The sequence below is a fragment of the Anaerococcus sp. Marseille-P9784 genome, assembly GCF_902500265.1.
Lineage (GTDB): Bacteria > Bacillota > Clostridia > Tissierellales > Peptoniphilaceae > Anaerococcus.
Genome location: NZ_CABVOZ010000003.1, coordinates 495,172 through 547,786, shown reverse-complemented (window position 1 = coordinate 547,786; position 52,615 = coordinate 495,172). Strand labels below are relative to the sequence as shown.

At 33.0% G+C, this 52,615-nt stretch carries 51 protein-coding genes and 4 pseudogenes (1 of these 55 cut by a window edge); 54 read left to right on the top strand and 1 reads right to left on the bottom strand.

Translation table 11 applies throughout. From position 1 onward, the window contains the following. From GAN53_RS09270 to GAN53_RS09205, 14 genes are all read left to right on the top strand, one after another. Nucleotides 1–1,709: hypothetical protein (locus GAN53_RS09270; protein ID WP_151410760.1), on the top strand; the 1,709-nt coding region annotated here is incomplete at its 5' end. Then, on the top strand, nt 1,696–3,093 hold the full coding sequence (locus GAN53_RS09265; RefSeq protein ID WP_151410759.1) for a hypothetical protein: 1,398 nt from the start codon (nt 1,696–1,698) through the stop codon (nt 3,091–3,093). The genes GAN53_RS09270 and GAN53_RS09265, both read left to right, overlap by 14 nt. Before the next feature lies 1 nt (nt 3,094). Beyond that, nucleotides 3,095–3,499, top strand: coding sequence for a holin family protein (locus GAN53_RS09260; RefSeq protein WP_151410758.1), 405 nt, complete (start codon nt 3,095–3,097; stop codon nt 3,497–3,499). Continuing rightward, nucleotides 3,496–4,305, top strand: coding sequence for an N-acetylmuramoyl-L-alanine amidase (locus GAN53_RS09255; RefSeq protein WP_151410757.1), 810 nt, complete (start codon nt 3,496–3,498; stop codon nt 4,303–4,305). Before GAN53_RS09260 ends, GAN53_RS09255 begins: the two co-directional genes overlap by 4 nt. 508 nt (nt 4,306–4,813) lie before the next feature. Continuing rightward, nucleotides 4,814–5,434: a TetR/AcrR family transcriptional regulator gene (locus GAN53_RS09250; RefSeq protein WP_151410773.1), complete on the top strand. Its 621-nt coding sequence runs from the start codon at nt 4,814–4,816 to the stop codon at nt 5,432–5,434. 123 nt (nt 5,435–5,557) lie between these two features. Next, entirely contained in the window at nt 5,558–6,169 is a 612-nt protein-coding gene (locus GAN53_RS09245) for an MptD family putative ECF transporter S component (protein WP_151410756.1), read from the top strand. Beyond that, nucleotides 6,170–6,844 carry an energy-coupling factor transporter transmembrane component T family protein gene (locus GAN53_RS09240; protein WP_151410755.1) on the top strand — a complete coding sequence of 225 codons (675 nt, stop codon included), beginning with the start codon at nt 6,170–6,172 and terminating at the stop codon, nt 6,842–6,844. Nucleotides 6,845–6,846: 2 nt separating this feature from the next. Next, nucleotides 6,847–8,268 carry an ABC transporter ATP-binding protein gene (locus GAN53_RS09235; protein ID WP_151410754.1) on the top strand — a complete coding sequence of 474 codons (1,422 nt, stop codon included), beginning with the start codon at nt 6,847–6,849 and terminating at the stop codon, nt 8,266–8,268. Beyond that, nucleotides 8,265–9,983: an ABC transporter ATP-binding protein gene (locus GAN53_RS09230; RefSeq protein ID WP_144398865.1), complete on the top strand. Its 1,719-nt coding sequence runs from the start codon at nt 8,265–8,267 to the stop codon at nt 9,981–9,983. The genes GAN53_RS09235 and GAN53_RS09230 overlap by 4 nt, the downstream gene beginning before the upstream one ends. Continuing rightward, nucleotides 9,980–11,716, top strand: a complete 1,737-nt coding sequence (locus GAN53_RS09225; RefSeq protein WP_151410753.1) for an ABC transporter ATP-binding protein — start codon at nt 9,980–9,982, stop codon at nt 11,714–11,716. Before GAN53_RS09230 ends, GAN53_RS09225 begins: the two co-directional genes overlap by 4 nt. 362 nt (nt 11,717–12,078) lie before the next feature. Then, nucleotides 12,079–12,288, top strand: coding sequence for an SHOCT domain-containing protein (locus tag GAN53_RS09220; RefSeq protein ID WP_151410752.1), 210 nt, complete (start codon nt 12,079–12,081; stop codon nt 12,286–12,288). A gap of 59 nt (nt 12,289–12,347) precedes the next feature. Continuing rightward, nucleotides 12,348–13,910, top strand: coding sequence for a recombinase family protein (locus tag GAN53_RS09215; protein WP_151410751.1), 1,563 nt, complete (start codon nt 12,348–12,350; stop codon nt 13,908–13,910). Beyond that, on the top strand, nt 13,903–14,319 hold the full coding sequence (locus GAN53_RS09210) for an integrase (RefSeq protein WP_151410750.1): 417 nt from the start codon (nt 13,903–13,905) through the stop codon (nt 14,317–14,319). The genes GAN53_RS09215 and GAN53_RS09210 overlap by 8 nt, the downstream gene beginning before the upstream one ends. Further along, entirely contained in the window at nt 14,312–15,868 is a 1,557-nt protein-coding gene (locus GAN53_RS09205) for a recombinase family protein (RefSeq protein WP_151410772.1), read from the top strand. Before GAN53_RS09210 ends, GAN53_RS09205 begins: the two co-directional genes overlap by 8 nt. A gap of 158 nt (nt 15,869–16,026) precedes the next feature. Here GAN53_RS09205 and GAN53_RS09200 read toward each other — a convergent pair whose 3' ends face one another. Then, on the bottom strand, nt 16,027–16,971 hold the full coding sequence (locus tag GAN53_RS09200; RefSeq protein WP_151410749.1) for an Abi family protein: 945 nt from the start codon (nt 16,969–16,971) through the stop codon (nt 16,027–16,029). Between the two features lie 223 nt (nt 16,972–17,194). Between GAN53_RS09200 and GAN53_RS09195 the strand changes: the two are divergent. The 40 genes and pseudogenes from GAN53_RS09195 to GAN53_RS08995 all read left to right on the top strand — a co-directional run. Then, nucleotides 17,195–17,509: pseudogene (locus GAN53_RS09195) on the top strand (23S rRNA (uracil(1939)-C(5))-methyltransferase RlmD); the annotation flags it as partial. 16 nt (nt 17,510–17,525) lie between these two features. Next, entirely contained in the window at nt 17,526–17,807 is a 282-nt protein-coding gene (locus GAN53_RS09190) for a CD1845 family protein (RefSeq protein ID WP_151410747.1), read from the top strand. 87 nt (nt 17,808–17,894) lie between these two features. Next, on the top strand, nt 17,895–18,674 hold the full coding sequence (locus GAN53_RS09185; protein WP_023054879.1) for a replication initiator protein A: 780 nt from the start codon (nt 17,895–17,897) through the stop codon (nt 18,672–18,674). Then, nucleotides 18,671–19,522: an ATP-binding protein gene (locus GAN53_RS09180; RefSeq protein ID WP_151410746.1), complete on the top strand. Its 852-nt coding sequence runs from the start codon at nt 18,671–18,673 to the stop codon at nt 19,520–19,522. The genes GAN53_RS09185 and GAN53_RS09180 overlap by 4 nt, the downstream gene beginning before the upstream one ends. Next, nucleotides 19,519–20,004, top strand: coding sequence for a PcfB family protein (locus GAN53_RS09175; protein WP_151410745.1), 486 nt, complete (start codon nt 19,519–19,521; stop codon nt 20,002–20,004). The genes GAN53_RS09180 and GAN53_RS09175 overlap by 4 nt, the downstream gene beginning before the upstream one ends. Next, the gene (locus GAN53_RS09170) at nt 20,001–21,785 is read left to right on the top strand and encodes a VirD4-like conjugal transfer protein, CD1115 family (RefSeq protein ID WP_151410744.1); all 1,785 of its coding nucleotides are present in this window, start codon (nt 20,001–20,003) and stop codon (nt 21,783–21,785) included. The genes GAN53_RS09175 and GAN53_RS09170 overlap by 4 nt, the downstream gene beginning before the upstream one ends. Nucleotides 21,786–21,948: 163 nt before the next feature. Next, entirely contained in the window at nt 21,949–22,260 is a 312-nt protein-coding gene (locus GAN53_RS09160; RefSeq protein WP_000807041.1) for a single-stranded DNA-binding protein, read from the top strand. A gap of 3 nt (nt 22,261–22,263) precedes the next feature. Beyond that, nucleotides 22,264–22,392: pseudogene (locus tag GAN53_RS09155) on the top strand (Maff2 family mobile element protein); the annotation flags it as partial. 724 nt (nt 22,393–23,116) lie between these two features. After that, nucleotides 23,117–24,976: a group II intron reverse transcriptase/maturase gene (gene ltrA, locus GAN53_RS09150; RefSeq protein WP_151409831.1), complete on the top strand. Its 1,860-nt coding sequence runs from the start codon at nt 23,117–23,119 to the stop codon at nt 24,974–24,976. 310 nt (nt 24,977–25,286) lie between these two features. Continuing rightward, nucleotides 25,287–25,514, top strand: a complete 228-nt coding sequence (locus GAN53_RS09145) for a helix-turn-helix domain-containing protein (RefSeq protein WP_072469057.1) — start codon at nt 25,287–25,289, stop codon at nt 25,512–25,514. A gap of 21 nt (nt 25,515–25,535) precedes the next feature. Beyond that, on the top strand, nt 25,536–26,168 hold the full coding sequence (locus GAN53_RS09140; protein ID WP_011528983.1) for a TetR/AcrR family transcriptional regulator: 633 nt from the start codon (nt 25,536–25,538) through the stop codon (nt 26,166–26,168). Between the two features lie 83 nt (nt 26,169–26,251). Then, complete coding sequence (locus tag GAN53_RS09135) at nt 26,252–27,133, top strand: ABC transporter ATP-binding protein (protein WP_000129976.1); 882 nt, start codon at nt 26,252–26,254, stop codon at nt 27,131–27,133. 25 nt (nt 27,134–27,158) lie between these two features. Continuing rightward, on the top strand, nt 27,159–28,772 hold the full coding sequence (locus GAN53_RS09130; protein ID WP_025194366.1) for an ABC transporter permease: 1,614 nt from the start codon (nt 27,159–27,161) through the stop codon (nt 28,770–28,772). Between the two features lie 550 nt (nt 28,773–29,322). Continuing rightward, nucleotides 29,323–29,448 carry an erythromycin resistance leader peptide gene (locus tag GAN53_RS09980; RefSeq protein ID WP_017771940.1) on the top strand — a complete coding sequence of 42 codons (126 nt, stop codon included), beginning with the start codon at nt 29,323–29,325 and terminating at the stop codon, nt 29,446–29,448. A gap of 57 nt (nt 29,449–29,505) precedes the next feature. Next, nucleotides 29,506–30,237 (top strand): 23S rRNA (adenine(2058)-N(6))-methyltransferase Erm(A), encoded by a 732-nt coding sequence (erm(A), locus tag GAN53_RS09120; protein WP_000810833.1) that lies wholly within the window; start codon nt 29,506–29,508, stop codon nt 30,235–30,237. A 216-nt stretch (nt 30,238–30,453) separates the two neighbouring features. Then, nucleotides 30,454–30,978, top strand: coding sequence for a phosphotransferase (locus GAN53_RS09115; protein ID WP_001176020.1), 525 nt, complete (start codon nt 30,454–30,456; stop codon nt 30,976–30,978). A gap of 284 nt (nt 30,979–31,262) precedes the next feature. Next, nucleotides 31,263–31,475 (top strand): annotated as a pseudogene (locus tag GAN53_RS09890) (recombinase family protein); the annotation flags it as partial. Between the two features lie 122 nt (nt 31,476–31,597). Then, nucleotides 31,598–31,810, top strand: a complete 213-nt coding sequence (locus GAN53_RS09105; protein WP_034544980.1) for a helix-turn-helix domain-containing protein — start codon at nt 31,598–31,600, stop codon at nt 31,808–31,810. A 3-nt stretch (nt 31,811–31,813) separates the two neighbouring features. Further along, nucleotides 31,814–32,323, top strand: coding sequence for an RDD family protein (locus GAN53_RS09100; protein ID WP_034544982.1), 510 nt, complete (start codon nt 31,814–31,816; stop codon nt 32,321–32,323). Between the two features lie 107 nt (nt 32,324–32,430). Further along, nucleotides 32,431–32,745, top strand: a complete 315-nt coding sequence (locus GAN53_RS09095; protein ID WP_034544984.1) for a hypothetical protein — start codon at nt 32,431–32,433, stop codon at nt 32,743–32,745. A gap of 120 nt (nt 32,746–32,865) precedes the next feature. After that, a complete protein-coding gene (locus tag GAN53_RS09090; RefSeq protein WP_034544985.1) occupies nt 32,866–33,303 on the top strand; it encodes a hypothetical protein in 438 nt (145 codons plus the stop codon). Nucleotides 33,304–33,406: 103 nt separating this feature from the next. Beyond that, a complete protein-coding gene (locus GAN53_RS09085; protein ID WP_034544987.1) occupies nt 33,407–33,697 on the top strand; it encodes a DUF3847 domain-containing protein in 291 nt (96 codons plus the stop codon). Nucleotides 33,698–34,030: 333 nt separating this feature from the next. Beyond that, a complete protein-coding gene (gene mobQ / locus GAN53_RS09080; RefSeq protein ID WP_151410742.1) occupies nt 34,031–35,671 on the top strand; it encodes a MobQ family relaxase in 1,641 nt (546 codons plus the stop codon). A gap of 73 nt (nt 35,672–35,744) precedes the next feature. Beyond that, nucleotides 35,745–35,918 carry a hypothetical protein gene (locus GAN53_RS09785; protein ID WP_192574109.1) on the top strand — a complete coding sequence of 58 codons (174 nt, stop codon included), beginning with the start codon at nt 35,745–35,747 and terminating at the stop codon, nt 35,916–35,918. 184 nt (nt 35,919–36,102) lie between these two features. Beyond that, nucleotides 36,103–36,630: a PcfB family protein gene (locus tag GAN53_RS09075; RefSeq protein WP_077074749.1), complete on the top strand. Its 528-nt coding sequence runs from the start codon at nt 36,103–36,105 to the stop codon at nt 36,628–36,630. A 425-nt stretch (nt 36,631–37,055) separates the two neighbouring features. Further along, nucleotides 37,056–38,051, top strand: a complete 996-nt coding sequence (locus tag GAN53_RS09065) for an ORF6N domain-containing protein (protein WP_072469066.1) — start codon at nt 37,056–37,058, stop codon at nt 38,049–38,051. Nucleotides 38,052–38,138: 87 nt separating this feature from the next. Beyond that, complete coding sequence (locus GAN53_RS09060) at nt 38,139–38,840, top strand: replisome organizer (RefSeq protein ID WP_072469062.1); 702 nt, start codon at nt 38,139–38,141, stop codon at nt 38,838–38,840. Nucleotides 38,841–38,994: 154 nt separating this feature from the next. Continuing rightward, the gene (locus GAN53_RS09055; RefSeq protein WP_007516568.1) at nt 38,995–39,219 is read left to right on the top strand and encodes a hypothetical protein; all 225 of its coding nucleotides are present in this window, start codon (nt 38,995–38,997) and stop codon (nt 39,217–39,219) included. 3 nt (nt 39,220–39,222) lie between these two features. After that, nucleotides 39,223–40,869 (top strand): recombinase family protein, encoded by a 1,647-nt coding sequence (locus GAN53_RS09050; protein WP_151410741.1) that lies wholly within the window; start codon nt 39,223–39,225, stop codon nt 40,867–40,869. Nucleotides 40,870–40,872: 3 nt separating this feature from the next. Continuing rightward, nucleotides 40,873–40,956, top strand: a pseudogene (locus GAN53_RS09045) (Maff2 family mobile element protein); the annotation flags it as partial. 19 nt (nt 40,957–40,975) lie between these two features. After that, nucleotides 40,976–41,839, top strand: coding sequence for a VirB6/TrbL-like conjugal transfer protein, CD1112 family (locus GAN53_RS09040; RefSeq protein ID WP_151410740.1), 864 nt, complete (start codon nt 40,976–40,978; stop codon nt 41,837–41,839). A 17-nt stretch (nt 41,840–41,856) separates the two neighbouring features. Then, nucleotides 41,857–42,120, top strand: coding sequence for a hypothetical protein (locus GAN53_RS09035; protein WP_000595839.1), 264 nt, complete (start codon nt 41,857–41,859; stop codon nt 42,118–42,120). Between the two features lie 3 nt (nt 42,121–42,123). Further along, nucleotides 42,124–42,513, top strand: coding sequence for a PrgI family protein (locus GAN53_RS09030; RefSeq protein WP_151410739.1), 390 nt, complete (start codon nt 42,124–42,126; stop codon nt 42,511–42,513). Further along, entirely contained in the window at nt 42,425–44,854 is a 2,430-nt protein-coding gene (locus GAN53_RS09025) for a VirB4-like conjugal transfer ATPase, CD1110 family (protein ID WP_151410738.1), read from the top strand. Before GAN53_RS09030 ends, GAN53_RS09025 begins: the two co-directional genes overlap by 89 nt. A 3-nt stretch (nt 44,855–44,857) precedes the next feature. Further along, nucleotides 44,858–46,990 carry a CHAP domain-containing protein gene (locus GAN53_RS09020; protein WP_151410737.1) on the top strand — a complete coding sequence of 711 codons (2,133 nt, stop codon included), beginning with the start codon at nt 44,858–44,860 and terminating at the stop codon, nt 46,988–46,990. A gap of 11 nt (nt 46,991–47,001) precedes the next feature. Continuing rightward, nucleotides 47,002–47,241 carry a hypothetical protein gene (locus GAN53_RS09015; RefSeq protein ID WP_000817944.1) on the top strand — a complete coding sequence of 80 codons (240 nt, stop codon included), beginning with the start codon at nt 47,002–47,004 and terminating at the stop codon, nt 47,239–47,241. Further along, nucleotides 47,216–48,760 (top strand): CD1107 family mobile element protein, encoded by a 1,545-nt coding sequence (locus GAN53_RS09010; RefSeq protein WP_151410736.1) that lies wholly within the window; start codon nt 47,216–47,218, stop codon nt 48,758–48,760. The genes GAN53_RS09015 and GAN53_RS09010 overlap by 26 nt, the downstream gene beginning before the upstream one ends. 94 nt (nt 48,761–48,854) lie before the next feature. Beyond that, the gene (locus tag GAN53_RS09005; protein ID WP_151410771.1) at nt 48,855–50,567 is read left to right on the top strand and encodes a DNA topoisomerase 3; all 1,713 of its coding nucleotides are present in this window, start codon (nt 48,855–48,857) and stop codon (nt 50,565–50,567) included. An 81-nt stretch (nt 50,568–50,648) separates the two neighbouring features. Further along, nucleotides 50,649–52,184, top strand: a complete 1,536-nt coding sequence (locus GAN53_RS09000) for a helix-turn-helix domain-containing protein (RefSeq protein ID WP_151410735.1) — start codon at nt 50,649–50,651, stop codon at nt 52,182–52,184. 83 nt (nt 52,185–52,267) lie between these two features. Next, nucleotides 52,268–52,615 carry the start of a helicase-related protein gene (locus tag GAN53_RS08995; protein WP_151410734.1) on the top strand. The gene runs 8,373 nt beyond the window's last position, so only the first 348 of its 8,721 coding nucleotides appear in the window; the start codon lies at nt 52,268–52,270; its stop codon lies off the right edge, out of view.

Below are 52,615 nucleotides of genomic sequence, written 5' to 3'. Positions count from 1 at the left end.
AACTTGAAATAGGTACAGTTTATGCTGGAGAGTTTGGAATTAGCCTTTTTTCAAATATAGATAGGTATTCTCTAGAGGATTCAAAGCTAGAACTTTTTTATAATCAAGAACTAGAAAATAAAAAGATTGAAACTATACCAATGGGAATCTTTGATGTTACTGAGGCAAATAGGTCTAAGAAAATTTTAGAACTAAAAGGCTATGACTATATGCTTAGATTTGATAAGAATTTCCCAGTGACAAATACCTTTGGTACAGCTTTTGAATTACTAAGTCTTTCATGTGATAAGTGCAAGGTAGAACTAGGAATGACGGAAGATGAGGTAAAAGCTTTTGTAAACGGTGAGGAAGTTTTGGCAATATATCAAGACCATGATATTGAAACTTACAGGGACTTTATTCACTATATAGCATCGACCCTTGGGGCTTTTGCTGGGGTCTCCCGTGATGGTAAATTGGTTTTAAAAAGGTATGCAGAAGGTATATCCACTGAAATTAAAACGAGAGAAAGATTTTCTTCATCAATCTCAGATTTTAAGACAAGATATACAGCCATAAACTCAACAAATGCCAAGACTAAAATAGCTGAATACTACTCTTTAGAAAATGATGATGGACTAACTATGAACCTAGGGATAAATCCACTTATGCAATTAGGACTTCCAGAAAAAAGAAAAAGAATGTGTGAGGTTCCTATTAACGAAATTTGTAATATTCATCACACACCTTTTGACATGGTAACTATAGGAGATCCAAGCCTTGATGTAGGAGATAGGATAGCTATTTCGTATGCAGAAGAAAAGATTGAAGGGCTTATTACTGATATCGAATACAAGATAAATGGTAAGCATAGAATTCTTGGTGTAGGGAAGAACCCATACTTATCTAGGGCTAAAAGCAAGAATGATAAGAATATAGTAGGACTGTTAAATCAAATTGAATCTGAAAAATTAGTAGTTCATGCCTATTCAAACTATTCTGCCTTTAATCTTTCCATAACGGATACACCAATAATTCGTATAGAATTTGCCTCCAATAAAGAAACGGAGGCAATTTTTAATGCATCTATCTTGTTAAATATCATCTGTGATACCGAAGAAAAGACAAGAAAGATTTCAAGGAGTGTCAAGAAGCAAGTAGAGGTATTAAATAAAGATGGAAAATCCTATGATCCTCCAAAGTATGAAGAAAAAGAGGAAGTAGAAGAATTAGACTTTATTGAAAATATAGAAATACCAACAAGGATAGTTATTACCTATATTTTTAATGATACAAAAATAGAACATCACATTCCAAAAGAAACCTACTTAAGTGGCGACCACATTCTAAATCTTTTCTATCCATTAACTAAACTTCAGGAAAAGACTATGAACAACTTTTCAGTGCTTATAAGGATTGAATCAGGTCAAGCTATGATAGGTAAAGATAATGCTCTAGCAGCTATCTCTGGTCAGTCTCTTGGCTCTACAGCATCATGGGATGGAAAGATTAAGGTTGATGAATCTTGGAAAAGGATAAAAATTCAAGACCATTTAATTTTACGAAAAATAGTAGGAATTTATAACTTAGAAAGACAAGTTCCTAGAGCTTTGTTATTTAATGAAAAGATTAATAGATTTAAAAATTTAGAATTCACTATAAGAAATATTAAGGAAGATTCATTTATAGAAATTAAAGATAAGGAGGAAGAAGAAAATGCTGAAGGGTAAATCCATAATAGAATTGATAGATGTAAAAACTCATAAAAAAGAAGTTTATGAAGACGAAAATCTGGTTACAAATGCAGTTCCAGATTTATTAAGGTTAAATCCATCTGGTCTTATGTTTCCAATTCAATCGACTTCAACTAAATTTGAAGAGGAGATATTCCCAATTGCTAATAAGTGTTATGGTGGAATTCTACTATTTGAAGATAAATTGGAAGAAGATCCAGCAAAATATATCGTACCATCTACTAATAAGATAATTGGGTACGCTTCAAATGATGTAAATTCTACTGATTCACAAATGAGGGGTTCGGCAAATCTTAATGAATCAACACCACTTGAAAATGGATATAAATTTGTTTGGGATTTCTCAACATCACAAGCAAATGGCAGAATATCTTCTTTAGCACTCACACATTATAGAGGAGGCACTAACTTTTATGGAGATATTTATGGAAAAGGAAATAATACGATAAAATTGAATAGTGTTAGTAGAGATGTTGGCAATGAAGTGTTAAGAATCTATATAGGTATGGTAGAAGCAAATCCATTGACTAATACATTCACTTCAATATGGCCATTGATGAATAAGACTTTAGAGATTGTTAAATTTAAAGAAGCAATTTCAAGTGTGGGATTGAATGATAAGATTAGTCGTGAATGTTTTCAAAAAATAGAAAAGCTAACTTTAGATATACAGGATTTCTATAAGGATGTTCGTAGTTTTTATCAAGAGTATAGTGCTTTCTTTGATGGAGAAGATGGGTACTATTATGGATTTATACTCGGCGAATCTTCAAATAATAAAAATACAAGATTGAATAGAATAAAAATAAAGAAAGAAGATTATTCTTTTACAATAGATCATTGGACTATCGAGGACCTTAGACTCACCAACGTTGGTTCATATCCGAGTAATGATGACTATGGAGCATATAGAAGAACTAATAGTTTGATAAAAGATGGATATCTTTATACAATTAATACTTCAAAAACAATCATAATAAAAATAAATATAAATAATCCCATTGATATAAAAGAAATAGATCTAGGTTTTAAATCTAATTTTGAACCTGATTCTGATAGTTATTCTTGCCTATATAAATATGGAGATTATATTATAGGTTCTGATTTTGTTATAGATAAAAATGACAATGTATTGAGGACTAAATCGTCTTATTTTTACAGACTCATGACGCCTTTTATTGAGTATGGAACATTTATCATTGGGTACGGATCATATGTAAGAGATAACTATAGGTCATTATACAAGATGCTTTATTTAATGACACCTTATCTAGGAACAATTAATAACCTATCAAGTCCAATATTAAAAACGGCTGATAAGACAATGAAAATAACTTATACATTAACTGAGGAGGAATGAAATGAACAAATTCTTTGAAATACTAAAAGTATGCTTTACAGCTATTGGAGGATGGTTGGGATTTTATCTTGGAAGTGTAGATGCTTTTATATACACACTACTTGCTTTTGTAATAGCCGACTATTTGACTGGAGTATTAAGAGCAGGGGTCGAAAGAAAGCTGTCTTCATCCATAGGTTTTAAAGGGATAGCTAAAAAGATTATGATTTTTATAGTTGTAGGCATAGCAAATCTATGCGATGTAAATTTAATTAAAGGTGATGGAACAATGATAAGAACAGCCATCATCTTTTTTTATATAGCAAATGAGGGACTTTCTATTTTAGAAAATTCTATAGCTTTAGGTTTGCCAGTACCAGAAAAATTAAAAGATATATTAAAACAATTTAAGGAGGAAAATAAATGAGTAATAGTTCATTAGTACAATCTACAATTCTTTCGCCTAACCATAGTGGAAGAAGGAATCAAAAGATTACTAAAATAGCTATACACCATGCTGCTGGAGTTATAAATGGTAGAAATCTTGCTGGAGTATTTGTGCCAAGGTCAAGACGTGCATCAGCTAACTATAACTTAGGATCCGATGGAGTCATTGTTTTAGGAGTTGATGAATCTAACAGAGCCTGGACAACCTCATCTTCCTGGTGTGACAATAGAGCGGTAACTATTGAAGTAGGTAACTCTACGAAAGGGCCTCAGTGGTTAGTTTCTGATTACGTTTTAAATAGACTAATTGATTTGGTGACAGACATCTGCAGAAGAAATGGAATCTATCCTTGTACCTATACTGGAGGCAAAGATGGTGTCCTTCAAAAACACGAATGGTATAAAAACACTAATTGTCCAGGACCATATCTTGGTAGCAAGTTTCCATATATAGCAAGTGAAGTTAATAAAAGACTAAGAGGCGATAAGACTGTTAGCAAACCAACAAGTGGATTATATAGAGTTAGAAAATCTTGGTCAGATACCAAAAGTCAGAAAGGTGCATTTAAGAATTTAGATAATGCTAAAAGATGTGCCGATAGATTCAGATTAAAAGTTTTCAATGACAATGGCAAGATAGTTTATCCAGTTGGAAAGACAATCGACCAATTAGCTAGAGAAGTTATAAGTGGAAAATGGGGAAATGGAGAAGAAAGAAAAAGAAGGTTAACTAATGCTGGATATGATTATTATGTTATTCAAAAAAGAGTAAATGAATTAATTTAATACAATAATTAAAGCCTGATAGATTTCTAATTTAGAAGTTTATCAGGCTTTTGCTTTTTTAAAAATGATAAAACCCTATTTTCGACCAGTGTATTGAAATTAATTATCTACTGAGTCAAAATAAAACTGACTGTAGCGTCGGAATTATTTACTGACAGGAGATAAAGTTTTGAATGATAAAAAATTGAAAGTAGGAGAAAAAAGCAAGTTAGTCGCATAAACTATTAAAAGTGTTGCCTCAAAAAATGTAAGCATATGAGGCTTGTTTGCTATGAATATTTTTAAGTTTTGTGACTTAAAAATTTTTTAAAAAATTTTAAAAAATATCTATTGACTTCCTTAATTGGACTACAAAAGAATGATTAGCTAGCAAACATTAAGCAGGTTTTAAATCTAAAATTATTAAGTCATAAAATTATGAGTTTGCAATATTGAACTTGACAAAAAATAAAAATAAAGGTAACACTGATAACAGTGTTATCAAGTCGAAAAAAGGGGGTGAATTTTGGTGGTTAGAAATAATTATGATGAGACCCATGAAAAAATACTAGAATGTGGAAAAAGACATTTTCTTAAGTATGGGTTTGAGAAATCTAGTTTGAGAGATATATGTAAAGATGCGTGTGTGACCACAGGGGCTTTTTACCGTCATTTTGATAACAAAAATGAATTGTTTGAGGCGATTGTTTCACCGGTTGCAGATAAAATATTTTCAAATTTTTTCGATTATGAGAAAGAATCAATCGATAGTATTAAGACGAAACATAATGAAAAGGTCTCTCAGGTTCATGTTGATGGAACAATTGAAACTGCCTTGTTTTTATTTGATAACAAAGAAATATACTCGTTGATAATTAATGGATCATATGGAACATCTTATGAAAATTTTCTTGAAAAATTGACAAAAATGGAGGATGATACAAGGATTAAAATGCAAGAAATTTCTTTGGAAGCGGGTATTTCTTCAGAAAGGATTAGTGATAAAGGATTTCATATTATTAATCATGCTCATTTTTTGGCATTGACTGAGGCTGTATTGCATTCAGAAAGTAAGGAAGAACTGTTAGAAAACGCAAGACTTGTTTCTTGTTTTTTTTCAGAAGGTTGGAAAAAAGTTCGAGGGTATTAGGAGGGATATTTTTTTAGACAAAAGATAACAGTGTTAGCATACACTGTTATCATAGCTCTGTTTGCTCTGTTGAGTAAACTTGGATTTCATATTCAATCTATAAAATTTAGGAGGATATAAAAAATGAATAATGAAAAACAAAACAAATTGAAGATGAGAGATATTATTACATTATCTATATTTAATATAGCTATGATTGTAATAATGCTTGCTACTAAAATGTGTACTATGATGTTAACAACACCTGCATTTGACTATCTATTTTATGTAGGTATTATGGGATTACTTTGTGGACCTATTTTTGTAGCAATGTCAAATAAAGTTGCTAAAAGAGGAACATATTTAATTACAGGAATATTCGGAGGATTATTTATAACGGTTATGGGATCTCCATGGTTTTTGCCTGTAATGATTGTAGTAGGAATTATATGCGAAATAATTATGATAGGGGAGAATACTTATAGAAATCCTAAAAGGAATGGTATCACATATTCAATATACTGGGCGTTATATGCCCTTGGCAGTGCGATACCTATGTTTTTCTTTAAAGAACAGTATTTAAATAGTTTAAAAGCGAGCTACTCAGATGAAGGTATTAAAACTCTGGTTAGATTTTATGGTTCGTGGGATATGCTTTTATTGATCACTGTAATAACAATTACATTATCTATTATTGGATTTATAGTGGGACAAAAACTTTTGAAAAAACATATAAAAAAGGCAAAGCTAATATAAATGGAAAAATTAGATAATAGAACATATATTATCTTATTAGCAGTATCATCAATATTCTGGTTCTTGTTTAACAAAAACATTCAAATACATTTAAGTGTTGCACTAAATGCATTACTTTTAGTGTATATAAAAGAATATAATAAGGCTATTAAATTCGTTATAACTTACCTTACTATGGTTATATTGGCTGGTTTGTTTGCGAACAAGATAGCCTTAATGTACATTATTCTGAATATGTTAGCTCGTTCAATTCCTTTAGTAATGGTAGTTACATGTATTGTTGTGGGAAACTCAAGTGAACTTATGTTAAGTTTACAGAAAACAAAGGTTCCTAAGGCCATAATAGTAATGATTTGCATCCTTATACGATTTTTCCCAGTATTAAGTAAAGAAAACATAGCAATTAGAAATGGAATGAAAGCTAGGGGGTTATTTAGTAATTGGAAAGATTTTATGAGAAATCCTTTTTTGGTATATGAGTGTTTTATGGTACCACTAATCATAAGATGCATAAAATTATCAGATGAGTTGGGAGCTACGGCAGAGTTAAGGGGATTAAATGCAGATATTAGTAGGTCATGCATATATGAGGTGGATTTTGGCCTAAATGATTTATTTGTAATTGTTTTGTATGGAGCTGCTATGGGATTAATATATTTTAGATTGCAGGTGTAATTATGATTGAATTTCAAAATTTGTATTTTTCCTATAAAGATGGTGATGAATCTATTAAAGATATTAGTTTTTTTGTAAAACGAGGAGAATGCATCATTCTTTGTGGAAAATCAGGTTCAGGAAAGAGTACGATTTTACGCACGATAAGTGGCTTAGCTCCTGTTTTTTACGAGGGATCTCTGCAAGGGAGAATTGAAGTGGATAAGCGAATCCCGGCTGAATTGAAATCAGAAGAACGTGCTAAATTGTTTGGCGTTGTTTTTCAAGATCCAAGAAGTCAATTTTTCATGAATACAGTCCAAGACGAAATTTGTTTTGCAGCAGAAAATATTGGAGTTCCCTCGAAAAAAATAAAAGAATTACTTTATGAGGTTTCGGAATTTATTGGAATTGAAGATTTGCTTTTGAGAAATATTGATGAATTATCTAGCGGTCAAAAGCAAAAAGTTGCAATTGCATCTTCTTTGATATTGCAACCAAAAGTTTTGATATTGGATGAGCCAACATCTAATTTAGACATTCAAGGATCTAAGATATTGATAGAAATAATAAAAAAAATCAAAGACAAAGGAATATCAATTGTTATAAGTGAACACAGAATTGACTCATTCAAAGAAGTGGCGGATAGGTTTTTATATATAAACGAAGGTAAGCTGGATGAAATTTGGACAAGTAAACAATTCGAAAATCTTAGTGATGAAAAATTATTAAGTCTTGGACTAAGACCCAAAACAGTTGAAAAAAGTGCAAATAATGAGATTAAAAACGATAATGTACCACTATTGGATATTCAATCTCTGTCGTTTCATTATAAAAAAACAAATTCAGGTATTGATAATATAAATTTGAGATTATATAAAGGTGAAGTCGTTTCACTGTTAGGAAACAATGGAGCAGGAAAAACCACTTTGTGTAAAGTTATAAGTGGCCTACTAAAAGAAAATACAGGATTAATCAAATATAGAGGAAAAGTAGCAAACAGAAATTTAAGAAATAAATTTTGCTATTTTGTTATGCAAGATGCAGACTATCAACTTTATTCAGATTCAGTTGTAAGTGAAATTTCTATTGGTAAAAAAATAACTGAAAAATTTAAAAAAGATATGGAGGATAGTTTGGATGCTTTTAGTTTGATCAAACTAAAAGATAGACACCCAGCATCATTGTCAGGAGGTGAAAAGCAAAGAGTAATATTAGCTGCTGCATATTGTTCAGAGGCTGATATTTATATATTAGATGAACCGACAAGTGGGATGGATGGAAATGGACTATGTGCAATTATAAGGTGGGTAAAACTCCTTGCTGAGAAAGGGAAAATAGTCATCATTATTACACATGATTTGCTTTTAGCTGAAGCAACTAGCAATAAATTTATCTACTTAGAAGAAGGAAAGCAATTAAAAGAAGGAAGGAATATAATATGAACTTAATTAAAAAATATGTAAGAATAAACTTATTCCAATTCTCTTTTTCAATACTATTTGCAATTTTAGGTGTATTAGCCAGCTTAATATCGTATATATTTCTTGCAAGAATTATTACTGAGTTAATTAGCAATAATTCAGATTGGGACTTCTATTTGAAGCAATTATTGATAATAGTTGGGTTGTTTTTAATAAAAGAAATCTCAGCGGGTGTATCAACAACTATTTCTCATACTGCAACGTTTCAATCATTGAGAGATATAAGAAAAGAAATTTCAGAGAAATTATTTGAAATGCCTTTAGGAGATATAACGAGTGTTAGCTCTGGCACCTTTAAAGATATTATTGTAGATAAAGTTGATAGTATGGAAACCACATTATCTCACATATTACCTGAAATGACAGCAAATATAATCGGACCAATATTGCTTATTGTATATATGCTTATATTGGATTGGCGTTTAAGTATAATATCGCTGCTACCATTTATTATTGGAATGGGCGTAATGAAGTCTGTAATGAATAAAGAGTACACAAAAAGCTATAAAGAATCTGTATTGTTAGGACAAAAAATGAACAATGCTTTGGTAGAGTATATCGGAGGAATAGAAGTTATTAAAGCATTTAATCAAGGTACATCTTCCTATAAAAAATATAGTGATGCTGTTAGAGATAATGCACAGTTTTATTATGATTGGATGGGTAGATGTATGAATAGAATTTCTGTTGGCAGACTTCTGTCACCAATGGGAATATTAACTGTCATACCGTTCGGAATGATTTTTTATAAAAATGGAAGCATAAAAATTGATATACTTATAAGTATCGTCGTATTGTCTTTTGCTACAGTTTCTAATTTGCTTAAAGCTCTAAACTATACAGATGATTTAGCTAGAATTAGTACTATATCAGGTGAAGTGGAAAAGGTATTAAATTCAAAACCCTTAAAACAAGGCGTAAGCACTCAAAAAATTCAGCATTATGATATTGAATATAAAGATGTGAACTTTTCATATGACGAAGATAAGAAAATAATCAATCACTTGGATTTAAAATTTGAAGAAGGAACAGTTAATGCTCTGGTGGGAGAATCTGGAAGTGGGAAATCGACCATAGCAAAGCTTTTAGCTGGATTTTGGAATGTTGAAAGTGGTTGTATTAAAATTGGGGATATAAATATAAATACAATCCCATTAAGCCAACTTTCTCAGTTAATATCTTATGTATCACAAGATAATTTTCTTTTTGATATTTCTATCAAGGACAATATTAGGGTTGCAAAACCCGATGCAACAGATAGTGAAGTTGAGCAAATTGCAATCAAGGCGGGATGTGATGAATTTATAAAAGACCTTTCAGATGGATATGATACTGTTGTTGGGGAAGGTGGTGGACATTTATCTGGAGGAGAAAAGCAGAGAATATCTATTGCTAGAGCTATGCTTAAAGATTCGCCTATCATTATTTTAGATGAGGCAACATCATATATAGATCCTGAGAATGAAGTTAGTATTCAGAGAGCAATTTCAAAACTGGCAAAAGGAAAGACATTAATTATCATTGCTCACAGACTCAATACTATTAAGGATGTTGATAAAATATTTATTGTCTATAAAGGAAGAATCCAAGATAGTGGAACTCATGAAGAACTACTTGTGAAATCTGAGATGTATCAATCTATGTGGAAAGCATCGAATAAGGAGGGAAGAGCATGATAAATGTATTTAGAAAAATTTGGCTTTTCTCTGGGAAGGAAAAAGGTAATTTAAAAAAGTCTATATTTGCAGCATTTATTCATGCTGTGTTTAACGCTTTTCAATTTGTGGCAATTTATTATATGTTAGAATGCTTGTTTATTAGCAAGATTTCAACAAAAAATATTATCATAGCATTTGTGATATTAATGATTAGTTTATTGGGGAAAATTGTAACACAAAACATTTCTCAAATGAAACAAACTCATGCAGGCTATTTTATGGCGGCTGATAAAAGAATTGAATTGGGTGAAAAAATAAAAAAAGTTCCAATGGGATTCTTTAATAGTTTTAGTTTAGGGAAACTTACTACTTTAGCAACCACAAACCTCACTCAAATTGAATCTTGGATTCCAGTATTGCTTGTCAATGTTCTAGGAGGTTTTTTAAATACATGTGTGTTTGTTCTAGCTATATTTTTAATTAATATCTACATAGGTCTAACAGCACTAGTAGGTATTACAGTGTTTTTGATGGTTACGTCTCTAATGGAAAAACGTTCAAGAAAAAATGCTGCGGACATGGCCAATATTCAAACATGTTTAACTAAGAATGTACTATCTACTCTTCAAGGAATGCAAGTTATAAAGTCATACAACTTAGGAGGAGAAAATAATAAAAATTTAGATGATGCAATAGATAATAGCTATAAGACTACATTAGCACTTGAGAAGATGATTATTCCTTATACTGTGGTTCAAAGAATTGTAATAGGTTTAACAATAGTTGCAATGCTATTTGTAAGTATTGGATTTAATATTTCTGGTAATTTGATAATTACAGATGCAGTGATGCTAATGATAGCAAGTTTTACGATATTTGAAGGATTAATTGGAGCAGGGTCTAATATGGCGATTTTGCGAATTGCAGAAAATGCAATTGATTCATATGAATATGTTAATCAAATGCCAATTTTGAAAGAGGGAAGTATTACAGAGCCTATAAAAAATCACAATATAGCCTTTAAAAATGTTTCTTTTTCCTATGATGATAGACCAATTTTAAAAAATGTATCAGCAGAGATAAAAGAAAATACCATGACTGCCATAGTTGGTCCATCTGGATCTGGTAAGACAACATTTTGTAATCTAATAGCGAGATTTTGGGATGTAAATTCTGGTGAAATATTAATAGGTGGAAAAAATATTAAGGATTATAAGATAGAAAACTTAATGAATTCAATTTCCATGGTATTTCAAGATGTATATCTCTTTGAAGATACAATTGAAAATAATATAAAATTTGGAAAACAAAATGCAAGCCATGAAGAAGTAGTTCAAGCTGCAAAAAAAGCAAGGTGCCATGAATTTATAGAAGCTTTACCAGAAGGATATAACACAATAATCGGAGAAGGTGGAGCAAGCCTATCTGGTGGAGAAAAACAAAGAATCTCCATAGCCAGAGCCATGCTAAAAGATGCAGACATAATTATTTTTGATGAGGCGACAGCAAATATTGACCCAGAAAATGAAGATAAACTTAAAGAAGCAATAGAAACATTAACAAAAAATAAGACAGTAATTATGATTGCCCATAGACTAAAAACCATTAGAAATGCAGATCAGATTCTAGTCTTAAAAGATGGAGAAATAGTAGAACGTGGAAATCATGAAGAACTGATTAAGAATGATGGACTTTATTCTGACCTTATAAATGCAAAGGCTAAGGCGGAATCATGGAAATTAAATAATTGATTAAACGATAGATAATGAGACTGGTATTAGGCTAGTCTCTTTTTTTTTGACCTATCAACACTTTTTAATAGAGGTGTTGATTTACATAAAAAACTAATTTAAAAAGCTAATCAATTAAATTGCATCAAAATAGAGAGGGTTAGTGCACGCTTTAAAGAGCGGGACGATCACTTTAAAAATACTAGTATTCATGAAGTAATTATCGTTGTTCTCTTTTTATTTAATCTGTCTATTTCGATATTTATATTAATGGCAATAAATTTTACTCAAAAACATTTCCTTTGTCCTAAGGAATATAGAGGAAAGAAAATTAGGGTTAAAAATAGACCTGATTTCTTTGCCTGTGATATAGGAGGTGGAGTATGAAAGTAAAGAAGCTTGAATGTGAAAAAGAAGTTGTAAAGACTGAATATACTGAAAGGGATTTAAAGGCAGAGCTTAACTTTTATCTATCGGATAAGTTTATCCAGGATCTCTTTCTTTTAGATGAAATTAGCCTTGAAGAATATAGAAAAATTAGGAGAGAAAACATTAAAAAATTCAGACCTATTCTTTCAGAACTAATGCTATAAGACTTGATATATACTCATTTGTACGGGAATATAGCACTAAGAGAAAGAGAGGTGAGACGATGAAAAAGATAACAAAAATAGAAGCGAATCAAAAAGAAGGATCCATATTAAGAGTTGCTGCCTATGCAAGAGTATCGACTGATGAAGACGCTCAGCTTGTAAGCCTTAAAACGCAAAAAGCACACTACGAAAAGATGATAGCAGAGAACAAGTCATATACTTTTGCAGGTCTATACTTTGATGAAGGCATCACTGGAACCAAGAAAGAATGCAGAGACGGTCTTCTAAAAATGCTAAAAGATTGTGAGAATGGAAAGATAGATTTTATCCTAACCAAATCTATCTCAAGGCTTGCAAGAAACACGACAGATTGTTTGGAAATCGTAAGAAGACTCCTTGACCTAAATATTGGCATCTATTTTGAAAAAGAAAACATTGATACAAGGACCATGGAAAGCGAGTTGATGTTATCCATACTTTCATCCCTTGCAGAAAGTGAGTCCAGGTCTATATCAAAAAATAACAAATGGTCCATAAAGAAAAGATTTCAAAATGGAACGTTTATTATATCAAGCCCACCCTATGGCTATGAGAATATAGACGGAAAGATGGTAGTGAATGAAGAAGAAGGAAAAATCATAAAAGAAATATTTGAACAGTATCTTTCAGGTAAGGGAACACACAAAATAGCAGATGACTTAAATAAAAGAAAGATTAAAGGACAAAAAGGAGCAAGCTGGCATGGGTCGACTATAAATGGCATCTTAAAAAATGAAAAGTATATAGGCGATGTCATCTACCAAAAGACCTATACAGATGAAAATTATAATAGACATAAAAATAAGGGAGAAGAAGACCAGTATAAAATAATAGATAACCATGAAGCCATTGTAAGTAGAGAGGATTTTGAAAAAGTACAAGACCTAATCAAGATAAGGGCTATAGCAAAAGGAAATGGAGAAAACACCAAAAGATATCAAAATAGATATAGCCTATCAGGGAAAATAAAGTGTGGCGAGTGTGGCTCAAGCTTTAAAAGAAGACATCACTATAATGGCAAAGAAAAATATATAGCTTGGACTTGTAGTGAACACCTAAAAGATATTAATAAGTGTTCCATGAAGTTTATTAAAGACAAGGACATAAAACTAGCATTTGTGACTTTAGTAAACAAGCTAGTCTTTGGAAAAGATAGTATCCTAATGCCACTCTTAGAATCATTAAAGAGAGTGGATAGTAGGGAAGAAGTAGAGAAGGTAAATAAAATAGAAGAAAGCCTAGAAAATCTAAATGAAAGAAAAGAGGTTCTAAACAAACTAATAAGATCAGGAGTTTTAGATGCAAGTATTTATACAAAAGAAAGCAGTGAAATTTCAAGCGAAGAAAGAAACCTACTTATGGAAAAGGAGAGAAGCAAAAAAGCCATCCTTGGAAATGATGAAGAAATAAGAGAGCTTGAAAAGCTAATAGGAATCTTAGATAAAAGTGAAATGATAGATCACTTTGAAGATGACTTGTTTGAAGAAATCATTGCCCACATACAGGTTGTCAATAGAGAGACTCTTGATTTTCATTTAAAGTGTGGACTTGTATTAAGAGAGGAAGTGAAAGAAGATGTCTAGACTATGCTATGGCTATACCATAAGAGACGGAAGAGTAGAAGTTCAAGAAAAAGAAGCTGAAAATATAAGAAAAATCTTTAAAAATTATCTTGCTGGCAACGCCCTTATAAAGTCGGCAGACCTTGCAGGCTTAAAGAAAAACAGTTCTAGTGTAAAAAGAATATTAACCAATAAAAAGTATTTAGAAAATGACATCTATCCCAAGATAATAGATAGAGAAAGTTTTGAAAAGGCAGGTCAAATGTTAAAGGAAAGGGCAGTGGCCATGGGACGAGTTTGGGAAAAAGAAGAAGAGATTATTAAAGTTCCTTGTAAGTTTAGATATAAGAAAGAAGAGACTTTGCCTCTAGATCCTTTTGAGAGAGCAAGTTATAAGTATAGGTTAATCGAGGTGATAGATGATGAATAGCAAGGTTATAGTCATACCAGCGAAGAAGAAAAAAGGAAATTCCATCAAGGAATCAGAAAAGAAGAAACTGAGAGTGGCAGCTTATGCGAGGGTATCAACAGATAGCGATGAACAGGCAACTTCTTATGACACTCAAGTAGACCATTACACAAATTATATAAAGAAAAATCCAGATTGGGAATTTGCGGGAGTTTTTTCTGATGAAGGAATCAGTGGAACATATACCAAGAAAAGAGCTGGCTTTAATAAAATGATTGAAGAAGCCATGGAAGGAAATATCGACTACATCATTACTAAATCCATTTCAAGGTTTGCCAGAAACACACTAGACTGTTTAAAGTATATTCGTAAACTAAAAGAAAACAACATCCCAGTCTATTTTGAAAAAGAAAACATCAACACTATGGATGCCAAGGGAGAAGTCCTACTTACCATTATGGCATCTCTTGCTCAACAGGAAAGTCAGTCCTTATCACAAAATGTGAAGTTAGGCTTTCAATATAGATTTCAACAAGGACAAGTCCAGGTAAACCATAATAGATTTTTAGGCTATACAAAAGACGAAGACGGAAAACTTGTCATCGTTCCTGAAGAAGCAAAAATTATAAAAAGGATCTACAGAGAATACTTGGAAGGAGCAAGCCTACGAGACATAAAGGTTGGACTTGAAAAAGATAAGATAGTAAATGGAGCAGGAAATAAGAAATGGCATGTATCAAACCTCAATCAAATATTAACCAATGAGAAATATATGGGGGATGCCCTCTTACAAAAGACTTATACTGTAGATTTTCTAAATAAGAAAAGAGTTAAAAATGATGGAATAGCACCTCAATATTATGTAGAAAATAGCCACGAAGCCATCATACCAAAAGAAATCTTTATGCGAGTTGGAGAAGAAATGTACAGACGAGCTAATATGGTGAGCGGCAAGGGAAAGAGAAGAATTTATTCAAGCAAATACGCCCTTTCAAGTATTGTCTACTGCTCTAAATGTGGGGATATTTACAGGAGAATAGCATGGAACAACAGAGGGAAAAAGTACACCGTTTGGAGATGCTGTACAAGAGTAACCCATGGACCAGAAGCATGTGAAGCAAGAACAATAAAAGAGACTGATCTACAAGAGGCAGTCGTAGAAGCCATCAATCAACTTATATCTGAAAGCAGTGAATTAAAAGAAATAATAAAAGAGAATATAGAAAAAACCATCACAGGTAATGGAAGTAGTGGAATAGAAGAAATAGACAAAGAAATGCTGGTGGTTCAAGAAGAGCTTTTAATAGTAGCTAATGCCAAGAAAGACTATACAGACCTTGCAGATAGAGTGGAAGAATTAAGGAATGAAAAAGAAAAGATACTCCTAAATATGGCGGAAGAGAAGAATGAACAAAGCAGACTAATGGAATTAGAAGAGTTTTTGGATAATCAGAAATTGGGAATAGAAAGCTATGATGAAGATTTGGTAAGAAAACTAGTGGATAAGATAGTGGTTTATGAAGAGAAACTGAAAGTAATATTTAAATCTGGACTTGAAGTTGAAATATAAAATAAAGCTAACAGTACCCGACACGCCTCTTAGTATAATGCGGACCAAGTCGGGTCTTTTGATTTTACTTAATAGACTTAATATAATTGGTATAATATTATCATAAGCAATTGAGGATAATCGTGATCAAATAAAAAAATAAGTAGTTAAGTTAATAACTACTTATTAGGAAATCCTGAAATTGCAAATATGGCATCAATTGATATACTAGTAAATTTATCTTCATATTTATTTTTGATCGAGCTAATTGATGAGATTAAAGATTGGTATTCTTTTTCGGGAATAACTAGTTTAAGGACCAATATTAAATCATGTAAATTTTTTCCAGTATAATTCTCATTGAAAAACTTTTCAAATATAGCAGTTTGACCAGCTTTATTCAATGAGAATGAATACATGACTTCATCATGGGCACAAACATTTCTGAAAAAATTACAGATTTTAATTATATCTATAAGTTCAGTTTTACTAATTTTTTCTTTAGACTGGTAACTCTCTTTATATCTCTCACCAAAATCTTTAGCAATTTTATTTTGAAGAGATTCATCTAGGGAATTATAAAAATAAGATATATTTCCTAAAGTAAGGAAATTTACAAGAACCCAAAGAGGGATGTGGTCATGCTTTTTTATATAATGCTTAATAGGTTTCTTGCCATTTGAATTTTTATTTTCTCTACTTATGGCATTGGATAATGTCCCTATATTTTTCAAAACATAATTTAGCTGATGCTTTGATGCAGAATAATTTTCAATTTGTAAGTAAGGATATAGTCCATCTCTGTATAAGTCTGAAAAATGATAAGCACAGGATGTTTTTAGAAGTTTCTCAAAACGGAGCAGAGAAGAAAAAATCACTTCTTTTAATTCACGATCCATTTCATGAAGAGCATAAATTTCTTCAAAACTACTACCAGCTTTATATACATCTTCTACCTCATTAGAAGATTTATTGTCTAAAAATGGAGTTTTATAGCCATTGATAAGGTTATAATAATTAACTTGTGATAAAATAATCTTAGCATATTCTGGATTATTAATGTCTAAACCTCTATTTGAGAGTATTTCAATTTGTTCATCATAAGTTTTAAACGGTTTACTCATATGCACACCTCATAAAAAAACGCCCCGCCACGTATGGCAAGGGCTTGTTCCTTACTTATATTATAGCAGAAAGTTCTATTAATTCAAGGTCTTACAGAAATAAAATTGGTAAGCATGGAAACTATGAAGATATCTAGAAAGGTTTATAATTAATTAGTGGACATATTTCCACATACGAGGCTTTTGAGAAATTTCAAATTTTATCAATACTGACCACTCAAGCCATGTGGAGACGGTAGCACTTTTGTCCAAACTTGATGTCGATAAGCATATAAATATTGAAATTGAGCTGGATGAGCTTGATTTGACAAGTGCTGAAAGTAAGGCAACATATGCTCAAATCAAAGAATATGTTTGGAATAAATTTGAATTAAAAGTTTCGACATTATATATTGCACAGATAAAAAGGAAATGTGGAATAGAATTACGAGAACATTACAACAAGTCTAAAAAGGAGAAACAAATTATTCCACAGTGTACACCTGAAAAAGAAGAAGCCATCATGGATGCCTTGAGACACTTCAAAATGATTGAATAGAAAGGGAAGATATTTTATGAGATGGGTAATAAAAATAATCTTTTTCCCAATCAGCTTCCTGCTTAGTATTCTCACAGCCTTTCTGACATTCTTACTCGGAATAGGAACGGCACTGCTATATTTGCTGATGATGTTTTGCATATTTGGAGCAATAGCATCTTTCTTACAAAAAGAAGTTACCATCGGAATCGAAGCATTGATTATTGGATTTTTAGTTAGTCCATACGGCGTACCGATGATTGGAGCAACCGTTATAGCATTCTTTCAGGGAATCAATGAAGAGATAAAATCAATCTAAAAAATTTAATACAAATGGTAACCAAAGGCGATAGAGAAAAAAACTATCGTCTTTTTCTTTGCAAATTTTAAGAGAGGAGGTGAAGCGATGGACTTTGACTATTTCTATAACAGAGAAGCAGAGAGATTTAATTTTCTTAAAGTGCCGGAGATATTAGTTGATGGAGAAGAATTTAAGGGGTTGTCAGCGGAAGCAATTATCCTTTATTCCATGCTTCTAAAACGAACGGGAATATCTTTTAAGAATAACTGGATAGACAAAGAAAATAGAGTATTTATCTATTTTACCGTTGAAGAAATTATGAGAAGAAGAAACATCTCAAAGCCGACAGCCATAAAAACATTGGATGAGTTAGACAGTAAAAAAGGAATCGGACTGATTGAAAGAGTAAGGCTTGGACTTGGAAAACCTAATATCATTTATGTAAAAGACTTTATGAGTGTATTTCAAGCAAAAGGAAATGACTTTCAGAAGTCAAAAAACTTTACTTCAGAAGTAAAAGATGTTGACCTCAGAAGTAAAGAAAATGAACTTCAGGAAGTTAAAAATGTTGACTCTAACTATATAGAGAATAATAAGAGTAAGTATAGTAAGAGAGAATATAGTTTTTGCGAAAATGGACTTGGAACATTTCAAAATGTATTTTTAACTGATGAAGATATTTCTGATTTACAAATTAAACTAAATGCACAGCTTGATAATTACATTGAACGCTTATCTGCATATATCAAGAGTACCGGAAAGATCTATAAAGACCATAAAGCGACGATCCTTTCTTGGTTTTATAAAGATCAGGGCAAAAGCAAGCAGGCGAAAACATCAAATGTCCCAACATGGGAGGAATATAACAAAGGAGAACATTTATGAAAAGAGAATTAGAAAAAATAATGATAGAGGATGTAGAATTTGCCTATGATTCTGAAAAAGAATACATCAAAGATGGACACGCCTATTGTAAAGTCTGCCACGAAAGAAAAGACGGTGATGTAATGGAATTTTTTGGAAATAAAATGATATTAAGAGTAGCTTGTAAATGCGATAGAGAAATAGAGAAACAAAGGAAACGAAGAGAAAAACAGATGGAAATTGAAAGGTTAAAAAGAACCTGCTTCAATTCCATGAGGGAGTGGTCATATACCTTTGAAAATTATCAGGGAGAAGAAAATCAAAGCCTCATGATTGCAAAGAATTTTGTAGAAGATTATGAGAAAATGAAAAAAGAAAATATCGGACTTCTCTTTTATGGCTCTGTAGGAAGCGGAAAGACCTATCTTACCTGCTCCATTGCAAATAGCCTTATTGAACAGTATCAAATAAGTGTTAAGATTAGAAATTTCGCACAGATTATCAATGAACTGCAAAAGGGAGGTTTTGATTTTGATAAAAACGCATACATTGAATCTCTCGTAAACACTTCTGTTCTGATTTTAGATGACTTGGGAATAGAAAGAGATACAAGCTATGCCAAAGAGCAAGTATATAACATTGTCAATAGCAGGTACCTAAAACAGAAACCAACAATTTTCACAACAAATCTTTCCTACGACACAATTCAAAACTGCAAGGACAGTGTTGAATATCAAAGAATCTATTCAAGAATTATTGAAATGTGTATTCCCGTTATGGTTGTAGGCGAGGATTTCAGAAAGTTTATTCAAAGAGATAAGCTAACTCGCAATAAAGATAGATTACTGAACGGAGGTGAAAGGACTTGATCAATGAAGAAATTGCAAGAAAAACGCTCAACATGGAAGTGAGAGCCGGCAAAGTAACAGGCAAGATACTTTTGGATTTGATAAGGAAATTACTGAAAGAATCAGAAAAAATCGGTGGACTTGAAAAGCTCGTTGGGAGTAAAGGGAATGAAGTAAAACTAAAAGATATGGTTAAAAAAGGACAGCTTGAAGAGATACCAGTAGAAGAAACAGAATTGAAGGAACTGAAAAAAGAACTGAACAGATATGGAGTTAAGTTTTCGGTAATGAAATATAAAGAATCAGGTAAATACTCAGTGTTCTTTCAAGCAAAAGATATGAAAGTGATGGACAAAGCATTTAAGCACGCCCTTTCAGAATCAGAAAAGAAAACGGAAAGGAAAGAATCTATTCATAAAAACATTGAGAAGTTTAAGGAGATGGCTAAAAATTCTGTTTCTAAAGATAAAATCAAGAACAAGCAAAAGGAGCAGAGCCTATGATAGAGAAAATACTAAAGGACAACAAAGGCTTGTTTAAGGTGCAGGATAAGGCAAAGTTTCTAAAGCAGAACATTCCCTATCTTGCATTTTTCTATGTTGGAAATATCTTCTCTCACCATATACGAGCCTATACTGGTGGCGATGTAATAGACAAAATCTTTCAAGGGATATTAGAGCTTAACACCATGAGCTTTATTCCAAGCATTCATCTAACTGATATTCTAATAGGCATAGGAGTAGCAGCTTTAATTAAATTCATTGTCTACAGCAAAGGCAAAAATGCAAAAAAGTTCAGACAGGGAAAAGAGTATGGTTCAGCAAGATGGGGAACGAGAAAAGATATAGAGCCTTATGTGGATGAAAAGTTCCAAAACAATATCTTGCTTACTCAAACAGAACGATTAACTATGAACGGCAGACCAGCTAATCCAAAGTATGCAAGAAACAAGAATGTACTTGTCATAGGAGGTTCAGGCTCCGGCAAGACGAGATTTTATGTAAAACCGAACTTAATGCAAATGCACAGTAGCTATTGTGTAACCGATCCTAAAGGAACAATAGTTCTTGAGTGTGGCAAGATGCTTGAAGATAATGGCTATGAGATTAAAATTCTAAATACCATAAACTTCAAAAAGTCTATGAAGTACAATCCATTCGCATATATCCGTTCTGAAAAAGATATTCTAAAGCTTGTTCAGACAATCATCGCAAACACGAAGGGCGAGGGAGAAAAAGCAGGTGAGGACTTTTGGGTGAAAGCTGAGAAACTCTACTATACGGCACTTATCGGATATATCTGGTATGAGGCTCCAAGAGAAGAAAAGAACTTTGCAACACTACTTGATATGATAGACGCTTCAGAGGTAAGAGAAGATGATGAAACCTACATGAATCCGATTGATAGACTCTTTGAAGCATTGGAAAAGAAAGAACCGACACACTTTGCAGTGAAGCAATATAAAAAGTACAAATTGGCTGCGGGGAAAACTGCCAAGTCTATTCTAATATCTTGTGGAGCAAGACTTGCCCCTTTTGACATAAGAGAGCTTAGAGAACTAATGAGTGAAGATGAACTTGAGCTTGATACACTGGGAGATAGAAAGACAGCACTCTTTGTCATTATCTCTGATACAGATGATACTTTTAATTTTGTGGTATCTATTATGTATTCTCAGCTATTTAACTTGCTGTGTGATAAGGCAGATGATGTGTATGGAGGAAGATTACCTGTTCATGTAAGATGCCTACTTGATGAGTTTGCAAACATCGGCTTAATTCCAAAGTTTGAAAAACTGATAGCGACAATCCGTTCCAGAGAAATATCAGCGAGTATAATTCTTCAAGCACAATCTCAGCTAAAGGCAATCTATAAAGATAATGCTGACACAATTGTGGGCAACTGTGATAGTACCTTGTTTCTTGGTGGCAAGGAAAAGACCACATTAAAGGAACTTTCCGAAACACTGGGAAAAGAAACGATAGATTTATATAACACATCGGAAACAAGGAGCAATCAAAAGAGTTTTGGACTTAATTATCAAAAGACAGGTAAGGAGCTTATGAGTCAAGATGAAATTACAGTCATGGACGGCGGTAAATGTATTTTTCAACTTCGTGGTGTCAGACCTTTTCTATCAGATAAATTCGATATTACAAAGCATAAGAACTATAAGCTGCTTGAGGACTATGACAAGAAAAATTTGTTTGACATAGAAAGCTATATGAAGCGAAAAGGGAAAGCAAAATTAAATAGAGAAACAGTTATTACAAGATTGCAGTAAGTCTAAAAAACATAGATTTGCTGCTTTTTTATTACTCAAAGTCAGGAGGTAAGATGATAAGAATACGAAGTCCCACTAAGAAAAAAGTAAATAGGATGAGCATCAGCGATTGGAAAAAAATTCCGGTCGCTTTTTTTATTTAAACGAAAAGGAGAAATTTTTAATGAAGCAAGAAATGATTAACATCAATGCCAATTTATTGGCGGAACCAACTTTTTCAAGTTTTGACAAAGAGGGAGAAACTGTTGAGGTTGCAAACTTCACGCTTGTAAAAAAGTACGGGAAAGGCAAGGAGTATATCAACTGTGCAGCCTATGGAGAAAAATCGGAGAAAGCAAAGGACTTTGAAAAAGGCGATTTGATTCATATCTTTGGTTACTTTAAGAAGCGTGAAAAAGAGGGAAAGACTTACAAAAACTTTGTAGTGAAGTCATATAACAAGATTGAAAAGAAAGAAGAAAGCGAGGAGGAATAAATTATGGAATTTTTTACACAGGCAGTTAATGTATTAAAGATTTTGGTAATGGCAGTAGGTGCAGGACTTGGAGCATGGGGTGTTATCAACCTGATGGAAGGTTATGGGAATGACAATCGTGCGACACGTTCATAAGTAAAAAGCTTATGCACTAAGTCGAAGGACTGAAAGTTCAAAACTTAGGAGAACTGGCAATCTGATAGGTAGAATGACGGGGTAACGCCCTGAAATGCCTACACTGATACTCCGATTGGCAATGAATATTAGACTATTTCATTGTCAAAAGCTCGGTGAAGTCGGCAGAGAGTAGCCGTAAGACTGATATTAACATCAGATACGAAAGCTGTCCAGAGGTGGACGGTGCTACCTATATGTCGGGTGTCGAATACGCATGGTGAGAATGTGTATACCAAAGCACTGACGTACTTCCGAATGTAAGGGTCTAAACGTTTGAATTTGCCTAACGGCAATTCCCATCAAAGATGGGGTGTTTGTGGATGAGTAAGAATGGTTGTTATGAAAATCCATATATCGTTACAGGCGATATGGTGAAAACTAAACACAGGCTTAGAGGAAGAACCTAAACGTATTCAATGATAAGATTGTCGGAACGTGGTAAGCCAAGAACACGGAAGCAGTCTAATGCTAAAGAAGTGTTGAATGGGAAAATGACTGTAAAAACAGCATATAACCGTTCTTTATCTTGGTGAAAGCGGTGGCACAGTACCTATGAAGCGAAAATAATAAGTTCGTGGAGGGATAGCCACCAGTCACAGGAAAGTACAAGAACTGAAATTAAGACAAACACAGCTTCGAGTATGACAAAGAAAATCAAATCCGAAAGGAGATGGTGACTGTGTCCACTTCGAAACAAACACTGAAACAAAGCAAAATCCGTTATACGGAATACTATGACTTGCAAAAAGTCCTTGATGATTTATATGAAGATAGCAGTAAGAATAAAGTATTTTCAAATTTAATGGAGTTGATAACTTCAAGAGAAAATATAAAACTTGCCTATCGCAGTATCAAAGGGAACAAAGGCAGTCATACAGCCGGAGTAGATGGCAGAACAATAAAACATCTATCAAGGCTAAATGAAGAAGAATACATTTCTCTCATACAAAAACAGTTTCATTGGTATAAGCCACGCCCTGTAAAGAGAGTGGAGATACTAAAGCCTAATGGGAAAATAAGACCTTTAGGAATACCGACTATTGTAGACAGAATTGTACAACAATGTATCTTGCAAATATTAGAGCCGATATGTGAAGCCAAGTTTCATGACAGCTCCTATGGGTTTCGACCTAACAGGAGTACGGAACACGCTATTGCAGAATGTGCAAGACTAATGCAGATACAGCACTTACACTATGTAGTCGATATTGATATACAAGGATTTTTTGATAACGTATATCATGCAAAGCTCATAAGGCAGCTTTGGAATTTAGGAATCCATGACAAAAAGTTACTTTGTATCATTAAGGAAATGCTTAAAGCAGACATAGTTATGCCCGATAAAAAGGTAATTACACCAACAAAGGGAACACCACAAGGCGGAATATTATCACCGCTACTATCTAATGTAGTCTTGAACGAATTAGATTGGTGGGTTTCATCTCAATGGCTGACAATGCCCACGCATTATCCATATAAACAGAGAACGAACAGTCAAGGAACAGAGATAAAAAGCCATACTTACAGAGCTTTAAGAACAAGCAACCTAAAAGAAATATATATTGTAAGGTATGCTGATGATTTTAAGATATTTTGCCGTAATTACTACGATGCAAAAAGAACCTATCAGGCAGTTACAAAATGGTTGCAAGACAGATTAAAACTAAATGTAAGTGAAGAAAAATCTAAAATAACAAATCTAAAACAAAGGTATTCGGAGTTCTTAGGTTTCAAGCTGAAGGTTAAACCAAAAGGCAAAAAGTTTGTTGTACAGTCGCATATAAGTGATAAGGCACTGAAAAATGCAAAAGAAAATATTTCTAAATGTGTGGCGGATATAAAAAGACCTGCAAACGAAAAGGAACAGTACAAAGCAATAGCCAAGTATAATGCCACTGTTTCAGGCTTGCATAATTACTACCAAATAGCAACAAATGTAAGTTTGGACTTTGCTAAAATAGCCTTTCACATTAAAAAGCAGATGAACAACAGACTTGATATTAAAACCAGTGGAACGCTAAACAAAGGATTTATCAAAGAAAAATATGGAAAAAGTAAACAGCTTCGCTTCCTTAATGGACATCCGCTAATTCCAGTTGGATATATTAGGACAAAGGACGCAAAACACAAGAAAAAGGTTGTAAATAAATACACTGTAAAGGGCAGAGCTTTTATTCATAAAAATCTGCAAATTGATGTAGATACACTTGTTTGGTTGATGAGACATCCTGTACTTGATAAGAGTATAGAGTTTGCAGACAACAGAATCTCGCTCTTTGCAGCTCAATATGGCAGATGTGGGGTAACAGGTGTAAAACTTACACCAAATGATATACATTGCCATCACAAGATACCGCTTGAACAAGGCGGTACAGACAGTTATAGCAACTTAATTCTTGTTACAGAAGCAGTTCATATACTTATCCATGCAACAAAAGAAGATACAATCCAAAAATATATAAAAGAGCTTGGCTTAACGGTCAAGCAGATCGAGAAATGTAATAAGCTTAGAAAAATGGCAGGATTGCCACTAATTTAGAAAAAAATAATTTGTTACGAAGTGTGTAAGTCTTAGTTAAAACGTGAAAATCTTTCTTGTGATGGAACGCCGTGTGCGGTGAAAGTCGCATGCACGGTGTGAAGTGGGGGAAAATCCGGAGATAACATCAAAGGATTACCTATCACTATCGGGTGCAAAATCTCAAGGTATTAAGCAATTTATGGCAAAATAAGGACGGGATAACACAACAAATTCTCTAAAACAAAACACTAAACCAATGTAAGATTGAATGAAATCAATATTTATGCTATAATTAAATAAATCTAATGAACAGAAAAAGAGGGATATTATGGCACTTAACTATAAACCATTATGGATACAGTTAGCAAAAAAAGGACTAAAGAAAACAGATGTAATAGCTATGGCAGGACTTACAACAAATGTTATGGCACAAATGGGCAAGGATAAACCAATTACATTTAAAAATTTAGAAAGAATATGTAAGGCTCTATCTTGCACCCCTAATGATATTATTAGTTTTGAAGACAATTTTAGTGAAGAGGAAATGACCAGTTAGGTCATCGGTTTATAAAGAAAGGTGGTTTTGATCATTTATTCAAAATTTAATAACTTAAAACCAGAAAAACAAAAGCAAATTATTAACGCAGCTATAAAAGAATTTGTTCGAAATGGTTTTGAAAAAGCATCTACTAACGAAATTGTAAAAAGAGCTAATATTTCAAAAGGCTCGCTGTTTAACTATTTTAACAGTAAAAAGGATCTTTACTTGTACTTGATTGAGTATAGTAGTAAAGCAATCGTGAATCTAAATGAAGAAATTGATTTGTCTGAAACTGATTTATTTAAAAGAATCGAAAGAGTTGCTTTACAAAAGTTCTATGTTCAACAAAAGTACCCACAGGCATTTGAATTCTTGGCATCAACTAAACAAGAGGAGTCTGTAGAAGTAAAGGATATCATTAAACAAAGGCTCAATCCAATCTATAATCAAGCCATAAATAAATTATATAAAGACATTGATTACTCTAAATTCAGGGAAGGAGTTGATATTGAAAAAGCAATTGAGATTTTGAATTGGACGATGTTTGGTGTAGGAGAGAAAGGACTAAAGGAATTGTTTACCTTTGATGATATTGGTAGATTTGGAGAGAAATATCTAGAAGAGTGGAACGTTTATGCCGAATTACTGAAATACAGCTTTTATAAATAAAACTAAATTAAAGGTGTATTGAAATGAAAATATAATAGCTTTAGATTTTTATCTAAAAAATTTTAAAGGAGTGTGTCTATATTATGACCGATATAGTAAAAGTACAAGGATTACAAAAAAAGTTTGGTAAATTTCAAGCATTGCGTGACGTTTCGTTCACGATAAAATCGGGGGAAGTGGTTGGGTTTATTGGTCCTAATGGTGCTGGGAAATCTACAACTATTCGTGCCCTATTAGGAATTATAAAACGTGATGCTGGTATTGCCGAGATATTCGGTAAGGATGTTTGGAAGGATAGCCTTGAAATTCATAAGCGAATTTCTTATGTCCCTGGAGATGTTGCCCTTTGGGAATCTTTAACGGGAGGAGAAATTATCGATCTCTTCATTAAATTACATGGTAGTGGAGATAAAGAAAAGCGCGATTATTTAATTAAACGTTTTGAATTAGACCCTAAGAAAAAAGCCAAAGGATATTCAAAAGGAAATCGTCAAAAAGTTGGATTGATTGCAGCATTATCTGTTGATTCTGATTTATATATTTTTGATGAACCAACATCTGGCCTTGATCCTCTAATGGAACAAGTTTTCCAAGAAGAAGTTAAAAAAATTAAAGCATCTGGTAAAGCTATTTTATTGTCCTCCCATATTTTAAGTGAGGTAGAACGATTAACAGATAAGGTTGTAATTATACGCCAAGGTGAAATTGTTGAAACTGGAACCCTTGATGAATTACGACATTTAACTAGGTCTACTGTCACTTTAGTGACAAGTGGAGACGTATCAAAAATGGCTTTTGTAGATGGAGTACATGATTTTGTTCAAAATGATAGCCAAGCAACATTCTCTGTCGATAATCAATATCTCAATAGTATTTTAATTGAAGCTAGCAAATTAGGTGTCACAAGGTTTGAATCTATACCGCCAACACTTGAAGATTTGTTTATGCGTCATTATGAAAGCTAAACCGTGGGAAGGTGGAAAAATTATTATGAAAGAAAAATTTGCTCGTTGGAACATATTGTTTTTACAGTATTTAAAACGAGATTGGAAAAAAATTATTATATGGGTATTGGGACTTGGCATGTTTTCGGCTGGATTTGTTCCAGCTTTCAAAGAAATAGCAAAAGGGCAAGGTTTAGTCGGCATGTTCGAAACTTTGCAAAACCCTGCAATGATATCTATGGTAGGGCCGACCCCAGTTGAAACAGGAGCTGATTATACCTTAGGAGCAATGTATGCACATGAAATGTTGTTGTTTTGTGGTTTGTTTGCGATGATAATGTCTATTTTACACGTGATAGGTCATACTCGTAAAGAAGAAGATCTTGGCCTTACTGAGCTACTGCGTTCCTTTCAAATAGGTCGTCAGGCAAATTCTCTTGCAGCAATAGCAGAGATAGTCTTTATCAATGGTATACTAGCACTTTTTATTGCAGTAGTAATGATAAGTTTCGGTGCCGATACGATTTCTATTTTTGGTTCCGTGTTATACGGGGCATCAATTGGAATGGCAGGGATTATTGGTGCTGGGATTGCTCTAATAATGGCACAAATTATGCCCACGTCATCGGCTGCAACAGGATCATCATTAGGAATTGTAGGCTTACTATACATTGTTCGTGCTGGAACAGATGTCTCCAATGTTGACTTATCTATGATGAATCCTTTGGGCTGGACATATTTAACTTTTCCTTTTACAGATAATAATTGGTTTCCACTTATTTTTGCTTTAATTTTCAGTATAATAGTGGTGTTCATAGCTTTTTCACTTGAAGGTGGCCGCGATATGGGGGCTGGATATTTACCGCAAAGAGAAGGGCGTGAAAGTGCAAAGCAGTCTTTGCTGTCCGTCCGAGGATTATTTATAAATATTAATAAAGGTGTCATTATTAGTTGGTTAATCGCATATGTTGTTATGGGTGCTGCCTATGGTTCGATTTATGGAGATATGCAGACATTCCTAGAAAGTAATGAAATGATGAAACAAATGTTTTCTCATACAGGATTTTCTATTGAAGAATCATTCACAGGCACAGTTATGATGGTTTTGATTGGTTTAGTTTCCATTCTACCAATTGCGATTGTAAATAAACTCTTTTCTGAAGAAAGACGATTACACTTAAGTCAGATTTATGCAACAAAAGTAACCCGCAGTCAATTATATTGGACTAGTATAGGGTTATCGATATTAAGCGGATTATTAGGAGTTTTATTAGCAGCAGGTAGTCTTGGAGGTACTGCTATCTCTGCGATGGGGAATAGCGGAGAGATGGATATAGTTGACTTTTTTGCTGCTGGCTTTAACCTTTTCCCTACTGTTTTATTCTTTATAGGTCTGGCAGCGTTAGCTCTTGGATGGGCACCGAAACTAGGTAAAATAGTGTATATTTATCTTACATTCTCTTTTTTATTAAATTATTTTAGCGGCTTAATAGACCTCCCGGAATGGTTTTTAAATACTGCTATACAAAGTTGGATGCCTCAAATGCCAATGGATGATTTTGAAGCATCAGTTTTTCTTACAGTTACTATAATTAGCATTGCTTTAATAGTAATAGGTTTCTTGGGGTATAGTAGAAGGGATATGAATGAAGGAGCTTAAATTGATTGAATAGTAAATAGTGTAATCTAATGATTTAAATTCTTGTGTTGTAGGTTTTAACATTAGTCGATGAAAGCAATTAAATTTTATTATTACAGTTTCATATATTTGATAAGGATAGAAGTATTCTAAACTAGAATTATATTTCGATTCTTTTGGCGACCATTAGAAAGCTAGTCGTTATGTTCCCACGAACGTACAAATTAGTCGATATGTTCCCATATACAACAGTTTCGCTAAAAATCATAAATACATCAATTCTATCAACTCGTCCCACGTTGAAGCAGCAATTCTGATGACGTATTGTGGTTTGGACAAGGAATAATAGGAGTCAACCACAACATGTAGTGGTTTGAGTACGAAAATTGGGTCAAAAACAGGCTAAAAAATACCGTTTTTTGACCCTTTTAAATAGGGCATTTGACAGATGACATTTGATGTTTCGGGATTAAAAATCCATAGGGTGAGGTAGATTAGCACAGAACTTTATTGAATAGAGAAATTAAAAGTGATATAATCAGTTGCATAAGGAGGAGTTAAATATGTGTACATGTATTGCAGTAGTAGATATTACTTTATCTCATTTATAATGAAAAAAATTAAAGGAGGTAAAGGTATGGGTATGTTTTCTATATTTGTTATTGAGAGATTTCATTATCAACCAAACCAAAAATAATTGGTTATAATGAGCTCTTAAGATTAGTTCATTATAACCGGCAAGGAGAAGTTTATAATGAAACAGAAAAACCCGAAAAATACGCAAAATTTCATTACATCTAAAAAGCATGTAAAGGAAATATTAAAATATACGAATATCAATAAACAAGATAAAATAATAGAAATTGGGTCAGGAAAAGGACATTTTACCAAGGAACTTGTGGAAATGAGTCAACGGGTGAATGCTATAGAGATTGATGAAGGTTTATGTCATGCCACGAAAAAAGCAGTTGAACCTTTTCAGAATATAAAAGTTATTCATGAGGATATTTTGAAGTTTAGCTTTCCTAAAAATACAGACTATAAAATATTTGGTAATATTCCCTACAATATTAGTACTGATATTGTAAAAAAGATTGCTTTTGATAGTCAAGCGAAATATAGCTACCTTATTGTAGAGAGGGGATTTGCTAAAAGGTTGCAAAATACCCAACGAGCTTTAGGTTTGCTGTTAATGGTGGAAATGGATATAAAAATTCTTAAAAAAGTGCCACGAGCATATTTTCACCCTAAGCCTAATGTAGATTCTGTATTGATTGTACTTGAAAGGCATAAACCATTTATTTTAAAGAAGGACTACAAAAAGTATAGATTTTTCGTTTATAAATGGGTAAACAGGGAATATCATGTTCTTTTTACTAAAAATCAATTAAGACAGGTGCTGAAGCATGCGAATGTTACTGATCTTGATAAATTATCCAATGAACAATTTTTGTCTGTTTTCAATAGTTACAAATTATTTCAATAAATTAAAAATAATTAAGCGTTCTCTAACTTTAAGAGAACGCTTAATCTTATTACATTGAAAAATGCATTCTATTATTTTCAATTATTATGATATAACATAACTATCATTTTACTTATTTGCATATTTGCACGAAAATATAGTTATCGACGACTATTCTGATAATAGCAACTAATATAGTCAATGATAACTCAAAATTTATTGATATAGTAGGTATATGTGCAACTAATTAGGGAAGATTTTAGCTTGCCATTTCTGAAACAGCTAAAACAAGTATTGCGTAAAGAATGCGCCAGTCTTCCCATGGACTTAAAATGCTTGCTTGGGGCACACATAAAACCCCTTGAACAATCTATTGACAGAGTTGAAGGACTGTCGGAGATTCTAAGACGAAGTAATCCTAAAATGGCCCTATGCCATACAGATATTCATAATTGGAACTTGATGCAACGGGATGAGCAGTTAGTTCTAATTGACTGGGAAGGCTTGAAATTGGCTCCAGTAAAAGCTGATCTCATGTTTTTTGTTGATAAGCCATATTATGATGTATTTATGAACATATACCTGAAATTACACAAAGATTTTTTAATCAATACGGATGCTTTGTTATTCTATCATATTAGACGTAAACTAGAAGATATATGGGAGTTTATTGAACAACTTTTATATGACAATCAAGAGGATAAGGAAAGAAATGAAACTATAAAAGTTCTTGATGGTGAACTGAATAACTTAGTGTTTTGAAAAAAGAATAACGTATTATTAAGCTAAATAATATTGGAGAAGAAAATGAATAAACAAGAATTATATCAAATTGCTTTCAGTATAATTAATCATAAAAAGTTACGGAACTTTGGAACTTCAGGGCATGTGGAGACGGTGGTATTGATGTCAAGGAAAATAAGATAATAGGCTATAAAAGTGTTGAAATTAATGGTTTTTGGGGTTTTAGAAGAAATCCTAAAAGCCATTTTTCTATTTAGATAAATATCTTAATTATAATTAAAGAATAAATTGAGGATCAAGAACCTCAATATTATATAGAAAATAGCCACGAAGCGATCATATCAAAAGAAATCTTCATGCAAGTCTAAGAAGAAATGGATAGACGAGCTAATATGGTAAGTGGCAAAGGGAAAAGAAGAATCTATTCCAGTAAATACGCCCTTTCAAGTATTGTCTACTGCTCTATATGTGGGGATATTTACAGGAGAATAGCATGGAATAATAGAGGAAAGAAAAAAACAAGGACTATCTCAATAAATACTAACGCAAGCACAAGTATAAAATAGGCTAAAGTGACTTATCAGCCTATTTATGATATAATATAAATTAATGAATAAAACGGATAAGGGGTAATAATATGGCAATTTCTTATAAACCATTATGGCATTTATTGGTAGAAAGAGAAATGAACAAAGAAGACTTAAAAAGAGCAGCAAACATAACAAGTAACATAGTTTCAAGAATGAGCAAAAACTCTTATGTGAACTTAGAGTCATTAGAAAAGATTTGCCTGGCATTGGATTGCAGAATTGAAGATGTTATAGAAATTCATAGAAATGAGGATAAATAAATTATGTTTATGAATAATAATCCAATATCATTAAAAAAACGAATAAAAGAATTGTTTTTTGATTATCTACTTATTCTTTTGTATTTAGCATTGTTATTTGGAGTAAGCATGGCAGTTTATCATCTGTTTTTTAAAGGGATTCCGAAAATGAACGAACTACAGTCACAACTAATTGCTTTATTAACATCAGTTATTCCGATTGTTTTGATTTTTGCTTATTTGGATTATTCAAAAGATGGGAGTTTTGGTAAACGCAAAGCGGGGTTAAAACTTGTTTATAAACATAAATCTTTAAAAGCAAGCTTTATAAGAAACGTAATCAAATTTTTACCATGGCAAATAGGACATATGAGTACGATTCATGGAATTTATACTGACTTTGATGTATGGGCTATCGTCATGTTTTTTATAGGCATGGGATTTGCTGTACTGCTATTATTAATGGGTCTAATACGTAATGATAAAAGACATTTGGGTGATTTGTTGGCAAATACCCAAGTACAGAATAAATAGGAATATTTTTGCTATAATACTACTATGCAACCAATAGACTAAGAATAGAAAATGAAAAAACCGGGTATAATAATATGAACAATTTGATTACTTTTAAGGAGATTATTATGAAAAGTTTAAAGTGGTATACCATAGCTGCATGTATATGGATATTTATATTTCCTATAACAGGAATAACTGGGTGGGCTTTTATGATTAGTGGTCCAATTGTTATAGTTGGAAGCATCGTGAAATTTGTGTTCAAATTATTTAGAATAGACCTGTATTGGTTAACTAAACCTAGCTTTGGTTTAGGAGTTTTACCAGACCTAATTATTTCTGTAATTGTTGGATTTTTACTAACTATTATTGGGATAGGGTTATGGAGAATTACTAAGAGATTATATCAATGGTTAGTCTTAATAAAGCCTGAGAATTGTTAGATTTAATTATGAAGAACATTTTAATTCATGGGTTGGGTCAAGATGATAAAAGTTGATATTTAAATGAGAGTTACTTTTAATGAAAAATAATGAAGGTAACTATTAAACTGGAGGTTCAAAATGAGAAGAAGATTTGCATTTATGACTATTGTTTTTGTTTTTTTAATAGTTCTCACTTCTTGTAAGAGCAAGAAAAAAGAAGACAAGATTGAAATATTTGATTCTAACGATATAAAAATTGCTGAAATAGAAAAACAAGATGAGTTAGATTATTTTAGTGATTTTATAGAAATGAGTGTAGAAAATGTTAATGATAAAAAATTCGAAAATTTTTTTAAAGAAATACCTGACGATGCAATAAAATCTTATCATTTTATATTTACCAACGGCAATGAAGGTACAAAGATAGATTTTTATATTTATGAAAATTACCCTTATATTACAATGGAGGGAGTGCCTATGATTACAACTCCATTGACATGGGAACTTTCTAAAGAAGATTTAAAAGAATTTAATGATATAGTACAAGAATTGAAAGACATGGATAATAAAAGATAAAGCGAAAATTTTAGGATTGTGTAAATAGAATAATTAAAAGTAGCCTAGGCGATAGAAATTAAAAACTCTATCGTCTTTTTTTAATACAAGAAAGGAGTTTTTTATGAAAAAATTAGAACAACTAAGACAAGAGTCAAAAGAAATAAAAGATAAAATTGACCATACAGAAGAAAGATTAAGGCAACTAAAAAATCAAGAAAAGAAGATATTAAAACAAGACATAGTGAAAAAAAGAAAAGAAAGAACACGTAGGCTCATAACAAGAGGAGCAATCTTAGAAAGCCTTATAGAAAATTCAGAAGAACTAACAGATAAAGAAATAAAAATCCTACTAGAAGAAGCAACAAAGACAAAAGAATTTAAAGAAACACTAAAAATAATAAGAGAAAATTAGGGGAAATATAATAATCAAATCTCCCTTAGATTTTCTAAGGGCGCAATTATACACCCTAAAGGGTGCTTGCGTCCTGCGGAGCCAAACCCTTGCAGGGAGCAACAATCATTCGCTTTTTAAAAGTCAAGGGTAAATAAACTCGCTAAGGCTCGCCCTTGACTTTTAAAATTTGAAATGAAAGTAACAATTAAGCCGACATACTGAAACAACAAAAATTAATTCAGTAGTCGGCTTTTTCTATTCTATCATTTCAAAACGCTCATTCACAAGGTGGCTATAAAAAATCTATTAAGCCTCCACCTAAAACAACAAAAAAGAAAGGAAGTGATAAAAATGGCAGACAGTTTTCATTTTTCAGTAAACATAATATCAAGAGGAAAAGGCAAAAGTGCAGTAGCAAGTGCAGCATATATAAGTGGAGAAAAAATAAAAAATGAATGGGACGGAGTAACCCATGACTATACAAGAAAAGAAAAAGTATTAGTAAAAAATATAATATTGCCTGATCATATACCAAAAGAATTTAATGATAGGTCTACCTTATGGAATAAAGTAGAAATGGCAGAAAAAAATTCTAATGCACAACTAGCAAGACAATTCATAATAGGACTACCAAAAGAATTAACTTTAAGTGAAAATAAAAACCTGGTTGAAAGATTTATAAAAGAAAATCTAACATCACAAGGAATGATAGTAGATTATGCAATTCATGATGAGAGTCAAGAAAAAAATGGAAATATTCATTGTCATATAATGACCATAATGCGACCCATAAACGAAAAAGGAGAGTTCTTAGCAAAGTCAAAAAAAGAATATATCCTAGATGAAAAAGGAGAAAAAGTATTAAACAAAAATGGAAAACCTAAAACAAGAAAAGTAGAACTAACAACCTGGAACGATAAAGGCAATGTAGAAAAATGGAGAGAAAATTTTTCAGACCTTTGCAATGAATATCTAGCAAAAAACAAGATAGAAAAAAGAGTAGACCATAGGAGTTTTAAAAGACAAAATTCAGATTATCTACCGACAATCCATTTAGGATCAGCAGCAAGTGCAATGGAAAGAAAGGGAATAGAAACTGACAAGGGAAACTATAATAGAGAAATAAGAAAATACAACGACCTTGTAAAAACAATAAAAGAAGAGATAAAAACATTAAAGGGTTGGATAGGAAATTTATTAGATAACTTATCTACTGCTTATGAAAAATTTAAGGATATAGAAAGAGATAAGGTAATAGACAACCCTAAACTTTTTAATCTAACAAACTATCTATTAACTTATTCAGAAATTCAAAAAGAAAAAAGTAAATATCTAAAAGGATATGCCAAAACTAATAAAGAAAAATATGACTTTAAGAAACTAACAAGTGCATATAGTTATTTAAGAAAAAATAACATAGAAACCATAGGTCAGTTACAAACAAAAATAGAAACTTTAAAGTCCAATAGTTATAGGCTAAATAAAAAAGCAAAGACAATCCATAAAGAAATGGAAGATGTAGAAAAGAAAATTCTATACTATGAAATCTACAAAGCCAAAAAAGAAGTTTATGAAGAATATCAAAAGAAAAATTTATTCACCAAAGACACATTCTATAATAAACATAAGAAGGATATAGACCAATATAAAGTAGTAAGCGAGAAATTAAAAAAACTCCTATCAGATAAGGAAAAACTAAGTCCTAAAAAATGGAATGAAGAAAAAAATCTTTTAATGGCAAATCTTGAAGAAATAAATAAAGAAAAAGACAAGATAAAAGATGAATACCAGGAAATTAATCATATAAAATATTCAGTAGATTTTGTAAACAAAGAACTTGGCATAGATTTATCCATAGAAATAGATAAGTTAATAAAACAAGGTGAAAAACCAAGTGTAATAGCACAGATTAAAAAATTCCAAGACCAAGTTAATAAAGATAATGAATATAGAGAAAGTATGAAAAACAAGAAAATGAATCAAGAAAGATAAGACCTGGTAAAAATATCTTATCCAAGCTATAATATGACCAAGAAAATAAAGGCAGAACTAGGAGGTAATAGAGATGAATAAAAGGCAAGAGCTAATAGATGAACTCATAAAAGCAGATCAAGATGGAAAATACAAAACCTATAAAAGCACAGAAGAAATAAAAGCAATGAACAATGAAGAAATACAGATTATATATTCCAACATGAAAAACTATCTATCAGACAAAAGAACACACACAAACTACTAAAGGTGGAAAAGCAAAATAAGAGCAGAAAAACAAGAAAAGGTACAAATACTTAAGTAAGCTATAAAAACATCAAAATAAAACATTCCACCACCAAGAACAACCAAATAAAAACAAGCAAAGGGAAGTATAGAAAAATTAAAGCCTATACTTCCCTTTTTTTAATTCAAACAAAGGAGATAAAAGCATGATAAACGAAGAAATAAGCAAAGAAGCAGGTCAAGCAGCACAAACCATAATAACATACACAATAAAGGCAGCAAAAGAAACAATCAACTTAGACAAAGAAATAAGAAAAAAGATGAATGATACTTTAGAAAAAGCAAACGGAAACCTCAAAAGTCTTATGGGCGATGAAATGAAAATAAAAGACCTCTACAAGAAAGGACAACTAGAAAATATAAGTATAGATCAAAGCGACCTCAAAGACTTAAAAAAAGAACTAAACAAACTTGGAGTAAGTTTCTCAGTAATGAAAAACAAAGAAAGCCAAAACTATGAAATATTCTTCCAAGCCAAAGACATAAAAGTAATGGAATATGCCTTTAAACAAGTCATAGTCAAAGAAAATAAAAAAGAAAAAGAAAGTATCCTAAAACAAATAAAGAAATACAAAGACCTATCCAAGAACAAGGATAAGACAAAAGAGAAAGTCAAAAGGAAAGTAAAAGAAAAAGTAAAACCAAGTAAAAAAGATATGACCAGAGAAATCTAAGGGAGTAACGAAAAGTTACACCCTTAAATAACCATAATAACTAGACTTCCGAAAAGCAGAAGTCCAGAATTTCGAAAATCGGAAATCAAGAATTTCGATTATCGAAAATCAAGAAAGGAGCAGATATGGCAACAAACAAAATATATTATTGGATAAAATTGAAAGAAGAATTTTTCACAGACAAAATAAACAGAGGACATTGTCCTTAATGAGTCCAACCCATGTCCGACAAGAGATAGAGAAAGATATAGAGATAGATAAAGAGAGAGAGGGAGAGATAGAAAAGATTTAACATTTTTGGTATAATTATAGAAATTAGACTTTGAAAATATTATGGATAATTGGCTTAAGAGCTGTAAACTAAATGAAATAAAGAGAAAATGGCTACAAGTTGTAGCCCCAAAAATATATAGGAGGTGAATTTTGTGGCAGAACAAAACAAGGAAATTGTAGTTATAGATGAAACTACAATTAAAAGTAAGATTTACTATATAAGAAATCAAAAGGTTATGCTTGATTTTGAGCTTGCTGAAATCTATGGATATACAACGACAAGATTTAACGAGCAAGTAAAAAACAATTCGGAGAAATTTGATGATGATTTTATGTTTCAGTTGACGAAATCAGAGTTTGAAAACTTGATATCGAAAAAATCGACATCAAGTTGGGGCGGTCGTAGAAAACTACCTTATGCTTTTACAGAGCAGGGTATTTATATGCTTATGACTGTATTAAGAGGAGAACTTGCCGTTAGACAGAGCAAGGCTTTAATACGAATGTTTAAGCAGATGAAAGACTTCATCATTAAAAATCAAGATTTTATCAGCTCAAAGGAATTAGTTCAAATAGCAATTCAAACAAATCAAAACACAAATGATATTGCAAGGATAGATAGTAAGATTAACACATTGGCTACTAAAGAAGATTTAAAAAAGGTAATGGATAATTTTATAGACCCGGAAACATATAAACATTTCCTCTTGATGAATGGAGATAAGATAGAAGCTGATGTTGCCTATACAAAAATATATAAATCAGCAAAGAAAAGCATTTATGTAATAGATAACTATATCGGACTTAAAACATTAGAACTTTTAAGAGCTGCAAGAGATAAGACTCAAATCGTAGTCTTTAGTGATAATGTCAAGAACAAGGATATGCTTACAAAAAATATCTTAGATGATTTTAGAAAAGACTATCCTAATATAGACCTGAAACTGAAGATAGCAGGTAAAAAATATCACGATAGATATATAGCAATAGACTTTGGAACAGAAAATGAAGCCTTTTATCTTTGCGGAGCTTCGTCAAAGGATGCGGGAAATAAAATATCAAGTATTACCAAGATAGAAGAATCTTCTAAAGATATGTACCATGATATGTTTAGTAAGATGTTAAATAATAAAGACTTAAAAATTTAATATATAATTATGTTAAATCATAGCAATACACAAGGCGGTAGAATTAAAAACTATCGTCTTTTTTTATTTGAAGAAAGGTAGGAGAGCATGGCAGATAAAAGAATGTTTTCACTAAAGATAGTGGATAGCGACTTATTTTTGGATATGCCACTAAGTAGTCAATGTCTGTATTTTCATTTATCAATGAGGGCAGATGATGATGGTTTTGTAAATAATCCTAAGAAAATCATCAAAATTATCGGGGCTAATGAAGATGACCTGAAAATACTTATTGCCAAAGGCTTTGTGATAGTCTTTGATCAGGGAATAATCGTCATTACTCATTGGAAGATAAATAACTATATTAGAAAAGACAGATATAAGCCAACAATGTATATAGAGCAGAAACAACAGCTTTATCAAACGGAAAATGGAGCATATATTTTAGAAGAAAAAGATGGTTGTCATCTGGTTAACCAAAGGTTGTCAAGTGGTCAACCCAGTATAGATAAGGGTAGATTAGATAAGGTTAGTATAGATAAGGGGAGAGAAGAACAGTCCACCCCCATCTTTTATGGAGAATTCAAAAATGTAAGGTTAAGCAAAGAAGAATATAAGAATCTTAAAGAAAAATTAAACTCACACACAGAAATAATGATAAATAAACTATCAAGATACATGGAAAGCAGTGGTAAGACCTATCAAAACCACTATGCGACAATCTTAAAATGGTATGAAGAAGATAAAGAAAAACTAACACAGAAAGGTTTAAACAAAAAAATGAACTATGATGTAGGAGAATCTTTATAGATAAAAAGAGGTGGAAAGCCATTATTAAAGACTTTAAGTCTAAAAAGGTATCAAAGTATGCCAGATATAATAAAAAGATAAATATGACACTTAAAAGGCGATTAGAAAATTAAAAATCTAATCGCCTTTTTTTTATTGTATGAAAGGATAAGCTATGACAAAAAGACAAACAAAATACATTGTAAAAAGAAATTATGATGATAGAAGAACAGATACGGACGCTTTTCTAAGACTAATAAAAAAATCAAGCAAATTAAATAATACTAATGAAATTGAGTATAACAAATATAATATTGATAGTAATAAAAAAGAGTGCTATAATAAAAATAGTTTTAGAGAAAGTTGTGTTATTTCCGAAAACTCAAATAAGGAGGAATAGGAAATGATACAAACAAATTCAAATCACTTTTCATTCAAAGCTGCAATTTATTGCAGACTATCTAAAGATGATGAGCAGAAAGGAGAGAGTGCCAGCATACAAAACCAAAAGGAACTTTTAGAAAACTATGTAAAATCAAGGGGTTGGAGTATTTACGATGTATATATAGATGATGGATATACTGGATTAAATACAAATAGACCATCATTTCAAAGACTAATTAGAGATATTGAAAATAAAAAAGTGGATATAGTAATCACTAAGGACTTATCAAGACTTGGAAGAAACTATTTGCAGACTGGGTACTATACAGAAAATTTCTTCCCAAAGAACAATGTCAGATATATAGCTTTAAATGATGGAGTAGATACCTTTCAAGAAAACAATGAAATAGTTCCTTTTAAAAATGTTTTAAACGAGTTTTATTCAAGAGATGTTTCCAAAAAGATGAAATCTGCCTATATGACAAGGGCAAGGCAAGGAAAATTTATTGGTTGTCTTGCTCCAATAGGATATAGGAAAGACAATGATGATCCACATAAATTAGTAATCGATGATGAAACTTCATGGATTGTTGAAAAAATTTTTGATCTTGCTTTTAGTGGTTATGGAGTACAAGCAATTAGGAGAAGACTTTTTGAAGAAAAAATACCTACACCTACCTGGTGGAATAGAAAAAAAGGACTTAGAAATAAAAAAACTAAGTTAGAAATGACCGTAGATGGTGGAGAGTATTGGTGGGACTGCACAACCCTAAAAGAAATTATTGAAAACCCAGTTTATATTGGTCATATTGCTAGTCAAAAAGTTAATTATAAATTCAAAGTAGGTTGGTTATCCGATAAACCTAAAGAGGAATGGATAATAGTAGAAAATACACACGAACCAATAATTTCTGAAGATATTTATAATATAGCAAATGAAAAATTAAAGAGCAGGAGAAGACCATTTAAAAATGGAGAAGAAAGCATATTTGCAGGCATTGTGAAATGTCCCGATTGTGGAAAATCTTTAAATCTTGGAAGAAACAAATCGAAAAAAAGAGAAAAGTTACTCACTTGTAACACTTATAGAAGATACGGAAAGTCATTATGTAGTCAACATAGAATTTATTACGATACTCTTTATGAGATAGTGCTTAAAGATATTAGAAATAATGCAGAAATAGCATTAAAAGACGAAAAAGAAATTATAAAAGCACTTGAAAAATCACGAGAAATTGATAATGAAGAAGAACAAAAATTTATCATGGATAAGATTTACGAAGATCAGATAAGAGTAGAAGACTTAACTAAAAAGATTGAAAGACTATATGATGACTGGCTAGATAACAAGATAAGTGAAAGCAACTTCCAAAAAATTCTTGAAAAATCACAAAACGAACAAGACTATCTAAACCAAAGAATAGAAGATAATCAAAAATTGATTGTTAAAGAAGATCTTGAAGATATTAATGTCAAAAAATGGATTGAACTCATAAAAAAACATAGGGATATAAAGAAGCTGGACAAAGAAACCTTAAACGAACTCATCTCAAAAATCTATGTTCACGAAAAAGAAGTAGTGAATGGAGAAATCACCCAAACAATTGATATTTACTACAATTTCATAGGAAATACAGACACACTACAAGTATTTTACAATCTCTAATTAGGCATAAAGCAGCTTATGGCAGGAGGCGGTATTGTCCTTATCGGACTTAAGCTGATTCCACTTCTTGCCAATGTACTCAAGTAAGAAGAAAAGGAGAGCTTAGATGTTTGGAATATTCGACAAGATAGAAGAATTTTTTAAGGAACTTCTACTGGGCGGTATCCAAGCAAACTTAGAGTCCATGTTTCTTGACATCAACGATAAAGTTGGTGCAGTTGCAACAGATGTAGGAAAAACTCCTATGGGGTGGAACGGAGATGTATTTGCCTTTATCAAAAGCATTAACGATTCCGTCATTATTCCCATAGCGGGACTAATCATCACAGCAGTCCTTTGTATTGAGCTTATCAATATGGTAATGCAAAAGAACAATATGCATGATACGGACACCTTTGAATTTTTTAAGTACATCATTAAGATGTGGATTGCTGTATGGTTAGTATCTCATGCTTTTGAGTTTTCAATGGCGGTCTTTGATGTGGCACAGCACATGGTAAACAAAGCGGCAGGGGTAATCAATACCTCTGCCACCGTTTCCGGAGATCAGATAGTGGCAATGATGGATACCTTAAAAGAAAAGGGGCTTGGAGAGCTTGTCATGATTCTCTTTGAAACCTCACTCATAAAGGTTGCCATAGAGGTAATTTCCATTGTAATCATGCTTGTGGTTTACGGAAGAATGTTTGAGATTTATGTTTACTCATCGGTTTCAGCCATTCCATTTGCCACAATGGGAAACAAAGAGTGGGGACAAATTGGAACAAACTATATCAAAGGACTATTTGCACTTGGGCTACAAGGACTCTTTTTAATGGTTTGTCTTGGAATATACGCAGTATTAGTTAAGACAGTACAGATAACAGATATACACACAAGTACCATGACGATACTTGGATATGCGGTTTTGCTGGGACTAATGATGCTAAAGAGCGGAACTCTGGCCAAAAGCGTATTAAATGCACACTAACAGAAAGGAAGGATAGGATGATCAAAAGAAAAACAGTATTTACAGCAGTAGTAATCGGAGCAGGTGTTATAGCGGTGATTGATAGAATCAAACTTTTTAGCAAGATCAATGACTTGGAAGAAAGAACAAAAGACATCGGTCGCTGCCATAATGATTTTTGTATTTTGCAGGAAAGATATAACAAAAATACAGATAAACAGATAGAAAGCATTCAGGAAGAAATCGGCTCTGTTTATGAACACATGGCAGAGCTTTCAAAGGAAAAAGAAGATGGGAGGTAAGTTATGGCGTATGTACCAATCCCAAAAGACCTAAAGAAGGTAAAAACAAAGGTAGCTTTTAACTTAACCAAAAGGCAGATGATAGGTTTCACACTCGCAGGACTGGTAGGACTACCAGTCTATTTATTTATGCGAAAGGTCGTTCCAAATGATATAGCCGTCATATTTCTCATTGTGTCCACACTCCCTATATTTTTCATCACTCTTTTTGAAAAGGACGGACTGACATTTGAGAAATATTTTAAATATATTTACCTTCATAAGTTTTATCAGCCACAAAAAAGAGTGAGAAAGGAGGTTTACCTTGAAAGACAAAAGAAAGATTCAGCAGGTAAAGTTAGAACAAAACAAAAAGATGTTAAGAAGTCAAAGACAGAACTTAAAGAAAAATAAGGGAAAATCTAAAAAAGATAAAGGCGGGCTACTTGACCTTATTTTTAGAAAAGAACCAAAAAGATATACTGTCGAAGATACCATTCCCTATCTTAGACTCTTAAAAAGCGGTATATGTCAGCTTGACGAAAAGCACTTTAGTAAAAGTATAGCCTTTCAGGATATTAACTACCAACTTGCCTTAGATGAAGATCGAGACTTGATTTTTAATCAGTTTGCAAATTTTCTAAACTCCTTTGATCCAAGTATCAGTATTGAGTTTTCATATATCAATCAACTTGGACGAAACGAAGAAATGAAGTCGGCAATTCAGATACCGGATAAAAAGGACGGTTTTGACGATATACGTCTTGAGTTTAGAGAGATGCTTAAAAGCCAGATTGTAAAGGGAAATAACGGACTGAAAAAATCAAAGTATGTAACATTTACAGTAGAAGCGGATAATTTAGAGCAGGCAACATCAAAACTCGAAAGACTGGAGATAGATATATTATCTAATCTAAAGAGTATGGGAGTTCGTGCGGAAAGTTTAAGTGGGGAAGAAAGACTCAAGATTCTTCACGATATATTAAATCCCAATAAGACCTTTGAGTTTTCATACAAAAATCTGAGGAAAAGGGAAAGCACTAAAAAATACATTGTACCTGATGAATTTAACTTCACGCCTTCAAGGTACTTTAAGTTTGGAAAATTTATCGGGGCAGTAAGTCATTTTCAAATTCTTGCCAGTGAGCTTTCAGACCGTATGCTTGCCGAGTTTTTGGATATTGATGATAACATCAATATTTCCTTTCATATTAAGGCAATCGACCAATCGGAAGCTATTAAAATGGTAAAGAGAAAAAATACCGATATTGACAAGATGAAGATTGAGGAAAATAAGAAAGCGGTAAGAAGCGGTTATGATATGGACATTCTTCCATCGGACTTAATCACCTATGGAGAAGATGTAAAAAGCCTCCTAAAGGACTTACAGACAAGAGATGAGCGAATGTTTGTGGTGAGTATCGTCTTTATGAACTTTGCAAGGACGCTGCAAAAGCTCGATAACACCATTTCTCAAATAAGCTCTATTGCCAATAAGCACAATTGTAAAATAAAAAGACTTGACCATACGCAGGAGCAAGGTTTAGTGAGTGTGCTACCTCTTGGCGTAAACAAGATTGAGATAGATAGAGGACTAACCTCATCATCTACGGCAGTTTTTATGCCCTTTACCACAGAGGAGCTTTTTATCAATTCAAGTAACAGTCTTTATTACGGACTAAATGCCTTAAGCCATAACCTGATTATGGCAGATAGGAAAAAACTCAAAAATCCGAATGGTCTAATCCTCGGAACTCCTGGAAGTGGTAAATCCTTTAGTGCAAAAAGAGAAATGGCAAATGCAATTTTAGTAACAGACGATGATGTGATTATCTGCGATCCGGAAGGAGAGTATGGAAACCTTGTAAGACAATTTAATGGAGAAGTCATTAAAGTCAGCAGTAAGTCCAAAGATTACCTGAATCCCCTTGATATAAATATGAACTATGGCGATGGGGATGCGCCACTGAAAGACAAAGCAAACTTCATTATGAGTATGCTGGAGCTTGTAGTAGGCGGTAGTGGTCTTACGGCAGAAGAAAAGTCCGTTATAGACAGGTGCTTACCTAAGATTTACGAAAGGTATTTTGAAAATCCAGAACCTTGTAATATGCCTATACTTCAAGACCTATACGATATGTTAAAAGGACAGGAAGAAAAGGTCGGTAAAAAGCTGGCAACGGAGATGGAAATCTATGTATCAGGTTCCCTTAATGTTTTTAATCACAGGTCAAATGTGGACTTAAATAAGAAACTCCTGTGCTTTGATATTAAAGAGCTTGGAAGTCAGCTAAAGAAAATAGGAATGCTTGTTATACAGGATCAGGTGTGGAATAAAGTATCTCAAAATAGAGGAAGCAAGGCTACAAGGTACTATATAGATGAGTTTCACTTGCTATTAAAAGATGAGCAGACAGCATCTTATTCTGTGGAAATATGGAAGCGTTTTAGAAAATGGGGAGGTATTCCAACAGGTATTACGCAAAATGTCAAAGACCTACTTATGAGTAAGGAAATTGAAAATATCTTTGATAATACGGACTTTGTCTTAATGCTAAATCAAGCGTCAGGAGACAGAGAAATTTTAGCAAGAAAACTTAAAATCTCACTTCCTCAGCTTAGATATGTTACCAACTCAAATGAGGGCGAGGGACTACTGTTCTTTGGAAATACCATTGTTCCTTTCCTTGATAAGTTCCCGAAAGATACAATTCTCTATCAGAAGATGACTACCAAGCCTGAAGAAGTGAGGTAGCCTATGGGAAAAAAGCTGAAAAAGGATTTTAGGGAAAGGCATAAGGCAAGTCTTGAAAGAGAAATGATCCATAGTGAAACATTCACTACATCTGAAGAAAGTAAGCTAAAGCATAACGATGATTACAGAGGAAAAATCGTCCATGACAAAGACAGATTTCAGGACAAGGTTCATAAGAAAACAATCAAGGTAAGTTCTGATAATGAAAAGGCTTATGGAACATCCAAGAGAAACGCAAGATATAGAGCTTCTGATAAGGATAGTGTAGCTGCTGTAAGTGAAACAGGAAGATCGGATTATATTACGGAGGTAAAGGATGGAAAAATCTATGATCCTTTAGGAAAAGACCTTGATAATGACGGGATTATAGACAGATACGATAATGACTTTAGGGACAGCGACTACTTTGAATCGACCTATGATGTGGATGATAATCTCCATAAAAAAGATGAGTTTTTTGGAAGTTCCTCTATAACTCATGAGGCTAAAAAGAGAAAGTATAAGAGGAAAAACTACACCGAAAGCCTTTATACAAGAAAAAAAGAAGATGCGTCAAAGGAAAATAAATCTGAAGGTAAAAAGACTGGAAAAGATGCTGCAAGCGAAAAAGTTCATAGTAGCCTTTCTAAAGAGCAGAGGAAAAAGCTAAAGAAAGATATGGTAAAGGTATCTGCCCTTTCAGGACTTGCTAAAGGAAGTGAAACCGTAAGGGATTATCTTTCTCATGGAAGTGATGAAAATAAAGGGGTGGAAGCAGGAGAAAAGACAGCGGACGCAAGCTCGAAACTCATTCATGGCATAAAGAAATATTCTGATAAGAAAAAGGCGAAGAAAGGATACGATCTTACAAATAAGGACTATAAAATCAGGAAGCGAAAATCGAAGCTTGAATTTCGTGATGCCAAAGAGAACCTGAAAAAGACGAATGAATATAAAAGAGCAAATGCCTATAAAAGATTTCAAAAGAAAAATCAGGTAAAGGCAGCCATTCGTCGTGAGAATAAGTCAAGACTCAGAGATCGGATTAAAGAAAACCTCATTGGCTCGTTGAAAGGCTCAAAGAAATTTATAGTAAGAAAAGCAAAGGGACTTATGATTATTTTCATAGGTCTTATTATTTTGGGAACTTTCTTTATCAACTTTGCAGGAACGGGAATGACAGGCTTTATGAACTCCACAAGTTCTGTTCTTACAACAAGCTATTTGTCAAAGCCAAATGTCCTAAATGAAATCAATCAGAGCTTTTCTGCTATGGAGAGTGAGCTTCAAAATGAGGTTGATCATGTCAAAAATAACTATCCCGGCTATGACGAGTACATCTTAAATAACACAGAGTATATTGGTCATAATGTCCATGAGCTTTTATCCTATATTACATCAAGATGTGGAGAGGTAAAGAGTGTATCGGAAGTAGAATCCATATTAAAAGAATTGTTTGAGTCCATGTATGACCTTGAATATAGGGAAGAAGTTGAAATCAGATACAGGACAGTTACAGAAACCTATACCGATGAAGATGGCAACGAATATACTGAAAGTCATGAAGAACCTTATGAGTATAAAAAGCTCATTGTAACGCTGCATAAAAAAGAGATGGACAGCATTATCCGAAAGGTCTTTGCAAACTATCCAGACAACCTAAAGCACTATGAAGCCTTATTCCTTGCACAAGGAAATATGGGAGAAGCCTTTGGAAATTCTGACCTTATCAGTGCAAATGGTGGCGTAGGTGGTGGAGTTGAGTATGAAGCATCAAGTGAAGTTCAAAAGAAGATTGTTAATGCTGCATACATCACGCCATCTCCAGGTGCAGGCTGGTGTGCCATGTGGGTTTCACAGGTCTATCAAAATGCAGGTCTTGGATATATTGGCGGAAATGCCTGCGATATGTACAGAAACTATACTTTTACATCAGACAGGTCAAAACTCAAGGTGGGAATGCTTGTAGCGGTGGAAAGCAGTAGTAGTGGAAGCACAGCAGGACTTACCTATGGTCATGTAGGAATTTATATTGGAGATGGTAAAGTTATGGATAATATTGGACGAATAAGAGTAACCACTTTAGACAATTGGATTGCGTCTTTCTGCAAGCATCATCCCGTAGGATTTGGATTCCCACCAAACGTAAAGAAATAGGAGGTAACAATGTGAAACGAGAATTAACGGTAGTGAAAAACAAAATAAAGAAGTTGAAGGATAAAAAGGCTCTGATTGATGAAGAATTGGAGCCTTTATTTATTCGTGAAGAAGAACTTGAAAACGAAGAAATCATTGCCATTTGCAGAAAGAACAACATTACAATCAGTGATTTGATGGCAAAGGTTAACAGACAAAGAGTAGAAATGAAAAAGGAGAAGTCAAATGAAAACCAGTTGGAAAAAGAATAAGAAGTTTTGGACAGCAGCACTTGCAGTCGTTGTAAGTATAAGCTGCCTTTTGGGCCTTTGGACAGTTGTTTATGCTCATGAGCAAAACTTAGCGGAAGCACCTACAAGCGATAAAGCTGTCCAAACACAAGTAGAAGTAAATGTAAAGTATATCTTTGAAGATGAAAAAGTTTATAAGGAAGAAAAGATAAAGGCTGAGAAAGGACAGCTTCTTGACAGCGGTGATCTGCCGATGCTCCCTGATAATATGAAATTTATTGATGAGTTTCTATTTTATGAAGTAAAAGGCGATGGAAATGATGAAATTATCCGAAAGGTAGCAAAGACTGAGGCTAAAGATAAAGAGACTCAGACAGAAGACGAAAAGCCGAAAGAGGATGAAAGCTCGCAGACGAAAACTCCAAAGACGGAAGATAAATCAACGCAGACAGAGCTTTCTAAAAATGATATTTCCAAAATGGAAAAAGATACTAAGGAGCTTCAGGAAAAACTTGATAAGTTAAATAGCGAAATGAAGGATAAAGACAAATTAAGCGATAATCAGAAAGAAAAAATCAAAGAACTTGAAGCCCAGATTGAAAGCTTGAAAGAAAAAATGAAAAAAGATAAGGAAAATAAGGGCTTATCAGAAGACATGAAGAAGGAAATGGATAAGCTGAATAAAAAGATTAAAGAGCTTGAGGAAAAGGCAAACGAAGCAAACAAGGCTCCCGTAATATCTAATCCGCCTGCACCGAACAGCCCTATTTCCGGAATTAAGACAAACTCAGGCATTTCAAATCAAACACCTGTAAACAACACAGGAAAAAGCACAACTACACAGGCGAGTTCAGAAAATACTGTAAAAGATACAAGTAATTCTGAAACGAAAGAGAAAGATATTCGCTATCCTAATAAGCTGACACCGAAAGCTCCTGCCAATAACAATCAGGATTCATCTATGGACGGGACAAGTAAGACTGTAAATACCAATAAGGGAGTAGCTTCTGCTCCGTCAAAGGCAAGAGGAACCGTTACGGAAAATAAGGACAATGCGAATAAGGACTATCCAATTCATCACGGGGATAGCGGTGATAACAAAGAAACAGATCTGTATTCTGCTGATGCAAGACAGTTTATTACCTTTCAAACGAAAAACGGTAAGACCTTCCATCTCATCATCAACCACGATGAGACACAAGAAAATGTAATGCTTTTAACGGAAGTATCTGAAGATGATCTTCTAAATATGGTTGAAAAGAAAGAAGCTCCGAAGCAGGAGATTAGCAAAGAGGAGCCAACTAAGGAAGAAGTAAAGCCTGAGAAAAAAGAAGAAAAGAGTAATTTAGGAACATACATTATTCTGCTTCTTGTTATAGGCGGAGCATTAGGAGCAGGTTATTACTTTAAGGTTGTAAAAAAGAAAGAGGATAAGGAGCTTGAATCATTAGAGGAAGAAGAAGATGATTTCTTTTCGGAAGCAGAAAGTGAGGAAGAAATAGGAGAAGCAGAAGAAACAGAAGCTTATGATGAAGAATAAATGCACCTTAAAATATATTGTTATGGGTGCAAACGCAGGGCGGGAGAGTAAAATCTTTCGCCCTTTTACAATGAAAGCAGGAGGAAAAATATACATGGAACATATACTTGTGATAGCAGAAAAACCGAGTGTAGCTATATCAATTGCAAAGGTAATAGGAGCTACAAAAAAGAAAGATGGATACTATGAGGGAAATGGATATAAGGTATCTTGGTGCGTAGGTCATCTAATTCAGATGGCAAATCCGGACGCTTATGATGAAAAATATGCGAAATGGAATATATCGGATTTACCGATTATTCCGAAAGAGTACAAATTTGAAGTGGCAAAGGCTACAAAAAAGCAGTTCAATATCCTTAAAAAACTGATGAATGATAAGGAGATTGATACAGTTATCAATGCGTGCGATGCGGGAAGAGAAGGAGAAAGTATTTTTAGGCTGGTATATAACGAAGCTAAATGCAAAAAGAAAATGCAGCGTCTTTGGATTTCGTCAATGGAAGATAGTGCTATCAAAGAGGGATTTTCCAATCTAAAGAATGGTGAAGATTACGATAAGCTCTTTGAATCGGCACAGGCAAGAGCTATTGCAGACTGGCTTGTCGGAATGAATATCAGTAGGCTCTATTCTTGCCTGTATAAGCAAAATTACAGTGTCGGGAGAGTGCAAACCCCAACACTTTACATGATTGTAAAAAGAGATGAAGAAATAAGTAATTTTAAGAAAGAAAAATACTACACCGTAGAGCTTTCTATGAACGGCTTTACATTATCGACAGACAAAATTGGTGATGAAATAACCGCAGAGCAGCTTATTAATTTAATAGGCGATAATATTGAAATAACTGATGTCATTCAAAAAGAAAAGATTACAAAGCCGGATTTACCCTTTGACCTAACAACACTTCAAAGAGAGTGTAATAAATATTTTGGATATTCAGCAAAGCAGACGCTTGATTACGCTCAAAGCCTATATGAAAAGAAACTAATTACCTATCCAAGAACAGACAGCAGATGCTTAACGGAAGATATGATTGTAAGTACGGTCAATAACATTTTAGGGAAAAATGATTTTGATACAGAGCGTATCAAGACGGTATTCAACTCAAAAAATGTTACGGATCATCACGCTATTATTCCGACAGTAAGCTCGTTGAGTAAAGATTTATCGAGTATCCCTGATAGTGAAACAAAAGTATATAGGCTTATTTCTAATAAGCTTCACGCAAGTGTAGGCTATCCATTAGTGGAAAACACAACAAAGATTGTAGCTGAATTTGACGGGTTTGAATTTACAAGTTCAGGAAGGGTAATTAGAGACGAGGGCTTTAGCAAATACCTTAAAGAATATAAATCAAAAAAGAGTGAAGATGCTGTATTGCCTGATGTAAGTATTGGTGATGTTTTAAGTATTGAAAATAAAGAGATTAAAGAAAAATTTACTCAACCACCGAAACACTTCACTGAAGATACGCTTCTAAAGTATATGGAGATTGCAGGAAATGAAGCCTTAGAAAAAGGTGTAGAAGTGGAAAGAAAGGGACTTGGAACACCTGCAACAAGAGCCGGAATTATTGAAAACTTAATCTATAAGGGTTTTGTCGAAAGAGATAAGAAAAATTTGATTGCCACGCATAAGGGGATCAGCCTTGTAACAATAGTATCCGATACCTTTAAGTCAGCGAAAACAACTGCAAAGTGGGAAATGGAATTAGCGGATATTGCCAAAGGGAAATCTTCCAAAGAAAAATTCCTGAAAGATATTGAAAGCGAGATACAGGATGCGGTTTTAAAATATCGCAAATAAGTGCCTGCTGATTTCAGAGTGGAGAAAATCCTCTGGAAATGGTATAATATACAGATAAAACTTTTGAAAAGAGGAGGTATTATGCAGCTTTTAGATATAAAAAGAATGGCTCATAACATTCTTGAAAATCAAAACATAGAAAGCAGTTTTATCGAATATAAAAAGTCGGCAAATTTTAAAGATAAAATTCTAAAAACTGCTTGTGCCTTTGCCAATAACTATATGAACAATGAGATAGGCTTGTTGTTTGTTGGTATTGAAGAAGTCGATGATAAAGAAACGGGAGAAAAAGCAATTCCTAAAAGACCGATTGAAGGGATAAAGGAAGCAAAATTAGAGGGAATAGAAAATGAAATTAAATCGCTCCTTGCCAATATTCATCCTAAAATCAACTATCACATTATTACGGATCAAATTGATGATGAATACTATATCGTAGTTGCGGTAGAAAGTGGTAGTAACGGTCCGTTTCAAACAAGTGAAAGGGCAGAAAAAGATAAAGATATTCGATTAAAGGCAGGAAGATATATTAGAGTCGGTAGAGATTCAAGGCTTCCTAAACCAACCGAAGAATTTGAACTTTTGAAGAAGTTTGCAAACTTTTCTTTTAGCTCAAACTTGAACGATACAGCTACCATAGATGATTTAAGCTATGAATATATGAAAGAATATTTGCTTCAAACAGGAGCAAAAAAAGATATTAGAGAAATGTCTAAGCTGGATATGGCAAAGAGTATGGGGCTTGTCAGTGAAAGTGAGTATGGCGGTTATAGAGCTAAAAATTTTGCTGTGCTGATGTTTGCAGATACACCAAATAAATTTATTCCAAATGCCCATGTTGAAATCATAAGAGAAATTGATGGAACTGATAAAATGGAATCAAAGAAATTTGATGGTCCGGTTTGGATACAGGCAAAGCAAGTCAGCAAATATTTTGAAGATAATATTATGGCTTCATATACCATAAGGGAAGCGAATAAAATCGAGCATAAGATTGTCTATAACTATCCTCTTACAGCATTTGAGGAACTTGCTACAAATGCCATTTTGCATAAGGAATACGATACGCCTGAATATGTTGGGATATACATTTACAAGGACAGAATTTCTTTTGTGAATCATAATAGACCGCTCCCTCCTGTAACCATTGAGGCTCTTAACAGGGATAGAACTTTTGATCGAAGGCAGTATCTTAACAAAGAACTTAAAGATATGTTCTTTTCACTTAATTTAATAGAGTCTTATGGTTCGGGTATAAGACGTGCAAAGGATGCACTATTAGAAAATGGTTCTCCTGAGCTTAAGTTTTATCCGGATAATGAAGAAGATAACTATACCAATGCAGTGATGGGAGTGAATGAAGAATTTTTGAAAGAGTTTAATGGTAGCACTACCAAAGAAACTACCAAAGAAACTACCAAAGAAAAAAACAGCATCCAAGAACAGATAGTGCTTCTTATGAAAGACAATCCAAGTATTACTGCGGAACAGATAGCAAATGAGATTAAAGAAATAACAGCAGATGGAGTGCGATACCATATAAGAAATCTTAAAGCTCATGGAGTTATTAAAAGAGAAGGCTCTACCAAATCAGGTAAATGGATAGTGCTGAAATAGAATAAATAAGATCATAGAACCAAAAGGTGATTAGAGTAAAATCTAACCGCCTTTTTTTATTTGGAAAAACGAAGGAGGTAAAAATGCGAATAAATGATTTTCATAACATTTTGGAGCTTATAAAACAAGATGTGCTTCATAGTGAAGCAGAGTATCTGAAGCTCTTAAAGGTTGTCGGAAACAATCAAAGATATGACTTTAGAAGTCAATTAAGTATCTATGATAAAAATCCTGAAGCGACAGCCTGTGCCAAGTTTGACTACTGGAGGGAACGCTTTAACCGAACAGTTATGCGAGGACAGAAAGGTATCCCCATTTTAGAGGACTATGGCACATTCAAAAAAGTGGACTATATTTTTGATATAGGTCAGACAGTGTCAAGAAACAGAGATGTCAACGAAGTAAATCTTTGGAAGTTTGACAAAGAAAAC

Coding starts and splice junctions, on each gene's coding strand:
- GAN53_RS09265 (WP_151410759.1), top strand. CDS start 1,696: ATGCTGAAGGGTAAATCCATAATAGAATTGATAGATGTAAAAACTCAT.
- GAN53_RS09260 (WP_151410758.1), top strand. CDS start 3,095: ATGAACAAATTCTTTGAAATACTAAAAGTATGCTTTACAGCTATTGGA.
- GAN53_RS09255 (WP_151410757.1), top strand. CDS start 3,496: ATGAGTAATAGTTCATTAGTACAATCTACAATTCTTTCGCCTAACCAT.
- GAN53_RS09245 (WP_151410756.1), top strand. CDS start 5,558: ATGAATAATGAAAAACAAAACAAATTGAAGATGAGAGATATTATTACA.
- GAN53_RS09240 (WP_151410755.1), top strand. CDS start 6,170: ATGGAAAAATTAGATAATAGAACATATATTATCTTATTAGCAGTATCA.
- GAN53_RS09235 (WP_151410754.1), top strand. CDS start 6,847: ATGATTGAATTTCAAAATTTGTATTTTTCCTATAAAGATGGTGATGAA.
- GAN53_RS09230 (WP_144398865.1), top strand. CDS start 8,265: ATGAACTTAATTAAAAAATATGTAAGAATAAACTTATTCCAATTCTCT.
- GAN53_RS09225 (WP_151410753.1), top strand. CDS start 9,980: ATGATAAATGTATTTAGAAAAATTTGGCTTTTCTCTGGGAAGGAAAAA.
- GAN53_RS09220 (WP_151410752.1), top strand. CDS start 12,079: ATGAAAGTAAAGAAGCTTGAATGTGAAAAAGAAGTTGTAAAGACTGAA.
- GAN53_RS09215 (WP_151410751.1), top strand. CDS start 12,348: ATGAAAAAGATAACAAAAATAGAAGCGAATCAAAAAGAAGGATCCATA.
- GAN53_RS09210 (WP_151410750.1), top strand. CDS start 13,903: ATGTCTAGACTATGCTATGGCTATACCATAAGAGACGGAAGAGTAGAA.
- GAN53_RS09205 (WP_151410772.1), top strand. CDS start 14,312: ATGAATAGCAAGGTTATAGTCATACCAGCGAAGAAGAAAAAAGGAAAT.
- GAN53_RS09200 (WP_151410749.1), bottom strand. CDS start 16,971: ATGAGTAAACCGTTTAAAACTTATGATGAACAAATTGAAATACTCTCA.
- GAN53_RS09190 (WP_151410747.1), top strand. CDS start 17,526: ATGAGATGGGTAATAAAAATAATCTTTTTCCCAATCAGCTTCCTGCTT.
- GAN53_RS09185 (WP_023054879.1), top strand. CDS start 17,895: ATGGACTTTGACTATTTCTATAACAGAGAAGCAGAGAGATTTAATTTT.
- GAN53_RS09180 (WP_151410746.1), top strand. CDS start 18,671: ATGAAAAGAGAATTAGAAAAAATAATGATAGAGGATGTAGAATTTGCC.
- GAN53_RS09170 (WP_151410744.1), top strand. CDS start 20,001: ATGATAGAGAAAATACTAAAGGACAACAAAGGCTTGTTTAAGGTGCAG.
- GAN53_RS09160 (WP_000807041.1), top strand. CDS start 21,949: ATGAAGCAAGAAATGATTAACATCAATGCCAATTTATTGGCGGAACCA.
- GAN53_RS09145 (WP_072469057.1), top strand. CDS start 25,287: ATGGCACTTAACTATAAACCATTATGGATACAGTTAGCAAAAAAAGGA.
- GAN53_RS09135 (WP_000129976.1), top strand. CDS start 26,252: ATGACCGATATAGTAAAAGTACAAGGATTACAAAAAAAGTTTGGTAAA.
- GAN53_RS09130 (WP_025194366.1), top strand. CDS start 27,159: ATGAAAGAAAAATTTGCTCGTTGGAACATATTGTTTTTACAGTATTTA.
- GAN53_RS09980 (WP_017771940.1), top strand. CDS start 29,323: ATGTATTGCAGTAGTAGATATTACTTTATCTCATTTATAATGAAAAAA.
- GAN53_RS09105 (WP_034544980.1), top strand. CDS start 31,598: ATGGCAATTTCTTATAAACCATTATGGCATTTATTGGTAGAAAGAGAA.
- GAN53_RS09100 (WP_034544982.1), top strand. CDS start 31,814: ATGTTTATGAATAATAATCCAATATCATTAAAAAAACGAATAAAAGAA.
- GAN53_RS09095 (WP_034544984.1), top strand. CDS start 32,431: ATGAAAAGTTTAAAGTGGTATACCATAGCTGCATGTATATGGATATTT.
- GAN53_RS09090 (WP_034544985.1), top strand. CDS start 32,866: ATGAGAAGAAGATTTGCATTTATGACTATTGTTTTTGTTTTTTTAATA.
- GAN53_RS09085 (WP_034544987.1), top strand. CDS start 33,407: ATGAAAAAATTAGAACAACTAAGACAAGAGTCAAAAGAAATAAAAGAT.
- mobQ (WP_151410742.1), top strand. CDS start 34,031: ATGGCAGACAGTTTTCATTTTTCAGTAAACATAATATCAAGAGGAAAA.
- GAN53_RS09785 (WP_192574109.1), top strand. CDS start 35,745: ATGAATAAAAGGCAAGAGCTAATAGATGAACTCATAAAAGCAGATCAA.
- GAN53_RS09075 (WP_077074749.1), top strand. CDS start 36,103: ATGATAAACGAAGAAATAAGCAAAGAAGCAGGTCAAGCAGCACAAACC.
- GAN53_RS09060 (WP_072469062.1), top strand. CDS start 38,139: ATGGCAGATAAAAGAATGTTTTCACTAAAGATAGTGGATAGCGACTTA.
- GAN53_RS09055 (WP_007516568.1), top strand. CDS start 38,995: ATGACAAAAAGACAAACAAAATACATTGTAAAAAGAAATTATGATGAT.
- GAN53_RS09050 (WP_151410741.1), top strand. CDS start 39,223: ATGATACAAACAAATTCAAATCACTTTTCATTCAAAGCTGCAATTTAT.
- GAN53_RS09040 (WP_151410740.1), top strand. CDS start 40,976: ATGTTTGGAATATTCGACAAGATAGAAGAATTTTTTAAGGAACTTCTA.
- GAN53_RS09035 (WP_000595839.1), top strand. CDS start 41,857: ATGATCAAAAGAAAAACAGTATTTACAGCAGTAGTAATCGGAGCAGGT.
- GAN53_RS09030 (WP_151410739.1), top strand. CDS start 42,124: ATGGCGTATGTACCAATCCCAAAAGACCTAAAGAAGGTAAAAACAAAG.
- GAN53_RS09020 (WP_151410737.1), top strand. CDS start 44,858: ATGGGAAAAAAGCTGAAAAAGGATTTTAGGGAAAGGCATAAGGCAAGT.
- GAN53_RS09010 (WP_151410736.1), top strand. CDS start 47,216: ATGAAAACCAGTTGGAAAAAGAATAAGAAGTTTTGGACAGCAGCACTT.
- GAN53_RS09005 (WP_151410771.1), top strand. CDS start 48,855: ATGGAACATATACTTGTGATAGCAGAAAAACCGAGTGTAGCTATATCA.
- GAN53_RS09000 (WP_151410735.1), top strand. CDS start 50,649: ATGCAGCTTTTAGATATAAAAAGAATGGCTCATAACATTCTTGAAAAT.